The 55,185-nt window shown below is 74.9% G+C and carries 51 protein-coding genes (1 of these 51 cut by a window edge); 36 read left to right on the top strand and 15 right to left on the bottom strand.

Features of this window, described 5'->3' with window-relative positions; translation table 11 throughout:
* The 6 genes from ACFVU3_RS18325 to ACFVU3_RS18300 form a co-directional block, all read left to right on the top strand.
* A protein-coding gene (locus tag ACFVU3_RS18325) for an ATP-binding protein (RefSeq protein ID WP_390067264.1) crosses the window boundary here: on the top strand, window positions 1-1,047 show its 3' portion. 87 nt of this gene lie to the left of the window's left edge; the window shows 1,047 of its 1,134 coding nt (coding positions 88-1,134); its start codon lies off the left edge, out of view; the stop codon is at window positions 1,045-1,047.
* A 166-nt stretch (window positions 1,048-1,213) separates the two neighbouring features.
* Window positions 1,214-2,341 (top strand): phenylalanine--tRNA ligase subunit alpha, encoded by a 1,128-nt coding sequence (gene pheS / locus ACFVU3_RS18320; protein WP_390067262.1) that lies wholly within the window; start codon window positions 1,214-1,216, stop codon window positions 2,339-2,341.
* On the top strand, window positions 2,341-4,869 hold the full coding sequence (gene pheT, locus ACFVU3_RS18315; RefSeq protein WP_390067260.1) for a phenylalanine--tRNA ligase subunit beta: 2,529 nt from the start codon (window positions 2,341-2,343) through the stop codon (window positions 4,867-4,869). The genes pheS and pheT overlap by 1 nt, the downstream gene beginning before the upstream one ends.
* 300 nt (window positions 4,870-5,169) lie before the next feature.
* Window positions 5,170-6,264, top strand: a complete 1,095-nt coding sequence (locus tag ACFVU3_RS18310) for a PP2C family protein-serine/threonine phosphatase (RefSeq protein ID WP_390067258.1) — start codon at window positions 5,170-5,172, stop codon at window positions 6,262-6,264.
* Window positions 6,265-6,542: 278 nt separating this feature from the next.
* The gene (locus ACFVU3_RS18305) at window positions 6,543-7,883 is read left to right on the top strand and encodes a transcriptional regulator (RefSeq protein WP_390067257.1); all 1,341 of its coding nucleotides are present in this window, start codon (window positions 6,543-6,545) and stop codon (window positions 7,881-7,883) included.
* A 62-nt stretch (window positions 7,884-7,945) separates the two neighbouring features.
* Window positions 7,946-8,476, top strand: a complete 531-nt coding sequence (locus ACFVU3_RS18300) for an NUDIX hydrolase (RefSeq protein ID WP_390067256.1) — start codon at window positions 7,946-7,948, stop codon at window positions 8,474-8,476.
* Window positions 8,477-8,566: 90 nt separating this feature from the next.
* On the opposite strand, the gene ACFVU3_RS18295 is transcribed toward ACFVU3_RS18300, so the two are convergent.
* Window positions 8,567-9,427, bottom strand: coding sequence for a 3-hydroxybutyryl-CoA dehydrogenase (locus ACFVU3_RS18295; protein WP_390067254.1), 861 nt, complete (start codon window positions 9,425-9,427; stop codon window positions 8,567-8,569).
* Window positions 9,428-9,624: 197 nt separating this feature from the next.
* On the opposite strand from ACFVU3_RS18295, the gene ACFVU3_RS18290 reads away from it, so the two are divergent.
* Window positions 9,625-10,875, top strand: coding sequence for a glycoside hydrolase family 10 protein (locus ACFVU3_RS18290; protein ID WP_390067252.1), 1,251 nt, complete (start codon window positions 9,625-9,627; stop codon window positions 10,873-10,875).
* Window positions 10,876-10,995: 120 nt separating this feature from the next.
* Here the strand turns inward: ACFVU3_RS18290 and ACFVU3_RS18285 are convergent, their stop codons facing one another.
* Window positions 10,996-11,190 (bottom strand): DUF1918 domain-containing protein, encoded by a 195-nt coding sequence (locus ACFVU3_RS18285; RefSeq protein ID WP_390067250.1) that lies wholly within the window; start codon window positions 11,188-11,190, stop codon window positions 10,996-10,998.
* 69 nt (window positions 11,191-11,259) lie between these two features.
* Window positions 11,260-12,210, bottom strand: coding sequence for a DMT family transporter (locus ACFVU3_RS18280; protein WP_390067248.1), 951 nt, complete (start codon window positions 12,208-12,210; stop codon window positions 11,260-11,262).
* Between ACFVU3_RS18280 and ACFVU3_RS18275 the strand changes: the two genes are divergently transcribed.
* The 6 genes from ACFVU3_RS18275 (at window position 12,209) to ACFVU3_RS18250 (ending at window position 17,901) form a co-directional block, all read left to right on the top strand.
* Entirely contained in the window at window positions 12,209-13,642 is a 1,434-nt protein-coding gene (locus ACFVU3_RS18275; RefSeq protein ID WP_390067246.1) for a PLP-dependent aminotransferase family protein, read from the top strand. The genes ACFVU3_RS18280 and ACFVU3_RS18275 overlap by 2 nt on opposite strands.
* Before the next feature lie 90 nt (window positions 13,643-13,732).
* The gene (locus tag ACFVU3_RS18270; RefSeq protein WP_390067244.1) at window positions 13,733-14,197 is read left to right on the top strand and encodes a GNAT family N-acetyltransferase; all 465 of its coding nucleotides are present in this window, start codon (window positions 13,733-13,735) and stop codon (window positions 14,195-14,197) included.
* A 68-nt stretch (window positions 14,198-14,265) separates the two neighbouring features.
* On the top strand, window positions 14,266-14,844 hold the full coding sequence (locus ACFVU3_RS18265; protein WP_390067242.1) for a histidine phosphatase family protein: 579 nt from the start codon (window positions 14,266-14,268) through the stop codon (window positions 14,842-14,844).
* Between the two features lie 90 nt (window positions 14,845-14,934).
* The gene (locus tag ACFVU3_RS18260) at window positions 14,935-16,086 is read left to right on the top strand and encodes a methyltransferase (protein WP_390067287.1); all 1,152 of its coding nucleotides are present in this window, start codon (window positions 14,935-14,937) and stop codon (window positions 16,084-16,086) included.
* 287 nt (window positions 16,087-16,373) lie between these two features.
* Window positions 16,374-17,393 (top strand): MDR family NADP-dependent oxidoreductase, encoded by a 1,020-nt coding sequence (locus ACFVU3_RS18255; RefSeq protein WP_390067240.1) that lies wholly within the window; start codon window positions 16,374-16,376, stop codon window positions 17,391-17,393.
* A gap of 19 nt (window positions 17,394-17,412) precedes the next feature.
* Window positions 17,413-17,901, top strand: a complete 489-nt coding sequence (locus ACFVU3_RS18250) for a MerR family transcriptional regulator (RefSeq protein WP_390067239.1) — start codon at window positions 17,413-17,415, stop codon at window positions 17,899-17,901.
* A gap of 110 nt (window positions 17,902-18,011) precedes the next feature.
* On the opposite strand, the gene ACFVU3_RS18245 is transcribed toward ACFVU3_RS18250, so the two are convergent.
* Window positions 18,012-18,842 (bottom strand): RNA polymerase subunit sigma-70, encoded by an 831-nt coding sequence (locus ACFVU3_RS18245; RefSeq protein WP_390067237.1) that lies wholly within the window; start codon window positions 18,840-18,842, stop codon window positions 18,012-18,014.
* A gap of 137 nt (window positions 18,843-18,979) precedes the next feature.
* Between ACFVU3_RS18245 and ACFVU3_RS18240 the strand changes: the two genes are divergently transcribed.
* Window positions 18,980-20,614, top strand: a complete 1,635-nt coding sequence (locus tag ACFVU3_RS18240) for an SMI1/KNR4 family protein (protein ID WP_390067236.1) — start codon at window positions 18,980-18,982, stop codon at window positions 20,612-20,614.
* 75 nt (window positions 20,615-20,689) lie between these two features.
* On the opposite strand, the gene ACFVU3_RS18235 is transcribed toward ACFVU3_RS18240, so the two are convergent.
* Together ACFVU3_RS18235 and ACFVU3_RS18230 are read right to left on the bottom strand one after the other, a co-directional pair.
* Window positions 20,690-21,157 (bottom strand): MarR family transcriptional regulator, encoded by a 468-nt coding sequence (locus ACFVU3_RS18235; RefSeq protein WP_390067234.1) that lies wholly within the window; start codon window positions 21,155-21,157, stop codon window positions 20,690-20,692.
* A complete protein-coding gene (locus tag ACFVU3_RS18230; RefSeq protein WP_390067233.1) occupies window positions 21,154-21,678 on the bottom strand; it encodes a MarR family winged helix-turn-helix transcriptional regulator in 525 nt (174 codons plus the stop codon). The genes ACFVU3_RS18235 and ACFVU3_RS18230 overlap by 4 nt, the downstream gene beginning before the upstream one ends.
* 164 nt (window positions 21,679-21,842) lie before the next feature.
* Between ACFVU3_RS18230 and argC the strand changes: the two genes are divergently transcribed.
* Genes argC through ACFVU3_RS18205 form a run of 5 tightly spaced genes read left to right on the top strand, consistent with a single transcriptional unit; the run spans window position 21,843 to window position 26,658 of the window.
* The gene (gene argC, locus ACFVU3_RS18225) at window positions 21,843-22,871 is read left to right on the top strand and encodes an N-acetyl-gamma-glutamyl-phosphate reductase (RefSeq protein ID WP_390067231.1); all 1,029 of its coding nucleotides are present in this window, start codon (window positions 21,843-21,845) and stop codon (window positions 22,869-22,871) included.
* Complete coding sequence (gene argJ, locus ACFVU3_RS18220; protein ID WP_390067229.1) at window positions 22,868-24,019, top strand: bifunctional glutamate N-acetyltransferase/amino-acid acetyltransferase ArgJ; 1,152 nt, start codon at window positions 22,868-22,870, stop codon at window positions 24,017-24,019. The genes argC and argJ overlap by 4 nt, the downstream gene beginning before the upstream one ends.
* On the top strand, window positions 24,016-24,921 hold the full coding sequence (gene argB, locus ACFVU3_RS18215) for an acetylglutamate kinase (protein ID WP_390067227.1): 906 nt from the start codon (window positions 24,016-24,018) through the stop codon (window positions 24,919-24,921). Before argJ ends, argB begins: the two co-directional genes overlap by 4 nt.
* Window positions 24,918-26,114 (top strand): acetylornithine transaminase, encoded by a 1,197-nt coding sequence (locus ACFVU3_RS18210; RefSeq protein WP_390067225.1) that lies wholly within the window; start codon window positions 24,918-24,920, stop codon window positions 26,112-26,114. The genes argB and ACFVU3_RS18210 overlap by 4 nt, the downstream gene beginning before the upstream one ends.
* A 7-nt stretch (window positions 26,115-26,121) precedes the next feature.
* Complete coding sequence (locus ACFVU3_RS18205) at window positions 26,122-26,658, top strand: arginine repressor (RefSeq protein ID WP_390067223.1); 537 nt, start codon at window positions 26,122-26,124, stop codon at window positions 26,656-26,658.
* A gap of 7 nt (window positions 26,659-26,665) precedes the next feature.
* Here ACFVU3_RS18205 and ACFVU3_RS18200 read toward each other — a convergent pair whose 3' ends face one another.
* The 4 genes from ACFVU3_RS18200 to ACFVU3_RS18185 are packed head-to-tail and all read right to left on the bottom strand — an operon-like array spanning window position 26,666 to window position 31,403.
* Entirely contained in the window at window positions 26,666-27,382 is a 717-nt protein-coding gene (locus tag ACFVU3_RS18200; RefSeq protein WP_390067221.1) for a L,D-transpeptidase, read from the bottom strand.
* A gap of 39 nt (window positions 27,383-27,421) precedes the next feature.
* Entirely contained in the window at window positions 27,422-28,027 is a 606-nt protein-coding gene (locus tag ACFVU3_RS18195) for a pyridoxamine 5'-phosphate oxidase family protein (RefSeq protein WP_390067219.1), read from the bottom strand.
* 51 nt (window positions 28,028-28,078) lie between these two features.
* The gene (locus ACFVU3_RS18190; protein WP_390067217.1) at window positions 28,079-29,227 is read right to left on the bottom strand and encodes a hypothetical protein; all 1,149 of its coding nucleotides are present in this window, start codon (window positions 29,225-29,227) and stop codon (window positions 28,079-28,081) included.
* Window positions 29,228-29,285: 58 nt separating this feature from the next.
* Window positions 29,286-31,403 (bottom strand): hypothetical protein, encoded by a 2,118-nt coding sequence (locus tag ACFVU3_RS18185; RefSeq protein ID WP_390067215.1) that lies wholly within the window; start codon window positions 31,401-31,403, stop codon window positions 29,286-29,288.
* 136 nt (window positions 31,404-31,539) lie between these two features.
* Here ACFVU3_RS18185 and argH point away from each other — a divergent pair, with 136 nt between their 5' ends.
* Window positions 31,540-32,970, top strand: coding sequence for an argininosuccinate lyase (gene argH, locus ACFVU3_RS18180; RefSeq protein ID WP_390067213.1), 1,431 nt, complete (start codon window positions 31,540-31,542; stop codon window positions 32,968-32,970).
* A 23-nt stretch (window positions 32,971-32,993) separates the two neighbouring features.
* On the opposite strand, the gene ACFVU3_RS18175 is transcribed toward argH, so the two are convergent.
* Window positions 32,994-33,503: an HAD domain-containing protein gene (locus tag ACFVU3_RS18175; RefSeq protein ID WP_390067211.1), complete on the bottom strand. Its 510-nt coding sequence runs from the start codon at window positions 33,501-33,503 to the stop codon at window positions 32,994-32,996.
* Between the two features lie 85 nt (window positions 33,504-33,588).
* Here ACFVU3_RS18175 and ACFVU3_RS18170 point away from each other — a divergent pair, with 85 nt between their 5' ends.
* Window positions 33,589-34,140, top strand: a complete 552-nt coding sequence (locus ACFVU3_RS18170; RefSeq protein ID WP_390067209.1) for a TetR/AcrR family transcriptional regulator — start codon at window positions 33,589-33,591, stop codon at window positions 34,138-34,140.
* The gene (locus ACFVU3_RS18165; RefSeq protein WP_390067207.1) at window positions 34,137-35,681 is read left to right on the top strand and encodes an MFS transporter; all 1,545 of its coding nucleotides are present in this window, start codon (window positions 34,137-34,139) and stop codon (window positions 35,679-35,681) included. Before ACFVU3_RS18170 ends, ACFVU3_RS18165 begins: the two co-directional genes overlap by 4 nt.
* Before the next feature lie 67 nt (window positions 35,682-35,748).
* Here the strand turns inward: ACFVU3_RS18165 and ACFVU3_RS18160 are convergent, their stop codons facing one another.
* A complete protein-coding gene (locus ACFVU3_RS18160; RefSeq protein ID WP_390067205.1) occupies window positions 35,749-36,423 on the bottom strand; it encodes a lysophospholipid acyltransferase family protein in 675 nt (224 codons plus the stop codon).
* 222 nt (window positions 36,424-36,645) lie between these two features.
* On the opposite strand from ACFVU3_RS18160, the gene ACFVU3_RS18155 reads away from it, so the two are divergent.
* The 3 genes from ACFVU3_RS18155 to ACFVU3_RS18145 all read left to right on the top strand — a co-directional run bounded on the left by ACFVU3_RS18155 (window position 36,646) and on the right by ACFVU3_RS18145 (window position 38,995).
* Entirely contained in the window at window positions 36,646-37,821 is a 1,176-nt protein-coding gene (locus ACFVU3_RS18155; RefSeq protein ID WP_390067203.1) for a glycerophosphodiester phosphodiesterase, read from the top strand.
* 127 nt (window positions 37,822-37,948) lie between these two features.
* Complete coding sequence (locus ACFVU3_RS18150) at window positions 37,949-38,491, top strand: RNA polymerase sigma factor (protein ID WP_390067201.1); 543 nt, start codon at window positions 37,949-37,951, stop codon at window positions 38,489-38,491.
* A 24-nt stretch (window positions 38,492-38,515) separates the two neighbouring features.
* Entirely contained in the window at window positions 38,516-38,995 is a 480-nt protein-coding gene (locus tag ACFVU3_RS18145; RefSeq protein ID WP_390067199.1) for a GNAT family N-acetyltransferase, read from the top strand.
* A 6-nt stretch (window positions 38,996-39,001) separates the two neighbouring features.
* On the opposite strand, the gene ACFVU3_RS18140 is transcribed toward ACFVU3_RS18145, so the two are convergent.
* Both ACFVU3_RS18140 and ACFVU3_RS18135 read right to left on the bottom strand, forming a co-directional pair.
* Entirely contained in the window at window positions 39,002-39,439 is a 438-nt protein-coding gene (locus tag ACFVU3_RS18140) for a hypothetical protein (RefSeq protein WP_390067197.1), read from the bottom strand.
* Window positions 39,440-39,441: 2 nt separating this feature from the next.
* Window positions 39,442-39,804 carry a hypothetical protein gene (locus tag ACFVU3_RS18135; protein ID WP_282693627.1) on the bottom strand — a complete coding sequence of 121 codons (363 nt, stop codon included), beginning with the start codon at window positions 39,802-39,804 and terminating at the stop codon, window positions 39,442-39,444.
* 556 nt (window positions 39,805-40,360) lie between these two features.
* On the opposite strand from ACFVU3_RS18135, the gene ACFVU3_RS18130 reads away from it, so the two are divergent.
* The 8 genes from ACFVU3_RS18130 (at window position 40,361) to ACFVU3_RS18095 (ending at window position 51,574) form a co-directional block, all read left to right on the top strand.
* Entirely contained in the window at window positions 40,361-41,431 is a 1,071-nt protein-coding gene (locus tag ACFVU3_RS18130) for a methionine ABC transporter ATP-binding protein (RefSeq protein WP_390067195.1), read from the top strand.
* Window positions 41,428-42,096, top strand: a complete 669-nt coding sequence (locus ACFVU3_RS18125; RefSeq protein ID WP_390067193.1) for a methionine ABC transporter permease — start codon at window positions 41,428-41,430, stop codon at window positions 42,094-42,096. Before ACFVU3_RS18130 ends, ACFVU3_RS18125 begins: the two co-directional genes overlap by 4 nt.
* Before the next feature lie 112 nt (window positions 42,097-42,208).
* Window positions 42,209-43,063, top strand: a complete 855-nt coding sequence (locus ACFVU3_RS18120; RefSeq protein WP_390067191.1) for a MetQ/NlpA family ABC transporter substrate-binding protein — start codon at window positions 42,209-42,211, stop codon at window positions 43,061-43,063.
* Between the two features lie 166 nt (window positions 43,064-43,229).
* A complete protein-coding gene (locus ACFVU3_RS18115; RefSeq protein ID WP_390067189.1) occupies window positions 43,230-43,865 on the top strand; it encodes a GNAT family N-acetyltransferase in 636 nt (211 codons plus the stop codon).
* A gap of 73 nt (window positions 43,866-43,938) precedes the next feature.
* Window positions 43,939-45,162 (top strand): precorrin-6y C5,15-methyltransferase (decarboxylating) subunit CbiE, encoded by a 1,224-nt coding sequence (gene cbiE / locus ACFVU3_RS18110; RefSeq protein WP_390067188.1) that lies wholly within the window; start codon window positions 43,939-43,941, stop codon window positions 45,160-45,162.
* Window positions 45,163-45,475: 313 nt separating this feature from the next.
* On the top strand, window positions 45,476-49,051 hold the full coding sequence (gene cobT, locus ACFVU3_RS18105; protein WP_390067186.1) for a nicotinate-nucleotide--dimethylbenzimidazole phosphoribosyltransferase: 3,576 nt from the start codon (window positions 45,476-45,478) through the stop codon (window positions 49,049-49,051).
* Window positions 49,052-49,424: 373 nt separating this feature from the next.
* Entirely contained in the window at window positions 49,425-50,666 is a 1,242-nt protein-coding gene (gene cobA / locus ACFVU3_RS18100; protein ID WP_390067185.1) for a uroporphyrinogen-III C-methyltransferase, read from the top strand.
* Window positions 50,667-50,755: 89 nt separating this feature from the next.
* Window positions 50,756-51,574, top strand: a complete 819-nt coding sequence (locus ACFVU3_RS18095) for a TrmH family RNA methyltransferase (protein ID WP_390067183.1) — start codon at window positions 50,756-50,758, stop codon at window positions 51,572-51,574.
* Between the two features lie 3 nt (window positions 51,575-51,577).
* On the opposite strand, the gene ACFVU3_RS18090 is transcribed toward ACFVU3_RS18095, so the two are convergent.
* Entirely contained in the window at window positions 51,578-52,750 is a 1,173-nt protein-coding gene (locus ACFVU3_RS18090) for a serine/threonine-protein kinase (protein WP_390067181.1), read from the bottom strand.
* A 537-nt stretch (window positions 52,751-53,287) separates the two neighbouring features.
* On the opposite strand from ACFVU3_RS18090, the gene ACFVU3_RS18085 reads away from it, so the two are divergent.
* From ACFVU3_RS18085 to ACFVU3_RS18075, 3 genes are all read left to right on the top strand, one after another.
* Entirely contained in the window at window positions 53,288-53,455 is a 168-nt protein-coding gene (locus tag ACFVU3_RS18085; protein ID WP_031005464.1) for a hypothetical protein, read from the top strand.
* A 268-nt stretch (window positions 53,456-53,723) separates the two neighbouring features.
* Complete coding sequence (locus tag ACFVU3_RS18080; protein WP_390067180.1) at window positions 53,724-54,737, top strand: phosphotransferase; 1,014 nt, start codon at window positions 53,724-53,726, stop codon at window positions 54,735-54,737.
* Window positions 54,738-54,783: 46 nt separating this feature from the next.
* On the top strand, window positions 54,784-55,068 hold the full coding sequence (locus tag ACFVU3_RS18075) for a zf-TFIIB domain-containing protein (protein WP_079022306.1): 285 nt from the start codon (window positions 54,784-54,786) through the stop codon (window positions 55,066-55,068).
* Window positions 55,069-55,185 lie beyond the last annotated feature (117 nt).

Genomic DNA, 55,185 nt, shown 5'->3' with positions numbered 1-55,185 from the left:
CCCGACGACCTGCCCGACGGCCTCGTCGTCGCCGACGAGAGCGGCCGCGTCGTCTGTTTCAACGCGGCCGCCAGCCGCATCACCGCCGTCCCCGCCCCCGAGGCGCTCGGCCGCCCGCTCGACCAGGCGCTGCCCCTGGAGGACCTCAAGGGCCACCGCTGGTGGAGCCTCACCGACCCGTACGGCGGCCTCGCCACCCGGCGCGGCCAGCCCGAGCGGAACCTGCTGCTGCCCGGCGGCCGCGAGGTCCTCGTCTCCGCCCGGTACGTCCGTGAGCACCCCACCGGACCCGTCCGCCGGGTCGTCGTCTCGCTCCGGGGCACCGAGGCCCGCCGCCGCTCCGAGCGCAGCCACGCCGAGCTCATCGCCACCGTCGCCCACGAACTGCGCTCCCCGCTCACCTCCGTGAAGGGCTTCACCGCCACCCTCCTCAGCAAGTGGGAGCGGTTCACCGACGAGCAGAAGCGGCTCATGCTGGAGACCGTCGACGCCGACGCCGGCCGCATCAAACGGCTCATCGCCGAACTCCTCGACATCTCCCGGATCGACTCCGGCCGGCTGGAGGTGCGCCGCCAGCCCGTCGACATCGCCGCCGCCATCGGCCGGCACGTCCAGGTGCACACCACCGGCGGCCAGGCCCCCGACCGCTTCTTCGTCCGGACCCGGCCCGGACTGCCCGCGCTCTGGGCCGATCCCGACAAGATCGACCAGATCCTCGGCAACCTCCTGGAAAACGCGGTGCGCCACGGCGCCGGAACCGTCACCATCGAGGTGGCGCCCCGCACCGCGGGCGACGACGGCACCGGCGAGGAGGGGACGGAGGTCACCGTGAGCGACGAGGGCCCGGGCATCCCCGAGGAGTCCATGAACCGCGTCTTCACCCGCTTCTGGCGCGGCAGCAAGCGCGGCGGCACCGGACTCGGCCTCTACATCGTCAAGGGCCTCGTCGAGGCCCACGGCGGCACCATCACCGTCGGACGCGGCCCGCGCGGCGGCGCCGAGTTCCGATTTATCCTGCCCGTCGGCGCCCCGGCCCATCTCGTCTGACGTCTCACCCACCGAGACCTGACGGGATCCAGAGCCACCGGGGCCCCCACGGGCTCATCCGCGTGTCCCCACCCCGTTAGACTCGACCTTTGGCACGTTTGCGCCCTTGTCGTCTGTCGTCGAACCGGGGTCGCCCCAGCCACGCCCAACGGAAGCACGGGAAGAGATGTCGGCACCCAATAAGTCGTACGACCCGGTCGAGGTCGAAGCCTTGAAACCGGAAGAGATCGAGCGCATGCGGGACGAGGCGCTCGCCGCCTTCGCCGCCGCCGGCGACCTCGACGCGCTCGCGCACGCCAAGACGGCGCACACCGGCGGCACCTCGCCGCTCGCCCTCGCCAACCGCGAGATCGGCGCGCTGCCGCCGCAGGCCAAGGCCGCGGCCGGCAAGCTCGTCGGCCAGGCCCGCGGTGTCGTCTCCAAGGCGCTCGCCACCCGTCAGGCCGAGCTGGAGGCCGAGCGCGACGCGCGCGTCCTCGTCGAGGAGGCCGTCGACGTCACCCTGCCGTACGACCGCGTCCCGGCCGGCGCCCGCCACCCGCTGACCACGCTGATGGAGCGCGTCGCCGACGTCTTCGTCTCCATGGGCTACGAGGTCGCCGAGGGCCCCGAGGTCGAGGCCGAGTGGTTCAACTTCGACGCCCTCAACTTCGTGCCGGACCACCCGGCGCGGCAGATGCAGGACACCTTCTTCGTCCAGGGTCCGGAGGGCACCACGGGCGACGAGTCCGGCGTCGTGCTCCGCACCCACACCTCGCCGGTCCAGGCCCGCACCCTCATCGACCGGGAGCCCCCGGTCTACGTGGTGTGCCCCGGCCGCGTCTACCGCACCGACGAGCTCGACGCCACGCACACCCCGGTCTTCCACCAGATCGAGCTGCTCGCCGTCGACGAGGGCCTCACCATGGCCGACCTGAAGGGCACCCTCGACCACATGGTCCGGGCGCTCTTCGGCGCGGACATGAAGACCCGGCTCCGCCCGAACTTCTTCCCGTTCACCGAGCCGTCCGCCGAGATGGACATGCTCTGCTACGTCTGCCGCGGCGAGTCCGTCGGCGACCCCGACCGTCCCTGCCGCACCTGCGGCAGCGAGGGCTGGATCGAGCTCGGCGGCTGCGGCATGGTCAACCCGAAGGTGCTCATCGCCTGCGGCGTCGACCCGGAGAAGTACAGCGGCTTCGCCTTCGGCTTCGGCATCGAGCGGATGCTGATGTTCCGGCACAACGTGGAAGACATGCGAGACATGGTCGAGGGTGACGTCCGGTTCACCCGGCCGTTCGGGATGGAGATCTGATGCGGGTCCCGCTTTCTTGGCTGCGGGAGTACGTCGACCTGCCGGCGACGGAGACCGGCCGCGACGTCCAGGCCAAGCTCATCACCGCCGGCCTCGAGGTCGAGACCGTCGAGCGGCTCGGCGCCGGCCTCACCGGCCCGCTGGTGGTCGGCAAGGTCCTCACCATCGAGGAGCTGACGGAGTTCAAGAAGCCCATCCGCTTCTGCACCGTCGACGTCGGCCAGGCCAACGGCACCGGCGAGCCCCAGGAGATCATCTGCGGCGCCCGGAACTTCGCCGTCGGCGACAAGGTCGTCGTGGCCCTGCCCGGCGCCGTCCTCCCCGGTGACTTCCGCATCGCCGAGCGCAAGACGTACGGCAAGGTCTCGCGCGGCATGATCTGCTCCAGCGAGGAGCTGGGCATGGGCGAGGACCCGAACCACGGGATCGTCATCCTGCCGCCGGAGCACGAGATCGGCATCGACGCCACCGTCCTCCTGGAGCTGTACGACGAGGTCCTCGACATCGCCGTCACCCCGGACCGCGGCTACTGCCTCTCGATGCGCGGTGTGGCCCGCGAGGCCGCCATCGCGTACGGGCTGCCGCTGCGCGACCCAGCGCTCCTCGACGTGCCCGCGCCGAACTCGTACGGCTACCCGGTCCAGGTCACGGACCCGATCGGCTGCGACCGCTTCACCGCGCGCACCGTCGTCGGGCTCGACCCCGAGGCCCGGTCGCCGATCTGGCTGCAGCGCCGCCTCCAGAAGGCCGGCATGCGCCCGATCTCGCTCGCCGTCGACATCACCAACTACGTGATGCTGGAGCTCGGCCAGCCGCTGCACGCCTACGACCGCACCCGGCTCGACGGCCCCATCGGGGTCCGCCGCGCCGAGGCCGGCGAGAAGATCACCACCCTCGACGGCACCGCGCGCGTCCTCGACGCCGCGGACCTGGTGATCACCGACAACCGCGGCCCCATCGGCATCGCGGGCGTCATGGGCGGCGCCCACACGGAGATCGCCGACCCGGTGACCGACCCGGAGACCGGTGTCGTCACCGGCTCCACCGAGGTCGTCGTCGAGGCCGCGCACTTCGACGCCATCTCGATCGCCCGCACGGCCCGCCGCCACAAGCTGTCCTCCGAGGCGTCCAAGCGCTTCGAGCGCGGTGTGGACCCGCAGGCCGCCGCCGCCGCCGCGCAGCGCACGGTGGACCTGCTGGTGCTGCTCGCGGGCGGCACCGCCGAGGCCGGCGTCACCGAGATCGCCGCCCCGTCGGCGCCCCGCACCATCACGATGCCGGCGAACCACCCCGACAAGGTCGCGGGTGTGGCGTACGGCCGCGAGACCGTCGTCCGCCGCCTCCAGGAGGTCGGCTGCGACGTCTACGGCCAGGACGAGCTCGTCGTCACCGTGCCGTCGTGGCGCCCCGACCTCAACGAGCCGAACGACCTCGCCGAGGAGGTCATCCGGCTGGAGGGCTACGAGAACCTGCCCTCCACCCTGCCGAAGCCCCCGGCCGGCCGCGGTCTCACCGAGCGCCAGCGCGTCCACCGCCGGGTCGGCCGCGCCCTCGCCGGCGCCGGCTACGTCGAGGCGCTGAACTACCCCTTCATGGGGCAGCAGGCCCTCGACCAGCTCGGCCTCGACGCGGACGACGCCCGCCGCCAGGTCGTCACCCTCGTCAACCCGCTCTCCGACGAGGAGCCCGCGCTCCGCACCACGCTGCTCCCCGGCCTGCTCGCCGCGCTGCGCCGGAACGACAGCCGCGGCAGCCACGACCTGGCCCTCTTCGAGACCGGCCTGGTCTTCCGCCCGGAGGGCGAGGCCAAGGTCGCGGTCCGCCTGCCGGTGGACCGCCGTCCCACCGACGAGGAGATCGCCGGCGTCGACGCCGCGCTGCCCGCGCAGCCGCGCCGCGCCGCCGTCGTCCTCGCCGGCGCCCGCGAGCAGTCCGGCTGGTGGGGCAAGGGCCGCCCGGCCGACTGGGCCGACGCGATCGAGGCCGCCCGCACCATCGCCGCCGAGGCCGGTGCGGAGCTGCTGATCGACGCCGACCAGCACGCCCCGTGGCACCCGGGCCGCTGCGCCGCCTTCCACGTGGTGATTGACGGGGTCAAGACCCTCGCCGGCCACGGCGGCGAGCTCCACCCGCGCGTCGTCAAGGCGCTGGGCCTGCCGGCCCGCTCCTGCGCGATGGAGCTGGACCTGGACGTCCTGGAGAAGGCGAGCGAGGGGCCGGTCAAGGCCCCGCGCATCTCCGCCTTCCCGGTCGCCACCCAGGACGTCGCCCTGGTCGTCGACCAGGACGTGCCGTCCGCGGCGGTCGAGCACCACCTGGCCGTCGGCGCGGGTGAACTCCTGGAGTCCATCCGCCTGTTCGACGTCTACACCGGCGACCAGGTCGGCGAGGGCAAGAAGTCCCTGGCGTACGCGCTGAAGTTCCGTGCCGAGGACCGCACCCTCACCGTCGAGGAGGCCACCGCCGCCCGCGACGCCGCGGTCGCCCTGGCCGCCGAGCACACCGGCGCCGTCCTGCGCGGCGCCTGACACCGGCGAGCACGCCACGGAGGGCCGTCCCGGGATCCTTTTCCCGGGGCGGCCCTCCGCCGTCTCCGGGCCCGGCCGGGGACCGGTCGCGCTCGTACGGGGCGTCGAGCGTCGGCAGTCCGTGCCCGTGGCGCGGGGGCGGCGAAGGGCGGCGCGCCGAGGGCGCTCACTCCTTCGGGTGAGATCGCCGGGCGGTGTTCCCCCGTGGTCCGGACGCTCGGCAGAATCGACGCGGCCACAGGGGCGGGCCTGTGTGCCGCAGGGCCTTCGGGCGCTGTCGGGGCTCGGGAAGGGCCGTACATGATCCGTACCAGCCGTGGCGACCGCCTCCGTTCGCGCCGTGCGAGCACCGTCCTCAGGGCCCGGCTCCGCCGGTCGGCCCCGCTCGCGCTCCCCGTCGGCTGGGGCGCGGTGGCGGTGGCCTGGAAGTTCGGGTGTCCGCTGGCCCGGCAGCCTGGGCTGCCGATGCGGATCGCCACCAGCATCGTCTTCCTGACCGTCGGCACCGGGCTGGTCCTCGGGGTGCGCCGGCAGCTGCGGCGCGAGCTGGCGCGGGTGCGGGAGGTCGCCGAGGCGACGCAGCGGGTGCTGCTGCGTCCGCCGCCCGCCCGGCTCGACGGACTCGCCCTGGCCGCCGGGCAGTTGTCGGCCACCCGGGGCGCCTCGGTGGGCGGCGACCTGTACGAGGCGGTGGCGACGCCGTACGGGGTGCGGATCGTCGTCGGGGACGTGCGGGGCCACGGGCTGGCCGCCCTGGGCGCGGTCGTCGCGGTGCTGGGGAGCTTCCGGGAGGCCGCCCACGACGAGCCGGAGCTGGGCGGGGTGCTGCGGAGGCTGGAGCGGGCGCTCCAGCGGCATCTGAGGGAGCGGGCCCGTGACGAGCATCCGGCCCGCGGCGGGGGCGAGCCGGAGCATCCGGTGGCCGAGGAGTTCGTGACGCTGCTGCTCCTGGAGGTCCGCGCCGACGGGCGGCTCGCCGTCCTCGACTGCGGCCACCCGGCCCCGTACCGGCTCGGCCCGCGGGTGGAGCGGCTGCCGGTGGGCGAGCCGCTGCCCCCGCTGGGCGTCCTGCCGCTGCCCGCCGTGCTCGTCCCGTACACCGCCGCCCGGCTGCTGCCCGGGGAGACGCTGGTGCTGCACACCGACGGGGCGGAGGAGGCCCGGGACCACCGTGGCCGGTTCTTCGCCCTGGAGGCGGCGCTGGCCCGGAGCGCCGGCGGTGCGCCCGGGGCCGTCGTCCGGCAGGTGCACGAGGCGCTGCTCCGGCACACCGGCGGCCGGCTCGACGACGACGTGGCGCTGCTCGTCGTCCGCGACGACCGCGTCCGCGTGCCGGCGCAGCCCGCCGAACCCGGGCTGCGCCGTCCCCGGCCCGCTCCCTCCACCCACTGCTGAGCGGAGGGTCCGGGGGTACGGGCGCCGCCCGCCCCGCCACGGAGTGTCGGGCAGATCGGCGGGGCGGGCGGCGCTGACCGGGCGGCCGCACTGTACGAGGGGGAGCCGGCGGCCCGGCCTCTCGCCTTCTGGCGAGGAGCCCAGTCAATCGGTACGGCTCCGCCGGCGGCAGCGCGCGCGGACCGGAAGAACGGGTACTTCATTCACACCCCGTGCGAAATCGCACCGGGCGAATTCAGCCACCGCTACGCTGAGTTCACCGAGCGACCGGAGGGGCCATGCAGCCCAACACCCTGCTCGACGCCCTCCTGGACGAGGCGGGCGTCTCCAACGCCGGGCTCGCCGACCGTGTGAACCGGGCCGGGCGGGTCAGGGGACTTGCCCTGCGTTACGAACACACCGCCGTGGCGCGGTGGTTGAAGGGGCAGCGGCCGCGCGGCCAGGTGCCCGACCTGATCTGCGAGGTGCTGGCGGACCGGCTGCGCAGGCCCGTCACCCTCGACGACATCGGGCTCGGCGTGCCCGGTGGCGGGCCGCCCGCGCCCGGCACCCCGCTCGCCGGCTTCGTCGACCGGGCCACCGCGCTGTGGCGCTCGGACGAGCAGCAGCGCCCGTATCTGGTGTCCGCGCCGGCCGTGACCGGCACGCCGGCGGTGATGCCGGTGTGGGAGTGGGAGAACCCGCCGGAGGACACCGATGTCTCCCGGACCGGCCTGACCCGGGTGGACGCGGCCGACATCGCCCTGCTCAGCGCGGCCCGCTCGCACTACGAGCAGATGTACCGGAAGGCCGGCGGCATCGCGACCCGCGCCCGGATCGTCGGCTTCCTCACCACCGAGGCGGCGCCCCGGCTGCGCGGCTCCTACAGCGACGCCCTGGGGCGCTCGCTGCACCGGGCCACCGGGGGACTGGTGGCGGTGGCCGGGATCTGCGCCTACGACGCCGACGCGCACGGGCTGGCGCAGCGCTACTTCCAGCAGGCGCTGCGGCTGGCGAAGGCCAGCGGGGACCGGGCGTTCGGGGCCTATGTGATCGCGCTGATGGTCAACCAGTCGCTGCTGCTGGGGGAGTTCCGGCAGGCGGTGGCGTTCGCGGAGGCCGCCCTGCGGGCCGCCGACAGGACCATCACCCCGGCGCTGGCGGCCGATCTGACGGCGATGCAGGCGAAGGCGTACGCCGGGCTCGGCGACGGGACGGCGGCGCTCGGCTGCATCCGGCGGGCCGAGGCGGCGGCGGAGCGGATCGCGCCGGCGGCGGAGCCGGCCGAGACGGGGTACGTGCAGCCGGGGCTCGTCAACGTGCAGGTGGCGGAGGCCCTCCTCGGTCTGGGTGATCTCGCGGGGGCGTACGAGCACGCGGCGCGGGCGGTGGGGACGCCCTCGCACGACCGGGGCCGGGTGCACCGGCTGGCGCTGCTCTGCCAGGTCGAACTCCGGCAGGGCGAGGCGGACTCGGCGGCGCGGACGGCGGTCGAGATGACCGAGCGGGCGCGCGGGATGGAGTCGCGGCGGCTGCGGGACCGGCTGCTGCAGGCGCGGGAGCACCTGCTGGCCAGCGACGCGGGGGACGCGCGGCAGGCGGCGGAGCTGATCGACGGGGCGTTGCGCGTTCCGCTCTGACCGTGGACCTGATCAGATATTGCCACCGAACACGCGCCTACCAGTCGGAAGGTGGCAAGAACGTGCAGTGGACGAAACTGAGTGAACGCTCCGTCTATGAGAACCGTTGGTTCCGAGTGAACCTCGCGGACGTCGAACTTCCGGACGGCCGCCACCTCGACCACTATCTGATCCGGCTCCGCCCCGTCGCCGTCGCGACCGTCGTCAACGACGCCGACGAGGTTCTGATGCTCTGGCGCCACCGCTTCATCACCGACAGCTGGGGCTGGGAGCTGGCCGCCGGCGTCGTCGAGGACGGCGAGACCCCCGAGGACGCCGCCGCCCGCGAGATGGAGGAGGAGACCGGCTGGCGGCCGGGGCCGCTGCGCCACCTCCTCACCGTCGAGCCCTCCAACGGGCTCAGCGACGCCCGGCACCACCTCTACTGGACCGACCGGGCCACCTGGACCGGCCCGCCGGTCGACGGCTTCGAGTCCTCGCGTCGCGCCTGGGTGCCGCTGAAGGAGATCCCGGAGCTGATCGCCCGGGGCGAGATCCCGGCCGCGAACATGGCGGCGGGGCTGCTGATGCTCCACCACCTGCGGCTCGGCTGACCGGGCGGGGACAGACGGAACGGCCCGTACCTGTGCGGGGGTACGGGCCGTTCCTGCCGCGGAGAGCGACAATCGTGGGACGCCGTGGCGTCAGGGGTAGACGTAGAAGCCGGAGCCCGTCTTGCGGCCCAGCCGGCCCGCGTCGACCATCCGCTGGAGCAGCGGGGGAGCGGCGTACAGCGGCTCCTTGAACTCGGAGTACATCGAGTCGGCGATCGAGGCGATCGTGTCGAGGCCGATGAGGTCCGAGAGCTTCAGCGGGCCCATCGGGTGGGCGCAGCCGTACTCCATGCCGTTGTCGATGTCCTCGCGGCTCGCGATGCCCGACTCGAACATCCGGATCGCGGAGAGCAGGTACGGCACGAGCAGCGCGTTGACGACGAAGCCGGAGCGGTCCTGGGCGCGGATCGCGTGCTTGCCGAGCAGCTTCTCGGCGAACGCCTGCGCCCGGCTGATGGTGCCCTCGGAGGTGGTGAGGGCGGGGATCAGCTCGACCAGCTTCTGCACCGGGGCCGGGTTGAAGAAGTGGATGCCGATGACATGGTCGGGGCGGGAGGTCGCCACGGCCAGCTTCACCAGCGGGATGGAGGAGGTGTTCGAGGCCAGGATGGCGTCGGGCCGGGTCAGGACCTGGTCGAGCACCTGGAAGATCTCGGTCTTGACCTGCTCGTTCTCGACGACCGCCTCGATGACGAGGTCACGGTCGGCGAACTCGCCCAGGTCGGTCGTGAAGCTCAGGCGGGCGAGCGCCGAGTCGCGCTCCTCCTCGCTGATCTTGCCGCGTTCGGCGGCCTTGGTCAGCGAGTTCAGCAGTCGGGTGCGGCCGATCTCCAGCGCCTCGCCGGTCGTCTCGGCGACCTTCACCTCGAGGCCGCTCCGGGCACACACCTCTGCGATGCCCGCGCCCATCTGGCCGCAGCCCACCACTCCGACGCGCTCAATGTCGGCCATGGAGTCCGTCACCTCGTGCCTTTCGCTCTTCTCTGGCGGCGGGCCCCCGTGTGATTCCGGTGCGCACGCCTCGACCCCATGACGTTACTCCGATTCGCGCGATGATCGATCGGTCGGAGGGGGCATGCTGTCCGTGGGGGTGTGACGTATCCGACAGCTGAGGGGTACAAGTGCGGCCTATCGGGAGAAGAGGGTTTGTGACGACCGCCACGGGAGCGGCATTCGGTGTCGTCGGCGCGGGTGACTCCGGCGCCGCCGCCGAGCGCCCCTCGATACGCGGACGGGACCGGAGGCGCACGCCGGAACGGGCGGCCGGGACGGCCGGATTCCGGGGCGTGTGGGTGGCGACCGTCGCCAACCGGGACTGGCCGTCGCGCGCCGGTCTCTCCGCCGCGGCGCAGCGGGCCGAGCTCCTGGCCCACCTGGACCGGGCGGTGCGGCGCCGGCTCAACGCGGTCGTCCTCCAGGTGCGGCCCACCGCCGACGCCCTGTGGCCTTCGCCTCACGAGCCCTGGGCGCAGTGCCTCACCGGCACGCAGGGCCGCGACCCCGGCTGGGACCCGCTGGGCACGGCCGTCGAGGAGGCCCACGCGCGGGGCCTGGAGCTGCACGCCTGGTTCAACCCGTACCGGGTGGCGAACCACACGGACCCGTCCCGGCTCACCGCCTCCCACCCGGCCCGGCGCCACGCAGGCTGGACCGTGGCCTACGGCGGGAAGCTGTACTACGACCCCGGGCTGCCCGAGGTCCGGCGCTTCGTCCAGGACGCGATGCTCGACGCGGTGCGCCGCTACGACATCGACGCGGTCCACTGGGACGACTACTTCTACCCGTACCCGGTGGCGGGGGAGAGCTTCGCGGACGACGCGTCGTACGCCCGCCACGGCGGGGGCTTCCGCAACCGCGCCGCCTGGCGGCGGAACAACACCGATCTCCTCGTCTCGGAGATGTCCGCCCGGATCAAGGAGGTCAGACCGGGGGTGGCCTTCGGCATCAGTCCGTTCGGGGTGTGGCGGAGCCTCGCCGACGACCCCGCGGGCTCCGACACCCGGGGCGGCCTGGCCACGTACGACCACCTGTACGCGGACACCCGGAAGTGGATCAGGGAGGGCTGGATCGACCACGTGGTGCCGCAGCTCTACTGGCACATCGGTCATCCCGCCACCGACTACACCACGCTCCTGGACTGGTGGAGCGATGTGGTGCGGGGGACGGGCGTCGGGCTCCACATCGGCGAGGCGCTCTACAAGGCGGGCGCCGAGGGCCAGCCCGAGGAGTGGCAGGACCCGGAGGAGCTGTCGCGGCACCTCGCGCTGGCCGCCGGGCGGCCGGAGGTCGGGGGGCACTGCTTCTTCGCGGCGAAGGAGGTCGCGGAGGACCGCAACGGTGCCTTCGCCCTCGCCGTGGCCGACCACTATCCGACCCGGGTCCGGCCGCCCCGGGCCTAGACCGGGCCGTCTCCTCCGGACCCTGCCGGGCCGACCCGGAAGGAACGGCCCCGGCCGACTCCTCCGGGTCCGGCCGGGCTCGCGCCCGGGTCCGTCTCCTCCGGGTCCGGCCGGGCCCGCCTAGCGCTGTCCGGGGTGGCGGACGACGGTGTCGGGGCCGGGCGACATCAGGGCCTCGTGACCGTCGTCGTCGAACTTGACCCGGTACGGGGGAGTGCCGTTCTCCCCCAGCACCTGGATGACCTGGGCCGTACGGTCGTGCTGACCTACGGTCCGGCCGTGCACCAGCAGCTTGTCGCCCACACTCGCCTGCATCGCGGGACCTCCTCGCGCGCGTAGGACCTCTGCCTGCCATTGTGACGCAGGTCACGGCCACGCGTCGCGTCAGCTCTTCGCGCGCTGGGTCACCGCGATGCAGACGAGTACGCCGACGGCCGCGACCGGCGCGGCCAGCGGCAGGGACTCGCCGAGCAGGAGGACCGACCAGACCAGCGTCAGCAGCGGCTGGGCGAGCTGGAGCTGGCTGGCGCGCGGGATGCCGATCGCGGCCATGCCCCGGTACCAGACGTACAGGCCGAAGAAGGTGGATCCGGCGGCCACCCAGACCAGGCCGATCACGCCGTGGGCGGTGAGGTGCACCGGTTCGAGGGAGAGCGCCACGGCCGAGGCCGGGACCATCAGCGGCAGGCAGAACACCAGCGCCCAGCCGATGACCTGCCAGCCCGGCATCAGCCGGGCGAGCCGGCCGCCCTCGGTGTAGCCGGCGGCGCAGACCAGCAGCGCGCCGAAGAGGTACAGGTCGCCCGCGGAGAGCGCGCCGCCGCTCTGCTGGACGGTGAAGGCGATCACGACGGCGGCGCCGGAGACGGCCGCGAACCAGAAGGTGCGGGACGGGCGGCGGCCGGTCCGCACGGCGGCGAAGGTGGCCGTGGTGAGCGGCAGCAGGCCCACGACGACGGCGGCGTGCGAGGTCGTCGAGGTCTGGAGGGCGAGCGTGGTCAGCAGCGGGAAGCCGATCACCACACCGCCCGCGACCACCGCGAGCCCGGCCCAGTGGCGCCGCTCCGGCAGCGGCACGCGGCCCCCGAGCAGGAACGCGCCGGCGATGAGCGCGGCGAGCGTGGAGCGGACGGCCACCAGCGACCAGGGGCCGAAGCTCTCCAGGCCCCAGACCGTCGACGGGAAGGTCAGCGAGAAGGAGACCACGCCGAGCAGGGCGAGCAGCGTGCCCTGGGTGGTGGGGGACGCGGTGCCCGGGGCCGGTGCCGGAGCGCTTCCGCCCGTCGTGTCGACCGCTATCGCCATCGGTGTAGTAGCGCTACTCTGTGCTCTCATGCATGAGCGTAGCAGTGTGGCCGAACTGGCGAAATCCCTGAAGGCGGAGCTCGACCGCTACTCTCCAGGTGGAAAGCTGCCGTCGAGTCGGGCCCTGGTCGACCGCTACCGGGTCTCCCCGGTGACCGTCACCCGCGCCCTCGCCCAGCTCGCCGCCGAAGGGCTCGTCGTCACCCGTCCCGGCGCCGGCGCCTTCAAGGCCGAGACCCGCGCCGCCGCCACCGCCGGCGACACCTCCTGGCAGCAGCTGGCCCTCAGCGCCGACGCCGCCACCGAACTCGTCCCCCGCGCCGTCGACGCCACCGGCGTCCTCGTCACCCTGGCCGCGCCCCCGCCCGGCGTCATCGAGTTCAACGGCGGCTACCTCCACCCCTCCCTCCAGCCCGAGCGGGCCCTCTCCGCCGCCCTCGCCCGGGCCGGCCGCCGCCCCGGCGCCTGGGGACGGCCGCCCACCGACGGCCTCACCGAGCTCCGCGAATGGTTCGCCCGCGAGATCGGCGGCGGGGTCACCGGCGCCGAGATCCTCATCACCGCCGGCGGCCAGTCCGCCCTCACCACCGCCCTCCGCGCCCTCGCCGCGCCCGGCACGCCCGTGCTCGTCGAGTCGCCCACGTACCCCGGCATGCTCGCCGTCGCCCGCGCGGCGGGACTGCGCCCGGTGCCCGTCCCCACCGACACCGACGGCATCCGCCCCGACCTCCTCGAAGCGGCGTTCCGCGCGACCGGCGCGCGGGTCCTGGTCTGCCAGCCGCTCTTCCAGAACCCCAACGGCGCCCTCCTCCCGCCCGGCCGCCGCCGCGAGGTCGTCCGCATCGCCCGCGCCGCCGGCGCCTTCGTCGTCGAGGACGACTTCGCCCGCCGGCTCGTCCACGAGGACGCGGCGCCGCTCCCGCCGCCGCTCGCCGCCGACGACCCCGACGGCGTCGTCGTCCACGTCTGCTCGCTCACCAAGATCACCTCGGCCAGCCTCCGCGTCGGCGCCCTCGCCGCCCGCGGCCCGGTCCTCGAACGGCTCCGGGCCATCCAGGTCGTCGACAGCTTCTTCGTCCCCCGGCCCCTCCAGGAGGCCGCCCTCGAACTCGTCGGCTCCCCGGCCTGGTCCCGCCACCTGCGGACCGTCTCCCAGGAGCTGAAGGCCCGCCGCGACACCCTCACCGCCGCCGTCGCGCTCCGCCTCCCCGAACTCGCCCTGCCCCACGTGCCCTCCGGCGGCTACCACCTCTGGCTCCGCCTCCCCGACACCCTCCCCGAGTCCGCGCTCCTCGCCGCCGCGCTCCGGGCCGGCGTCACCGCCGCCCCCGGCCGGCCGTACTTCTGCGCCGAACCCCCGGCCGGTCACATCCGGCTGAGTTTCGCGGGTGTCGCCGGGCCCACGGAGATCGCCGAGGGGGTCCGCAGGCTCCGGACCGCGATGGACGAACTCCTTCCGTGACCCCGGGCGGGCCGGCGCGGCGTAGGGACCCCCCGCGGCGGCCCGGAAAACCCGCCTGACACATGCCGGGCCCCCTGGCATCCTGCGCCCATGAGCGAGACCACCGCCTCCGTACCCGCCGCCTACCCCGCCGTCCTCCACGGTGCGTACGAGATCTCGGCCGACCCGGCCCGCCTCGACCCCGCCCGGATCCACCACTGGCTCTCCACCGACGCCTACTGGGCCCTCGGCCGACCTCGTGAGAAGCAGGACCGGGCCATCGCCGGCTCGCTCAACTTCGGCGCCTACCACCGCGACACCGGCGAGATCGCCGCCTACGCGCGCGTGGTCACCGACCGCGCCACCTTCGCCTGGCTCTGCGACGTCTACGTCGACCGGCCGGCCCGCGGCACCGGCCTCGGCACCGCCCTCGCCGCCGCCGTCCGCGACCACCTGGAGCCGTACGGGCTCCGCCGGATCATGCTCGTCACCGCCGACGCCCACGGCGTCTACGAGAAGGTCGGATTCACGCCACTGCGGAATCCGGACAAGTGGATGGCTCTCGGACAGCAGTGAACCGGGGCCTCCCGGTCCCCCTCACCCGCCCCTTGACCCGGGGCCCCACCGGCCTCACGATCGCGGCCATGGGTCTTCGGGTCACGCTGGTCGCGGCGGCGCGCAGTTCCTCCCTGCTCGCCGAACGCTTCGACGACGACCGGCCGCTCGACGAGGCCGGCTGGTACGAGGTGCAGCAGGCCGCGCCCGCGCTCCTCCCGCTCGGCGCGGCCGAACTCCGCTACTGCTCCCCGACGCGGCGCAGCCGCGCCACCGGCACCGCCCTCGGCTACGCCCCGCTCGCCCAGCCCGCCCTCCGCGACTGCGACATGGGCCGCTGGCGCGGACTCACCCTCGCCGAGGTCGCCGCCCTCGAACCGGCCGCCGTCGACGCCTGGCTCGCCGACGCCCGCTCCGCCCCGCACGGCGGCGAACCCCTCCTCGCCTTCATCTCCCGCATCGGCGGCTGGCTCGACACCCGCCCCGCCGACGACGTCACCGTCGTCGCCGTCGCCGAACCCTCCGTCGTCCGCGCCGCCCTCGTCTACGCCCTCCGGGCCGCCCCCGCCACCTACTGGAGCGTCGACGTCCGCCCCCTGTCCACCGTCACCCTCGTCGGCCGCCCCGGCGCCTGGCACCTCCACCTGGACGCCCCGGCCCTCCGCTGAGCCGCCACGGCGAGGGGTCCCCCGTGACGGCCCGCCCGGCGGGCGTACCGGCCCGTACGGACCGGTTAGCCTGGGGGCACGATGAACCGTCTGACCACGCCATGGGGCGACGTCACGCTCACCCGCCACCCCGAGGACCCGCGCGATCCGCTGCGTGCCTGGGACGCGGCCGACGAGTACCTGCTCCACCACCTGACCGAGAGCGGCACCGGCCTCTCCGGCACCGTCGCCGTCCTCGGCGACCGCTGGGGCGCCCTCGTCACCGCGCTGAGCGCCGCCGGGGCGGGGGAGCTCGTCCAGATCTCCGATTCGTACCTCGGCCGCGAAGCCACCCGCGCCAACCTCGCGCGCGCCGGGGCCGCCCCCGGCGCCGTCCGGCTCCTCACCACCCAGGACGCTCCGCCCGCGCGGATCGACGTCCTCCTCGTCCGCGTCCCCAAGAGCCTCGCGCTCCTGGAGGACCAGCTGCACCGGCTCGCCCCCGCCGTCCACGCGGACACGGTGATCGTCGGCACCGGCATGGTCAAGGAGATCCACACCTCCACCCTGACCCTCTTCGAGCGGATCCTCGGCCCCACCCGCACCTCGCTCGCGGTGAAGAAGGCCCGGCTGATCCACACCACCCCCGACCCGGCCGCCGCGCCCGGGCCGAACCCGTGGCCGTACCGGTACGCCCTCCCGGCGGACACCCCCGCGCCCGGGCTCGCCGGCCGCACGGTCGTCAACCAGGCGGGCGTCTTCTGCGCCGACCGCCTCGACATCGGCACCCGCTTCCTCCTCGGCCACCTCCCGCGCGGCCTCGGCGACGCCCGCGTCGCCGACCTCGGCTGCGGCAACGGCGTCGTCGGGCTCGCGGTCGCCCTCGCCGAACCCGACGCCGAACTGCTCTTCACCGACGAGTCGTACCAGGCCGTCGCCTCCGCCGAGGAGAACTTCCGCCTCCACGCGGGGGAGGGCCGCGAGGCCGGGTTCACGGTCGGCGACGGGCTCGCGGACGTCCCCGCGGGCTCCCTCGACCTCGTCCTCAGCAACCCGCCCTTCCACAGTCACCAGGCCACCACCGACCGCACCGCCCGCCGGATGTTCTCCGACGCGCGCCGGGCGCTGCGGCCCGGCGGCGAACTGTGGGTCGTGGGCAACCGCCACCTCGGCTACCACGTCACGCTCCGCCGCATCTTCGGCAACAGCGAACTGGTCGCCGGCAACCCCAAGTTCGTGGTGCTGCGGGCCGTCAAGGGCTGACGGACCCGGGGGGAGCAGGCCGGGGGAAGGAAGGCCGGGGGAGAAGGCCCCGGGAAGGAAGGCCGGGGGAGAAGGCCCCAGGAAGGAAGGCCGGGGGGAAGGCCCCGGGAAGGAAGGCCGGGAGAGACGTTCCGGGGAGGTCGGCCTGGGGGGAAGGCCCGGGGAGGTCGGTCGGGAGAGAAGGCCCAGGGGGAGAAGGCCCGGGGGCGCGGCAGGGCTTGACCCTGACGCGCGGGTCAAGGGCTACGGTCCCGGCCGACCCGCCCCTCCCCTCTCCGGAGCCCGCCATGCCCACCCACCGCGAGATACGGCTGCGCACCCGCCCCCGCCACGGACTGCCCGGCCCCGACCACCTCGACCTCGTCACCACCGCCCGCCCCGTGCCCGGACCGGGCGAACTCCTCGTACGCAACCGCTGGTTCACCGTGGCCCCCGCCCTGCGGACGCTCATCGGCGGCGGAGTGAAGGGCGCGCCGCTCCCGCCCCTCGCCCCGGGCGACCCGCTGCCCGGCGCCGCCGTCGGCGAGGTCGTCACCGCCCCGCCCGGCAGCGCCCTGCGCCCCGGCGACCTCGTGTCCCACTGGCAGGGCTGGCGCGAGTACGCCGTCCTCCCGGCCGCGGGACGGACGGCCCTCGGCGACGCGCTGCCCGACCCGGTCGCCCACCTCTCCCAGGGCTGGACCGCCTACGCGGCGCTCTCCCGGGGAGGCCGCGTCGCCCCCGGCGACACCGTCCTGGTGACGGGCGGCGCGGGCGCCGTCGGCACCATGGCGGGCCAGATCGCCCGGCTCCTCGGCGCCGCCCGGGTCGTCGGCACCACCGGCTCGCCCGCCAAGGCGGCCCGGCTCGTCGGCGAGCTCGGCTACGACGCCGCCGTCCTCCGGGACGGCGACGAGCCCTTCGCGGCCCGGCTCGCGGCGGCCGCCCCCGACGGCGTCGACGTCCTCCTCGACACCGTCGGAGGCGAGCAGCTCGCCGCCGCCGCGGAGACGGCCAGGCCCGGGGCCCGCCTCGTCCTCGTGGGCGCCCTCTCCGGGCAGCTCGACCCCACCGGACCCGGCACCTCCGCGCCCGTGGAGCTCGACGCGTACGGGCTCGTCGTCCGGCGCGTCGAACTGCGCGGCTTCAGCCCGCTCGACCACCCCGACAGCCGCGACGCGTGGGAGTCCCGCTCGCGGGAGTGGTTCCGCTCCGGCGCCCTCTCCTTCCCGCACGTGCGGATCCCGGGCATGGAACGCGCCCCGGAGGCGTTGCGGGAGGTGATGACGGGCCGCCACTTCGGGGCGGTGGTGGTCGAGTCGGCCTGACCGGCGGAAGGGGCGGGACATGCGGATCGGCGATGCGGCGGCGGCCGCGGGCACCACACCACGGGCGCTCCGCTTCTACGAGCAGCGCGGACTCCTGGACCCGCCGTCCCGCACGGGCACGGGCCAGCGCGTCTACAGCGACGCCGACGTCGACCGCGTGCGGGTCGTCCGCGCCCTCCTCGGTCTGGGCCTCACCGTCGAGGACGTGCGCGCCCGCGCCGAGGTGCTCCACCTCGTCGACGCGGAGTCGCTGCACGGCGGGACCGTCCCGGAGGGCGTGTGCTCCGGGACGTCCCCGGTCGTCGCCCGCCGGCTCGACGCCCTCGACGAAGAGATCGGCCGGCTGACCCGGCTGCGCGCCTCCCTCGCCTCCGCGACCCGCACCGGCCGCGCCGACGCCGATCCCGCCGATGTCGCCCCTGCCGATACCCATCGCACGGATGCCGACGCCGATCCCGCCGACCCCGGTCGCACCGATGACGGTCCCGCCGGGCCGGGAGGCGGCTGAACCGTCCGCCCCGCCCCTGCCGTGCCGCCCGGGGTCCAGGAGCGGCCGACCCGCGCGGACCGGTCCCGCCGACACCGGGAGCGGCCGACCAGCCCGCTCCCCGGGACCCGTCACGCGTCCGGGAGGACCAGGTCCAGGGCGCGGAGGCGGTCCGCCCCCGTGGCGATGTCGAGGCCGGCGATCCGGTCGCCGCGGAAGCCGAAGGCCACCGCCGCGACGGGCCGCCCGGCCGCCAGCGCCACCAGCCCGACGGCGCCGTCGACCAGCGCGGGCCGGATCGCCTCCCCGGGCCGGGCCGACAGGGCCGCCGCGGCGGCCAGGGCCACGGCCGCGGCCCCGTGCACCGGGCCCCGCTCTGCGTACGCGACGGCCTCCGGATCCAGCAGCCCGGCGAGCGCGACGGCGTCCCGCGCGCGTGCGGCGGTCAGGAAGGCGTCCACGAGCGCCCGCCGCCGTCCAGGGTCGCCGCCGTCCCGCGTCGTGCCGCCGCCCCGCAGCCGCTCCCGCGCCCGCCGCGCCCTCCGCGCGGCGTCGGCGGCGGAGCCGCCCATGACGCGGGCGGTCTCCCCGGGGCCCAGCCCGAAGACGTCGTGGAGGAGGTACGCGAGCCGCCGGCGGGCCCCGATCCGGTCCAGTACGCCGAGGAAGCCCAGGAGGACGGTCTCGTCCAGGCCCTCCGGGACCGGCTCCGGCGGGTCGTCCTCGGCCGGCACGCGCGCGTGCCCGCCGGCGTCGAGGCACGCGCGGGCGACCAGCGCCGTGAGGACGAGCCGCGCGAGCGCCGGCGCGTCCGCGCCGAGGCCGGCCCGCACCCGGTCGAGGACGGCCTCCGCCTCGCCCTCCGCCCCCGGGCCCAGGAGCCGCAGGGCCACGCCCCGCAGCCGCTCCTCGTCGGCGTCGAACCGCGCCCCCAGCGCGGTCACCACAGCGTCGTCGTGCATGGCGTCTCACTTCCCGTCAGGTGCCGTCACCGGATTGACGGGCCGGCCGCGGCCGTTGTGACGCCGGGCCCGGAGCGGCGGTGTCGGTGGCGGCTGTCACGATCGGGGACGAGGCGGGACGGACGAGGGGGAGCGCGGTGACGGCGGAGCGGGAGCGGGCGGCGGAGGAGCTCGTGGAGGGGTTCCTGCGGGCGGCCCCGGAGGGCTGGACGGAGGCGCGGCTGTCCTGGACGGAGGACGACCACCGGCTCGGGTCCACGAGCGCGTTCCGGACGCGGGACGGCTCCTGGCGCCCGCTGCGGGGCCGCGGGAAGCACGGTTTCCTCCTGGCGCCGGTCCGGGCCCTGCGGCCGCCGGGCGGGCGGCCGGGCGGCACGGGCGAGCTGGTGTGCGCGCCGGGAGGGGCGTACCGCCTCGTCGTCGCCCCCGACACGGTCGTCCACGGCGGGGCGGAGTGGGGCATCCTCCTGGACCCGGACGCCCGGCCGCCCGAACCGGGGTGCGCGGAGGAGACGGGCACGGCGGCCCCGGCCGGCGACCCCGCGGAGGCGGTCGCGCTCCTGCGCGCGATCGTGGCGCGGCGGGCCGGGCTCCTGGGCGGTCCCGAGCGGCTGCCCGCGCCCGCGGGCGAGGGCGCGATCGAGGCGGCGGAGCGGCGCCTCGGGGTGCGGCTCCCCGCCGACCTGCGCGCCCTGTACGGCGTCGCCGACGGCGACACGGTCGACGGCCGGCACCGCTGCCTCCTGGGCGAGGGCTGGCTGAGCCTCGACGGAATGGCCGCCGCGCACGCGTACCGGCGGGAGCCGGACCGGACGAGCCGGAGCCCGTGGGGCGCGGTGATCTTCGACGCCGACCCGCCCGGAAGGGTGCGGCGCAGCACCGGTGATCCCACCCGGGTCCCGTTCCTCACCGGCGAGGACGGCAACCACCTGGCGGTGGACCTGGCCCCGGCCCGGTACGGCCGCCCCGGGCAGGTCCTCCGCATCGGCCGCGACCACGCCCACGGCGCCGCCCTCCTGGCGGACTCGGTCACCGCGCTGCTGCGGCGGGTCCTGGACGCGCTGGAGCGGGGCGCGTACGAGGTGTCCGGCGGGAACGTCTGGCCGGACCGCACCTGGCACGGCTCCCCGCGGCGGCCGGACCCCGCCGGCGTGACGGAGCGGCCCGGTCCCCGAGTCCAGGAGGCCGAGCACCGCGACGGCGGCGGCCCGGTCGACCTCGCGGCGCTCGCGGGCGCCCCGGCCCTGCGCCGGGTGACGCTGTACGGCGGGACGGCGGCCCGGGACCTCGCGCCGCTGCGGGACACCCCGGTCGAGTCGCTGACCACGGCCCTCACCGGCACGGGCACCGGCCTGGCGCCGCTGGCGGGCCATCCCCGGCTCCGCGCCCTGCGTCTGACGGGCGCCGGGGCCCCGGTGGACCTGGCCCCGCTCCGTACGCTCCCCGCGCTGCGCGATCTCGACCTGAGCGGGGTCCCGCTCGCCGGCCCGGCGGTCCTGTCGGAGCTGTCCGGGCTGCGCCGTCTGGCACTGGACCGGGGGCAGTGGGCGGCGCTCCTGGCCGCGGGCGGTGCGCCGGCGGGTCTCGCCGAGGTCCGGCTGGTGGCGCCGGACGCCGGGCTCGACGAGGCGCTGGCGCTGGCCGCCCGCCTGGGGCACCCCCTGGAGTCTTTCCGGGCCGGGCGCGCCGGCCTCGCCTCCGTGAGGGAGACGGACGGACGCGGCGCCGACGGGCCCCGGCACCTCCGGGCCCCCGTGGACGGGCCCCCGTAGACGGCCGTACGTGGCCGGGCCCGCGCGGTCGGGCCACGAGCAGTGCGTCGTCCGACCGTTCCGCCGGCGGACGGCTCAGTTCGCCGGTGTCGCGCCCTCCAGCGCCGCCAGCTCCCGGTCGGCGCGGGCGGCGACGAGGGCGAGGACGCGGCCGGCGGCGGCCAGGTCCTCGGCCGGGATCCCGTCCCAGACGCGGGCGGAGAGGGGGCCGGTCTCGGCGGCGACGGTGGTGAGCAGGGCCCGGCCCGCCTCCGTGGGGAGCAGGTGGGGTCCGTCCGCGGCGAGCAGGTCCTTGGCGCGCAGGGCGGCGAGGGCGGCGCGGGCGTCGGCGGGGTCGCCCTTGACGGAGGCGCGGACCCGGGCGACCAGGTCGTCCGGGGTCTGCGGGGCCTCGGCGGTGACGGCCGCGCGCAGCGCGACCTGCTCCAGGAAGGTGGCGCCGTGCCGGGCCAGGACGTGTTCGAGGACGCCCCGGGCCGCGTAGTGGGCCAGGCCGAGCATCCGGGCGTCGGCGACGGGCGAGGCGGTGGTGGTGGTGGTCATGGTGTTGCCCCCTGAGCGGTCGGATCGGTGGTCGGGTCGTCGGTCGCGCCGGTGCTTTCGGGCGCGGGGGGAGAGAGGGGTACGCCGAGCAGGGTCGTCAGCTCGTCGGTGAAGGCGCGGGTCCGTGCCGATTCCCGTCCTCCCAGCGGTTCGAGGAGCTGCTCCAGCAGGTCCCGCACCACGTCGACGGCCCGCCGCGCGACGGTCCGGCCCTCCTCGGTGAGGGCGAGCTGGACGGCGCGCGGGTCGCGGGGGTCGCGGGTGCGTTCGACGAGGCCGGCCGACTCCAGGGCGCGGGCCAGCTTGGAGACGTAGAGCGCCTCCAGGCCGGTGTGGTCGGCGAGCCGCCGCTGGCTGGGCCGCTCGCCGGAGCGCCCCATGCCGTACAGCGACGCGACCAGGACGTACTGCGCGTGGGTGAGGCCCAGGGGGGCCAGCGCGCGGTCGACCGCGACGCGCCACTTGTTGGCGAGCCGCCACACCAGGAAACCGGCCGTGGGGCCGGGAGAACCCTTGCTCATGACCGGTAGAGTACATGGCTACTATGTCCATGGCTACTAAATGGGCGCGGCGCGGGTGCGCCCCGCCGCCCCGCCCGCCACCCTGAGGAGTGAAGCTCCCACGCGCCTCGTTGCATAAAACTACGACGCCACGTATAGTCATGCCATCCATGAGGAGGGTTTCGATGACGGTACGAGCAGCAGTCGCAGGAGCGAGCGGATACGCGGGCGGGGAACTCCTGCGTCTCCTCCTCGCCCACCCCCACGTCGAGATCGGCACCCTGACCGGCCACTCCAACGCCGGCCAGCGGCTCGGCGGCCTCCAGCCCCATCTGCTGCCGCTCGCCGACCGCGTCCTCGCGCCCACCACCGCCGAGGAGCTGGCCGGGCACGACGTCGTCTTCCTCGCCCTGCCGCACGGCCAGTCCGCCGCCGTCGCCGAGCAGCTCGGCCCGGACGTCCTCGTCGTCGACATGGGCGCCGACTTCCGGCTGAAGGACCCCGCCGACTGGGAGACGTACTACGGCTCCCCGCACGCCGGCACCTGGCCCTACGGCCTCCCCGAACTGCCGGGCGCCCGCGCCGCGCTGGAGGGGTCCAAGCGCATCGCGGTGCCCGGTTGCTACCCCACCGCCGTCTCGCTCGCCCTCTTCCCCGCGTACGCGGGCGGGCTGGCCGAGCCGGAGGCCGTGATCGTCGCCGCCTCCGGCACCTCCGGCGCCGGCAAGGCCCTCAAGCCGCACCTCCTCGGCAGCGAGGTCATGGGCAACATGACCCCGTACGGCGTCGGCGGCGGCCACCGGCACACCCCCGAGATGATCCAGAACCTCAGCGGCCCGGCCGGCGAGCGGGTCACCGTCTCCTTCACCCCCACCCTGGCGCCGATGCCCCGCGGCATCCTCGCCACCTGCACCGCCGCCGCGAAGCCCGGCACGACCGCCGAGGCCGTCCGCACCGCCTACGAGAAGGCGTACGCGGACGAGCCCTTCGTCCACCTCCTCCCCGAGGGGCAGTGGCCCGCCACGGCGTCCGTCCACGGTTCCAACGCCGTTCACATCCAGGTCGCGTACGACGCGAACGCCCACCGGATCATCGCGATCAGCGCCATCGACAACCTCACCAAGGGCACCGCGGGCGGCGCGGTGCAGAGCATGAACATCGCCCTCGGCCTTCCCGAGGACACCGGACTCTCCACGATTGGAGTCGCTCCATGAGCGTCACCGCAGCGCAGGGATTCACGGCGGCGGGCATCGCCGCCGGGATCAAGCAGAACGGCAACCCGGACCTGGCCCTCGTGGTCAACACCGGGCCCCGCCGCGCCGCCGCGGGAGTCTTCACGTCCAACCGCGTCAAGGCCGCGCCGGTCCTCTGGTCCCAGCAGGTCCTCGCCGACGGCGAACTGACCGCCGTCGTCCTCAACTCCGGCGGCGCCAACGCCTGCACCGGCCCCCAGGGCTTCCAGGACACCCACGCCACCGCCGAGAAGGCCGCCGAGGTCCTGGAGATCGGCGCGGGCGAGGTCGCCGTCGCCTCCACCGGTCTCATCGGCGTCCTGCTCCCCATGGACAAGCTCCTCCCGGGCGTCGAGAAGGCCGCCGCCGAACTCTCCGCCCACGGCGGCGAGAAGGCCGCCATCGCCATCAAGACCACCGACACCGTCCACAAGACGGCCGTCGCGGGCAAGGACGGCTGGACGGTCGGCGGCATGGCCAAGGGTGCGGGCATGCTCGCCCCCGGCCTCGCCACCATGCTCGTCGTCCTCACCACCGACGCCGACGTCGACGCGGCGGGCCTGGACGCGGCCCTGCGCACCGCGACCCGGCTCACCTTCGACCGGGTCGACTCCGACGGCTGCATGTCGACCAACGACACCGTCCTGCTCCTCGCCTCCGGCGCCTCCGGCACCGCCCCCGCCCAGGCCGACTTCGCCGAGGCCGTCCGGGAGGTCTGCGCCGACCTCGCCCGCCAGCTCATCGGCGACGCCGAGGGCGCCAGCAAGGACATCCGCATCGAGGTGATCAACGCGGCGACCGAGGACGACGCCGTCGAGGTGGGCCGCTCCATCGCCCGCAACAACCTCCTCAAGTGCGCCATCCACGGCGAGGACCCCAACTGGGGCCGGGTGCTCTCCGCCATCGGCACCACCTCCGCCGCCTTCGAGCCCGACGAGCTGAACGTCGCCATCAACGGCGTCTGGGTGTGCAAGAACGGCTCCGTCGGCGAGGACCGCGACCTCGTCGACATGCGCTACCGCGAGGTCGTCGTCACCGCCGACCTCGCCGCCGGCTCCGAGTCCGCCGTGATCTGGGCCAACGACCTGACCGCCGACTACGTCCACGAGAACAGCGCGTACTCGTCATGACCAACGCCACGCGGAAGCACAACGCCCTCCCGAAGGCCCAGACGTTGATCGAGGCGCTGCCCTGGCTCACCCGCCACCACGGCAAGACCGTCGTCATCAAGTTCGGCGGCAACGCCATGATCGACGAGGAGCTGAAGGCCGCCTTCGCCCAGGACGTCGTCTTCCTCCGCCACGCCGGCCTCAAGCCGGTCGTCGTGCACGGCGGCGGCCCCCAGATCAGCGCCGCCCTCGACCGGCACGGCATCGTCAGCGAGTTCAAGGCCGGCCTGCGGGTCACCACCGAGGACGCCATGGACGTCGTACGGATGGTGCTGGCCGGCCAGGTCCAGCGCGAGCTCGTCGGGCTGCTCAACCAGCACGGCCCGCTCGCCGTCGGCCTCACCGGCGAGGACGCCCACACCATCACCGCCACCAAGCACCGGCCGGAGATCGGCGGCGAACGCGTCGACATCGGCCGCGTCGGCGAGATCACCGCCATCGACACCGGCGCCATCCAGGCGCTCCTGGAGGACGGCCGCATCCCGGTCGTCTCCTCCATCGCCCGCTCCCAGGACGACGGACATGTCTACAACGTCAATGCTGATACGGCGGCTGCGGCACTCGCTGCGGCGCTGGGCGCCGAAACGCTGATGGTCCTGACCGACGTCGAGGGCCTCTACGAGGACTGGCCGCACAGCGACGAGGTCATCAGCCGCCTCACCGCGAGCCAGCTGGAGAAGCTGCTGCCCGACCTCTCCAGCGGCATGGTCCCCAAGATGGAGGGCTGCCTGCACGCCGTCCGCAACGGCGTCACCACCGCCCGCGTCATCGACGGGCGCGTCCAGCACTCCATCCTGCTGGAGATCTTCACCGACGAGGGCATCGGCACGATGGTCGTGCCGGACGGACAGGGGGCGTCATGAGCAACGGACAGCTGACCGAGCGGTGGCAGGACTCGCTCATGGACAACTACGGCACCCCGCGCCTGCCCCTCGTCCGCGGCGAGGGCGCCACGGTGTGGGACGCCGACGGCACGGAGTACCTGGACTTCGTCGGCGGCATCGCCGTCAACGCCCTCGGCCACGCCCACCCGGCCGTCGTCGAGGCCGTCTCCCGCCAGATCCGGAGCCTCGGCCACGTCTCCAACCTCTTCGTCGCCGAACCGCCCGTCGCCCTCGCCGAGCGGCTCCTGTCGCTCTTCGGCCGCCCCGGCAAGGTCTTCTTCTGCAACTCCGGCGCGGAGGCCAACGAGGCCGCGTTCAAGATCGGCCGGCTCACCGGCCGGACCCACATGGTCGCCACCGAGGGCGGCTTCCACGGCCGGACCATGGGTTCCCTCGCGCTCACCGGCCAGCCCGGCAAGCAGGCCCCCTTCCTGCCGCTGCCCGGCGACGTCACCCACGTCCCGTACGGCGACGCCGAGGCGCTGCGCGCCGCCGTCACCGAGGAGACGGCCTTCGTCATCATCGAACCGATCCAGGGCGAGAACGGCGTCGTCGTCCCGCCGCCCGGCTACCTCAAGGCCGCCCGGGAGATCACCCGCGCCACCGGCACCCTCCTCGTCCTCGACGAGGTGCAGACCGGCGTCGGCCGCTGCGGCGACTGGTTCGCGTACCAGGCCCACGAGGGCGTCGACCCCGATGTCGTCACCCTCGCCAAGGGCCTCGGCGGCGGCCTCCCGCTCGGCGCCACCGTCGCCTTCGGCGACACGGCGGCGCTCTTCGCCCCCGGCCACCACGGCACCACCTTCGGCGGCAACCCGGTCGCCTGCGCCGCCGGCCTGGCCGTCCTCGACACGCTCGGCGCCGACGCGGCCCTCGACCACGTCAAGTCCGTCGGCGAGCGGCTGCGCTCCGGAATCGAGGGCCTCGGGCACCCGCTGGTCTCCCATGTCCGTGGCGCGGGCCTCCTGCTGGGTATCGTGCTCACCGGGCCCCTCGCACCCCAGGTGCAGCAGGCGGCCCAGGACGCCGGCCTCCTGGTGAACGCGCCCGCCCCCGACGTCGTACGGATCATGCCCCCGCTGGTCCTCACCGACGCCGAGGCGGACACCTTCCTCCGGGCCCTGCCGGCCGTCCTCGACGAGGCGAACGGGCAAGGACGAACCGGAGAATGAGGCGACGATGACCGACGCGCAGGGGAACGAGCACGGAGGGCCGTCGGTCCCGCAGACCCGCACCGCACGCCACCGCAGGATCGTCGACATCCTCAACCGGCAGCCGGTGCGGTCGCAGAGCCAGCTCGCCAAGCTCCTCGCGGACGACGGGCTGAGCGTCACCCAGGCGACGCTCTCCCGCGACCTCGACGAGCTCGGCGCGGTGAAGATCCGCAACACCGGCGGCGAGCTGATCTACGCGGTCCCCAGCGAGGGCGGCTTCCGCACCCCGCAGGCCCCGCTCGGCGAGTCCGCCAAGGAGGAGCGCATGCGCCGCCTCTCCGGCGAACTCCTCATCTCCGCCGAGGCGTCCGCCAACCTGGTGGTGCTGCGGACCCCGCCGGGCGCCGCCCAGTTCCTCGCGTCCGCCATCGACCAGGCCGAACTCCACGCCATCCTCGGCACCATCGCGGGCGACGACACCCTGCTGCTCATCTCCCGCGACCCCACCGGCGGCCAGGCCCTCGCCGACCACCTGCTGCGCCTCGCGCAGAAGGGCACCTGAGCCCCGCTCAGTACCGCGTGATCGCCGTCGGACCCCGCAGGGTGCCGACGGCGATGTGCGGCCGCCGGTCCGGCTCCGCCCAGGCCAGGATCGCGCGCATCGCGTCCGCCGGCACGGAGACACAACCCGCCGTGGCCCCGGCCCCGTCGACGTGCAGGAAGATCCCGGCGCCGCGCATGCGGACCGGGCGCGCGTAGTTGAAGCCGATGACGAGCGCGTGCGCGTACTGCGTCCGGTACGCGACGAGGTGCTCGGCCTCGCCGGCGCGGCAGTCCGCCGGCAGCCCCTCGACCCAGCGGTTGTACGCGCGCGACGCGTTGTCCTGGCACCACCACGAGCGCGCGGTCGCCCGCACGTACCGGTACGCCGTGCCCGGCGGCGCGGGCCGGACGCCGAAGGCGTACGGCAGGTCGAAGAGGCCGGTCGGCGTGGTGTTCGTACCCTGCCGGCGGGTGGCGCCCTCGGCCAGCCCCTTCGCCCCGAACCGGGCCGGTGCCGAACCCGCCCGCACCCACCGCCCGCCCCGCCGGTCCCACCAGGTGACGGTGCCGGTGGTGGCGCCGGATTCCGGGGCGACGGCGGTGATCAACTGGGAGCCGCCCCCGGTGTCCGCCATCAGCGCGGGCAGCGGGACCACCGGGGGAGCGGCAGGGGGAGCGGCCGGGGGAGCCGGGGCGGACGTCAGGGAGAGCAGCGCGGCGCCGAGCGCGAGAAGGGTACGCATGGCGGCGACGGTAGGCCGCCCGCGCACTCCCCCGCCACGCTACTGGCCCGACCGGGGGAGCGGCGGCAGCGGCAGCGGCAGCGCGGGCAGCCCGTCGAGGCTGGTGGCGATGTGCTCCTTGCCCTCGCAGTACGTGTTGAACTCCTCGTCCGTCTTCCGGTTGAAGAAGTCGGCGTGCAGCGCGCGTTCCTCCCGGTACTCCATCAGCGGCACCGCGAAGCCGCAGGAGTCGCTGATCCGCCGTGCGCGCACCAGGACGATCGCCCGCGCGCTGATCTGGTCCTTCACCGCCTCCTCGGGGAAGCGGGCGAAGAGCGCGGGCCAGCGCGGGTCGTCCCGCAGCACCGCCTCGCCGTCGCCGTGCACCCGCACCACGGTCGGCGGCCCGGAGAAGGAGGTCCACATGAGGGTGATCCGCCCGTTGCCGGGCTCGCGGAGGTGGGCGAGGGTCTCGGCGCTGCTGCCGCCGAAGTCGACGTAGGCCAGGGTCAGTTCGTCGAGGACGACGAGGGTGCCCTTGCGGCCCTTGGGGGAGAGGTTGACGTGACCGTCGCCGGACAGGGGCGCGGTGGCGGTGAAGTAGACGGGCTGGTCCTCGATGAAGGCACGCAGACGCCCGTCGATGCGCTCATACGTTTTTCCCATGGGGCCATCATCCGTCCGGGACGCCGTCCCGTGACGGGCGGTCTCACGGGATCAGCGGGACCAGGGCCGCAGGGCGCGCCGCGCCTCCCGTACGACGGCGGGCTCGGGATCGTCGAGCAGCGCCGTCGTCCGCGCCGGATCCACCGCGTCGAGCAGCCGCAGTCCGGCGACCGCCGAGGCCCGCACCCGTCCGCTCCGATGCGCCGTCAACTCCCGCAGCAGGGGAGCGTCCTCGGCCCGCGTCCCGCACTCCCCGAGGCCGAGCGGCGCCCGGTCCGGCACGTCCGCCCCGGCGCAGGCGGCCCGGTACACGGCGACCGGATCGCCCCCGCCCTGCCGCACCACCCACCGGGCGCACGCCCGGGTCCGCCCCGACCGGTCGTGGAGGTACGGCTCCGCCTCCGCGTGCCGGCCCGCCCCGCGCAGCGCGGTCACCCCGGCCGCCCGGACCCGGCCGAACCGCGCCCCGAGCAGCACGGGCACGGTCGCGTCGGGCTCACCGGCCGCGACCGCCGCCGAGGCGGCCCGCTCCTGCACCACCGGGTCGTGGTCCCCGGCGGCCACCAGGGCCAGGCCGAGGCCGTCGTACAGCCCGCGGTCGAGGACGACGGAGAGCGCGGCCCGCCGGGTCACGGCGTCGCGGCAGCCGAGGAGCAGCGCGTTCACCCGCGCCGCGTCCCCGCCCCGCAGCACCCCGTCGAGGAGCTCCACCGTCGCGTCGCCCCGCAGCCGCGCGCCGAGCCGCAGGACCACCGGCGCGGTGACGGCGAGCGCCTCGTGCGAGGCACCCGGCAGCTCGGCCCGCAACAGGGCCAGCGCACGCGCGCGTACCGGCTCCACCCAGTCCGCCGCCCGCACCACGACCAGCGGCAGCACCTCCGGCCGCCCCGCCGCGTACGCCAGCGCGGCCTCCCGGATCCGCCCGTCGGGGTCGCACAGGGCGAGCGCGAGCCGCGCCTCGGTGGGGGTCCGGGTCTCCGGCGCGGGGGCCGGCCGCCACAGTCGCCGCCATCCCCGGCCCGCCGTCCCCGTGAGCCAGTTGTGCGTGGGGCTCAGCTCCCCGTGGACGACCGCCCGCCGCACGTCCCCGTCCAGATCGGCCCATGCCTTCGGCCGCGTCACGTCCAGGCACCGGTACAGCGGGAGCCCCCGGCCCAACCGTCGTACCGCCGCCTTCCGCGCCACCGTCTCGTCCGTCATGGGGCGAGGTTAGGGGGCGCCCGACGGTATCCGCCCGGGGATTTCCGCCCGGCGGGGTTCACCGGCCGCGTGCCGCCCGGCGTCGTTGCGCGCGCTCGGCTCGCCAGGCGGCGATCCGCTCGGCGTTCGCCTCGGCGAGGGTCCGGATCTCGTCCGCGTGCGGGCCGGTGAAGGCGTCACGGTCCCACCTCGCCCGCCCCGCCTTGACGCGGGCGACCGTGCGCACTTCCGGCAGGGGGTCGTCCAGCAGGCGCAGGGCGTTGAGCAGGACCTCGGGTTCGTAGCGGTACCGCAGGCGCCCCATGGCCAGCGTCCGGAGCGCGGCCGGCTCGCCGGGGGCCGTGCAGGCGATCAGCCGGTCCGTGGAGACCGCGCGGGCGGCCCGCAGGGCCCGGCCCGCCGCCCGGGCCATCTCCGGCGCCGGGTCGGCGAGGTGCGCCACGGCCTCGTCCCAGCCGAGGCCGTGGTGTCGCGAGAGCAGGACCAGGGCCCGTGCCCGCACATGCGCGTGCCGGTGCGCGAGCAGCCTCCGCAGGGCCTCGGGGTCGTCCCGCAGGACGCGCAGCACGACCGCGCCGACGCGGGGATCGGGATCGTCCGCGTACGGCGGCAGCTCCCCGTCCTCCACGGCGCCCAGCAGCCGCAGCCCGCCCAGCGCCCGGGCCCGTACGGCGCCGTCCGCGTGCCGGGTGAGGGCGTGGAGCAGGGGTACGTCCTCCGGGTGGCGCTGCTCCGCGAGCGCGCTGACGGCCGGGGCCGTGAGGGTGGCGGGGTCGGCGCAGAGCGCGCGGAGGCGGGCGCGCGGATCGCCTCCCGCCTCCCGCAGGCCGTCGCGGGCGAGCCCGCGCACCCAGGGGGAGGGGTCGGCGAGATACGCCCCGAGTCCGTCCCCCGCTCCCGCCCGCAGCCACGCCACGGCCGTGCCCCGGACGGCGGGGTCGGAGGCGTCCAGCAGCCGCGCCACGGCGGCCTCGACGGCCTCTGCGGTCTGGACGGCTTCGACGGTCTCGGCGGTCTGGACGGTCTCGGCGGCCTCCGCGGCCGTGCCCGAAGGCGGTCCGAGCGGCGCGCCCCCGCACGAGCACGACGACGCTTCAGCCGCGCCCGCGCCCGCGCGCGTGCCGGTGTCAGCTCCCCTGCCGGTGCCGGTGTCAGCTCCCGTGTCCGTGCCCGCGCCGGACGCCGCCGGGGTCACCGCCGGGGCCGGCCGGGGGCTCTTCCCGGCCCGTCGCGCCAGCGAGCGCGCGGCGTGCCGTCGGACGTGGCGGTCGCGGTGGCCGAGGGCGATCCCGGCCAGGTCGTCGGCGGTGAGCAGGCCGGTGTCCACGGCGTACCGGAGTGCGAGGACGCGCACCTCGGAGCCCTCGCCCACCTCCAGGAACCCGAGCAACCGCCTCCGCGCGGCGAGGTCCCGGCGGTCGCCGAGCGCGGCGCGGAGCCCTTCGAGCCGTTCGCTCGGGTCGCGGGCGGTCAGGGCGATCTCGTACAGCGCGTCCTCGTCCAGCGCCCGGGACTCCGCTCCGGCCCGGATCCCGGCCTTCCGGGCGTCCCAGCGGTCCCAGCCCCCGCTCGCGCGCAGTTCCCGCACCGCCTCCGCCGGGATGCCGCCGATCCGGCCGATCACCGCGTCGCGCCCCCAGAGGCCGTGCTGCCGCACGCCCACGCGCAGGGCGAGCGCGGCGAGGTGCCACACCACGTCGTCATCGGCGGAGGCGAGCGCCCGGGCGAAGTGCGCGCGGGCGCGCCGCCGTACGGGCTCGTCGCCGTCGGCGCACCGCAGCAGGAGCAGCGGCAGCGGTGCGGCCGGGCCCGCCTCGTCCAGTGCCGCCGCCCGGACCCGCGCGTCGGCGTGGCACAGGCACAGGGCGAGCTCGGAGGCGCGGGGCGGCCGGTGCCAGGACGGGGCGCCGCCGTCCCCGGCCTCCTCGTCCCAGTAGGGCGCGGTCGCCCAGTCGGCCACCTCGCGGCTGTCGAACCAGTGGACGCCGAGCAGGAACGTCGACGAGGAGCGCCGGCCGGCCACGCGGTCCAGGGTTCCGTCGAAGACGTCGGAGTCGAGCCGCACCCAGTCCTCGGCACGGCCCGCGCCCACCGCCGAAGCCGTGTCCTTGCCGTGCAGAAGCCGTTCTCCCCGGCGAAGGTAGTGCGTGGGACCCAGCAGCCGTTCACTCGTCATGCGGCGGACTGTATCCGCGCACCGGCCCGCCCGACCTGGGGTTTTCCCGCCGGTCGACGCCAATTGACGAATCATGCAGAGTTCTGCATACTCATGCATCAAGGGTTTCGGTCGTCGAGGCGAGGAGCAACCAGAAGTGAGCAGCAACAACGGTGACGTCCGGCTCTGGGGCGGTCGCTTCGCCGACGGTCCGGCCGAGGCCCTCGCGAAGCTCTCCGCCTCGGTCCACTTCGACTGGCGCCTCGCGCCCTACGACATCGCCGGATCCCGCGCCCACGCGCGCGTGCTCCACAAGGCCGGCCTTCTCACCGAGGACGAGCTGACCCGGATGCTGGCCGGCCTGGACCTGCTGGAGGCGGACGTCGCCGACGGCTCCTTCGTCGGCACCGTCGCCGACGAGGACGTCCACACCGCGCTGGAGCGCGGCCTCCTGGAGCGGCTCGGCGCCGACCTCGGCGGCAAGCTGCGGGCCGGCCGGTCCCGCAACGACCAGGTCGCCACCCTCTTCCGGATGTACCTCCGGGACCACGCCCGGATCATCGGCGGGCTCGTCGCCGACCTCCAGGACGCGCTCGTCGGCCTGGCCGAGGCGCACCCGGACGTCGCCATGCCCGGCCGGACCCACCTCCAGCACGCCCAGCCGGTGCTCTTCGCCCACCACGTGCTCGCCCACGCCCAGTCCCTCTCCCGGGACGCCGAGCGGCTGCGCCAGTGGGACACCCGCACCGCGGTCTCCCCGTACGGCTCCGGCGCCCTCGCCGGCTCCTCCCTCGGGCTCGACCCGGAGGCGGTCGCCAAGGACCTCGGCTTCGAGCGCGGCTCGGCCGGCAACTCGATCGACGGCACGGCCTCCCGCGACTTCGTCGCCGAGTTCGCCTTCATCACCGCGATGATCGGGGTCAACCTCTCCCGGATCGCGGAGGAGATCATCATCTGGAACACGAAGGAGTTCTCCTTCGTGACCCTCCACGACGCCTTCTCCACCGGCTCGTCGATCATGCCGCAGAAGAAGAACCCGGACATCGCCGAGCTCGCCCGGGGCAAGTCCGGCCGCCTCATCGGCAACCTGTCCGGCCTGATGGCCACCCTCAAGGCCCTGCCGCTCGCCTACAACCGCGACCTCCAGGAGGACAAGGAGCCGGTCTTCGACTCCTGCGACCAGCTGGAGGTCCTGCTCCCCGCCTTCACCGGCATGATGGCCACGCTCACGGTCAACCGGGAGCGCATGGAGGAGCTGGCCCCCGCCGGCTTCTCGCTCGCCACCGACATCGCCGAGTGGCTGGTCAAGCAGGGCGTGCCGTTCCGGGTCGCCCACGAGGTGGCCGGCGAGTGCGTGAAGGTCGCCGAGTCCGAGGACAAGGAGCTGGACGAGCTGACCGACGAGCAGTTCGCCAAGATCTCCGAGCACCTCACCCCCGAGGTCCGCACGGTCCTGAACGTCCCCGGTGCCCTCGCCTCCCGGAACGGCCGGGGCGGCACCGCCCCCTCCGCCGTCGCCGTCCAGCTCGTCGAGGTCAAGGCCGACCTGGTCGTCCAGCACGCCTGGGCCACCGCCAAGCGGAAGTAGCCCCGGAGGGGGCACCCCCAGCGTCACAGCGCCGCCGCCCAGTCCGCGAGCCTGTCGAAGTCCGGCCGGAGCAGTCCCAGCCGGGGGTCGACGTGCAGCAGCAGGGCGGCGGTGAGGTGTTTCTGCTCCACGTACTCGTGGTCGTACGGCGTGATGTCGTCGTCCACCCATGCGAACGGCCGCCCCCGCGCGTACTCCAGGATGTACTGGGTCTTCCAGAACGTCCCGCGCGGGGCGGCCCCGTGCATCGTCGGCCAGTCGATGAAGGGCAGCTCGGGCAGCCCCAGGTGGGGCCCGATCCACTCGTTGGCCTCGTCCTTCCACGTCGTCGCCCACACCAGCTCGTACGCCTCCGCCAGCGCGAGCAGCTCCGCCCCGTGCCCCGGGTTCAGCCACACCCGCAGCGGCTTGGTCTCGAACCAGCCGGCCGGCCGCATCCGATGGGTCGTGTACCCCCCCGGCCGGCGCTCGGCCTTCGCCGCGTAGGGATTGAGCGGTCCGTCCACGTCGATCAACAGCAGCGGCTTCGTCATGTCCACAGCATCCCGTTCCCCCTCTCGGTGAGGCATCAGAATTTTAGGTGAGACATTCATGTCTCATTCGGTGTATGGTCGTCTCATGTCAGTCGATCGCACCCAGGTGCTCCGCACCGCCGCCGCCCTGCTCTCCCGCAAGGCGACCGCCACCATGGACGAGGTCGCCCGGGCCGCGGGCATCGGCCGGGCCACCCTCCACCGGCACTTCGCCGGCCGGGACGCGCTCGTGCGGGCGCTGGAGCAGCTGTGCATCGAGGAGACCGAGGCCGCCCTGGAGTCGGCCCGGATCGAGGAGGGGCCCGCCGACGAGGCGGTGCGCCGGCTCGTCGCCGCCGCCCAGCCCGTGGCCCCGCTGCTCGCCTTCCTCGTCACCGAGAACCAGCTGTTCGAGGGGGACGGGCAGAACGAGGGCTGGGCCCGGCTCGACGCCCGGCTCGTCGCCTTCTTCCGGCGCGGCCAGGAGGAGGGCACCTTCCGGATCGACCTGACCCCCGCCTGGCTGTGCGAGGCGTTCTACGGGCTGATCGGCTCGGGAGCCTGGGCCGTCGCCGACGGGCGGGTCGCCGCCAACGACTTTTCTTACATGATCGCCGAGCTGCTGCTCGGCGGAGCGCGCAGGAGCGTGGAGAAGTGATCACCGAAACCGTTCAGCACGAGAGCCATATCGAGGGCGTGCGCCGTCCCGGCCGGTGGCTCGCCCTCGCCGTGCTCGTCCTGGCCGTGCTGCTCGTGGCCGTGGACGCCACCGTGCTCGGCCTGGCGACCCCGTTCCTCTCCGAGGACCTGAAGCCGACCGGCACCCAGCTGCTCTGGATCGGCGACGTCTACTCCTTCGTCATCGCCGGCCTGCTCGTCTCCATGGGCAGCCTCGGCGACCGCATCGGCCGCAAGAAGCTGCTGCTGATCGGCGCCACCGCGTTCGGCGCCGTCTCGGTCCTGAACGCCTACGCGACCAGCCCCGAGATGATGATCGCCGCCCGGGCCCTGCTCGGTGTCGCCGGCGCCACCCTCATGCCGTCCACCCTGGCCCTCATCCGGAACCTCTTCCACGACCCGCGCGAGCGCAGCCTCGCCATCGGCATCTGGGGCGCCATGGCCTCGGCCGGTGCCGCCGTCGGCCCGGTCGTCGGCGGCTTCCTCCTGGAGCACTTCTGGTGGGGCTCGGTCTTCCTCATCAACCTGCCCGTGATGGCCGTCCTGGTCGTCGTCGGCGTGAAGCTGATCCCCGAGTCGAAGAACCCGAACCCGGGCCCGTGGGACGTCCCCAGCGTCGGCCTCTCCCTCGTCGGCATGATCGGCGTCGTCTACGCGGTCAAGGAACTGGCCTCGCACGGCCTCACCCTCGACGTGGCCGTCGCCACCCTCGTCGGCGCCGGCGGCCTCACCTGGTTCGTCCGCCGCCAGCTCACCCTGCCGGCCCCGCTCCTGGACATGCGCCTCTTCCGCAACCGCGGCTTCTCCGGCGCCGTCCTCGCCGACCTGCTGACCATCCTCGGCCTCGCCGGCCTGGTGTTCTTCCTGTCCCAGTTCTTCCAGCTGGTGCAGGGCCGCGCACCGCTGGAGGCCGGCCTGGCCGAGCTGCCCGCCGCCGTCGGATCGGTGACCGCCGGTCTGCTCGCCGGCCGGTTCGCCCGCCGCTTCTCGGTCCGCACGGCCGTCGCCGGCGGCCTCGCCGCCATCGGCCTCGCCCTCGCGGTCCTGACCGTCATCGGCCGGACCACCGGCTACCCGCTCCTCGGCGCGAGCCTGCTCGTCGTCGGTGTCGGCGCCGGTCTCGCCTTCACCGTCACCGCCGACGTGATCCTCTCCAGCGTCCCCAAGGACCAGGCCGGATCCGCGTCCGCCGTCTCCGAGACGGCGTACGAACTCGGCGCCGCACTCGGCATCGCCGTCCTCGGCTCCATCGTCACCGGCGTCTACCGGGGCTTCACCACCCCGCCCGGCGTCCCGTCGGACGTCGCCGCGGCCGCCCACGACTCGCTCGGCGGCGCCGTCGAGGCGTCCGGCGCCCTCGACCCCGCCCGCGCGCAGGCGCTGGTGACGGCCGCCCAGGACGCCTTCGTCGACGGCCTCAGGATCGCCGCCGGCGTCGGCGCGGCCGTCCTCCTCGCGACCGCCGTGGCCGCCTGGTTCCTCCTGAAGGACCAGAAGCTCGCGGACGGCGTCGAGCACTGATCCACCCGCCGCACGCAGGAGGGCGCCCCCGGATCCCGGGGGCGCCCTCCGCGCGTACCGCTCGCCGTCAGGCGGCTTCCTTCGCCTTCGTGGCGTACATGTCCACGTACTCCTGGCCCGACAGCCGCATGACCTCCGCCATCACCGAGTCCGTCACCGCGCGCAGCACGTACCGGTCGCGGTCCATGCCCTCGTACCGGGAGAACTCCAGCGGCTCGCCGAAGCGGACCGTCACCTGCACCGGGCGCGGGAAGCCCGCCCCGCCCGGCTGCGCCTTGTCCGTGCCGATCACCGCGAACGGCACCACCGGAGCGCCCGTCATCAGCGTCAGCCGGGCCACGCCCGTACGGCCCCGGTAGAGCCGGCCGTCGGGGGAGCGGGTGCCCTCCGGGTAGATCGAGAAGATCCTGCCCTCCTCCAGCACCCGGCGGCCCGTCATCAGCGCCGCGACACCGCCGCGCCCGCCGTCGCGGTCCACCGGGATCATGCCGACGCTGGTGAAGAACCACGCCATCAGCCGGCCCTTGATGCCCTTGCCCTTCACGTACTCGTCCTTGCCGATGAAGTAGACCGGGCGGTCCAGGCAGATCGGCATGATCATCGAGTCGATGAAGGTGAGGTGGTTGCCCGCGAGGATCACCGGACCGGTCCCGGGGACGTTCTCGGCTCCCTCGACGCGGGGGCGGAACATCAGGCGCAGGACCGGACCGAGAGTGGCCTTCACGATCGCGAGACGGGACAACGGTTCCTCCGGTGTCGGGCGGGCGGCTCCGGGAGCCGACGGTGCAGCACGCGACGATACTCGCGGGTCACGGCCGTGCGCACATCGGGTTCACCGAACGGATACACGGTGTTGACGCGTGTTTCCGCCATGTTCGGCCCAGGTCTGCCGCCCGTAGGGGATCACTGCCTAGCGTCGGGTCCACCCACCGACAGGTGCGGGACATCACACAGGAGGACCTCCATGACCCAGGGCGCACCCCGGACCCCGGCCCGCCGCACGGTACTCGGAGCGGCCGGCGCCGCCGCGTTCGGCGCCTCCGCCGGACTCGCCGCCGGCGCGGGCACCGCGCAGGCCGCCGAGACCGGCCGCCCGCACGGCCAGGGCCACGGGCGCGGCTACCGCTCGCTCCCCGTCCCGACCGTCATCGCCCACCGCGGCGCCAGCGGCTACCGCCCCGAGCACACCCTCGGCTCGTACGGGCACGCCCTGGACCTCGGCGCCCACGTCATCGAGCAGGACCTCGTCCCCACCAAGGACGGGCACCTGGTCTGCCGCCACGAGAACGACATCACCGGCACCACCGACGTCGCCGACCACCCCGAGTTCGCCTCCCGCAGGACCACCAAGTCGGTCGACGGCGTCTCGTACACCGGCTGGTTCACCGAGGACTTCACCCTCGCCGAGCTGAAGACCCTCCGTGCCAAGGAGCGCATCCCCGGCACCCGCCAGGAGAACACCCTGTACGACGGCCGCTGGACCGTCCCCACCTTCGAGGAGGTCCTGCGCTGGGCCGACGAGGAGGGCCGCCGCCGGGGCCGCGAGATCTGGCTCCACGTCGAGACCAAGCACCCCTCGTACTTCCGCTCGATCGGCCTCGGCCTGGAGGAGCGCCTGGCGAAGCTCCTCCGCCGCTACGGCCGCCACCGCGCGCACTCCGCCGTCTTCCTCCAGTCCTTCGAGCCCAGCAGCGTCCAGCGCCTGGCGAAGCTGGTCGACTCCCCGCTCGTCGTCCTGCTCTCCGGCGCGGCCACCCGCCCCTGGGACTTCGTCGAGGCCGGCGACCCGCGGACCGTCGCCGACCTCGTCACCCCGGCCGGACTGCGCTGGATCGCCTCGTACGCCCAGGGCATCGGCCCCACCCTCGACCTGGTGATCCCCAAGGACGCCACGGGCCGGCTGGGCACCCCGACCACCCTGGTGCGGGACGCCCACGCGGAGGGCCTGATCCTCCACCCGTACACCCAGCGCAACGAGAACACCTTCCTGCCCGCCGACTTCCGCCGGGGCACCGACCCGGCCGCCTACGGCGACGCCTTCGGCGCCCTGCGGCGGTACTTCGAGACCGGCATCGACGGCGTCTTCTCCGACAACCCCGACACCGCCCTGCTGGCCGCCGCGGACTTCCGCGACCGCTGACCCGCCGACCGGTCCGGCCCGCCGACCGGCGGGCCGGACCGGGACCGGCAGCCGGTGCCGTACGCCGACCGGGTGGTTCCCCGCCCGGAACGCAACCGCGCCCCCACGCCGCCGCATCGTGGCGGTCATGACCTCCCCGGAAACCCTCCTCGCCACCCTGACGCCGCTGCTCGCCGCCGAATCGCGGGCCGAGGCCGCGGCCGCCGGGATCGAGCCCGGCGACCTCGAACAGGCCGTCTGGCTGCGGCTCCTGGAACGGCTCCGCGCCGACGGCGCCCCCGACCGCCCCGCCGACTGGCTCCGCCGGGCCGTCCGCGCCGAGGCCCGCAGGGCCCGCCGCACCAGCGGCCGCGAGCGCCCGTACCACGGGGAGGCGCCCCAGGGCCCGGAGCCGGACCACGGCTCCCCGGAGGGCTCCGCCCTCACCGCCGAACGCTGCCGCACCCTCCGTGCCGCCGTCACCCGGACCCCCGGCCGCTGCCCCCGCCTCCTGAACGCGATGCTCGACCCCGCGGACCCCACCTACCGGGAAATCGCAGGAACGTTGGGTATCTCACAAGGCAGTCTGGGGCCGATGCGTTCCCGTTGCCTGGGATGCCTGCGCAGAATGCTCGCGGCAGAGGTTCCCGCGTCCGCCCGGAGGGGAAGGGTGCGGGGTACCGATCGGTGACCCGATGAGCGGAGGCATGCACACATGGGCCTGAGTGTGACCATCTCGGCGGCGGACGCGCGCGACGCGGAGCAGATCCTGAAGCTGCAGTACCTCTGCTACCAGAGCGAGGCCGAGCTCTACGGGGACTGGTCCATCGAGCCCCTCACCCAGTCGCTCGACGCCGTCCGCGCCGAGCTGGCGGAGGGATACGGACTGGTGGCCCGGCTCGGCGACGAGGTGATCGCCTCCGTCCGCGCCCGCACCGACGAGGACGGCACCGCGCACATCGCCAAGCTCATCGTCCACCCGCGCATGCGCCGCCACGGCATCGGCGGCCGGCTCCTCGACGCCATCGAGCGCCACAGCGAGGGCACGGACGACGCCCCCAAGCGCTTCCAGCTCTTCACCGGCCACCGCAGCGAGGGCAACCTCCGCCTCTACCGCGCCAAGGGCTACGCCCAGGTCGGCGCCCGCGAGGTCGGCCCCCGGCTCACCCTGGTCACCCTGGAGAAGGCCGCCTGACGGCCCTCAGGCGGTACGCGACCGCCGGAGCCACCAGATGCCGCTCAGCGGAAGCAGCACCGGGATGAAGACGTAGCCGTAGCCGAACTCCGACCACACCGTGGAGTCGGGGAAGGCCGACGGCTCCACCAGCGTCCAGGTCCCCACGACCAGCACGCCCGCGAGCTCGGCGGCGCAGCACACCAGCGCCGCCCTGCGGGCCGTCTCGCCGCCCCGCACCAGCGTGTACGTGATGAACACATAGACGACCGCCGCCACGGCGGAGAGCGTGTACGCCAGCGGCGCCTCGCCGAACTTGGCGCTGATCTCGTAGACCGAGCGCGAGGCCGCGCCCACCGACATCACGCCGTACAGCCACAGCAGCAGCATGCCCGGGCCCGTGACGAGCCGGGTCCGGCCGCCCTCCGCTGCGGTCCGCTCCTGGGTCTCCCGCGTCCCCGCCATGGTCAGCCCACCGTCCAGATGTCGAAGAGACGCACTTCGAGCACGGCGAGCACGACCGCGCCCGCCGCCACCGTCGCCGAACCCCAGCGGGTCCGCTCGGCCAGCGACATGAAGCCGGCGATCGGCACCGCGCACAGCGCGCCGAGCAGATAGGCCACGAAGATCGTCGTGCCCTCCTCGGCCTTCTCGCCGCGGACCAGCTGCACGATGCCGACGATCAGCTGGACCAGGACCAGGAAGGTCACCACGGCCATGCCGATGAAGTGCCAGTCCTTGGTGGGCTGGTCCCGGTAGGCGGCGAAGCCGCACCAGGCGGCGAGGGCGAGCGCGGCCACCGAGACCGCGACCGTGAGGGCGTCAAGCATGCGCCCGAGGGTATTACGGGCCGAATGGCCCGATGCGCTCGGCCCCGCCGCCGCACGCCCCCGTCGTGCCGCGGGGCCGTGGCCTTGGCCACATCCACCGCCTCCCGGCCCCTCCTCCGGCGCCGTGCCGAGGCCCTCTCCACCGCAGGCCGCACGGGGCGGGGCCGCCGCCGGCGCCGTCCGCTCCGCGTCTCAGCGCTGTCCGGAATGCGGACACCGGACTTCCGTTCGCGACTGCGCATGCTTTACTTGCAGCCATGACCACGACGAGCAGCCGCATCCTTGCGACCGAGGCGATCACGACGCCCGGTGCTCGTTGTATGTGTCGAATGTGCGCCTTCTGAGGGCCCCCGCCTGAGCCTCGCGCCCCGAAGCGAGACCCCGACGGCCGAGCCGATCCGCCCGCCCCACCGGCGCCGGACCGTGCCTGCCCCGCGCACACCGCCACCCCGGCCGCCCGCCGGAGCGGCTTCCCGTGCGCCTGACTGTCCGACAGACGAATGCCCCGTGCACGGCGGACCCACGCGTCGCGCACTCGACAGTGACGGAAACCCCTGTGATCACCACTTCGGGCCTGACCAAGGTCTACGAGTCACGCGGCCGCCAGGTCACCGCCCTGGACGGCGTCGACCTCCACGTCCGCGAGGGCGAGGTCTTCGGCGTGATCGGCCAGAGCGGCGCCGGCAAGTCCTCCCTGATCCGCTGCGTCAACCTCCTGGAGCGCCCCACCTCCGGCACGGTGACCGTCGACGGCGTCGACCTCACCGCCCTCGCCGGCAAGGGCCGCCGGGCCGGCAAGGACCTCCGCCGGGCCCGCAGCACCATCGGCATGGTCTTCCAGCACTTCAACCTGCTGTCCTCCCGCACCGTCAAGGACAACATCGAGCTCCCCCTGGAGATCCTGGGCGTCCCGGGCGCCGAGCGCTCCCGCCGCGCCCTGGAGCTCCTCGACCTCGTCGGCCTCGCCGACAAGGCGAAGAACTACCCGGGCCAGCTGTCCGGCGGCCAGAAGCAGCGCGTCGGCATCGCCCGCGCCCTGGCCGGCGAGCCCAAGGTCCTCCTCTCCGACGAGGCCACCAGCGCCCTCGACCCGGAGACCACCCGCTCCATCCTCCAGCTCCTGCGCGACCTCAACCGGCAGCTCGGCCTCACCGTCCTGCTCATCACGCACGAGATGGACGTCGTCAAGACCATCTGCGACTCCGCCGCCCTGATGCAGAAGGGCCGGATCGTCGAGTCCGGCACCGTCGCCGAACTCCTCGCCACCCCCGGCTCCCAGCTGGCCGCCGAGCTCTTCCCGGTCAGCGGCCACGCCGGCGGCCCCGACCGCACGGTCGTCGACGTCACCTTCCACGGCGAGGCCGCCACCCAGCCGGTGATCTCGCAGCTCTCCCGCACGTACAACATCGACATCTCCATCCTCGGGGCCGCGATGGACACCGTCGGCGGGAAGCAGATCGGCCGCATGCGGATCGAACTGCCCGGACGGTACGAGGAGAACGTCGTCCCGGTCGGCTTCCTGCGCGAGCAGGGCCTCCAGGTCGAACGCGTCGAAGACCCGCAGGACGACGCCGCGCCCGCGGTGCCCGTCCAGCAGCACGTGCTCGTGAAGGAGAGTGCCAAGTGACCTGGGAAGAGATGCGCCCCCTGCTCGAACAGGGCACGGTCGACACCCTCTACATGGTCCTCTGGGCCACCGTCGTCACCATCGTCGGCGGCCTGCCGCTCGGCATCCTCCTCGTCCTCACGGACAAGGGCGGACTGCTCCAGAACCGGCCCGTGAACAAGGTCGTCGGTGCGATCGTGAACATCGGCCGCTCGCTGCCGTTCATCATCCTGCTGATCGCCCTGATCCCGTTCACGACCTTCGTCGTCGGCACCTTCATCGGCCCCACCGCGATGATCGTGCCGCTCGCCATCGGCGCCATCCCCTTCTTCGCGCGCCTCGTCGAGACCGCGATCCGCGAGGTCGACCACGGCCTCGTCGAAGCCGTCCAGTCCATGGGCGGCGGCATCCCGACCATCGTCCGCAAGGTGCTGCTCCCGCAGGCCCTGCCCTCGCTGGTCGCCGCCGTCACCACCACCGTCATCGTGCTCATCGGCTACTCGGCGATGGCCGGCGCGGTCGGCGGCGAGGGCCTCGGCTCCAAGGCCGTCACCTACGGATACCAGCGCTTCGACACCACCTTCATGCTCGTCACCGTCGTCGTCCTGGTCGCGATCGTCACCGTCGTCCAGCTCCTCGGCGACGGCGCCGTACGGCTCCTGGCCCGCCGGGGCCGCACCGCCTGACGGCACCCCAGACCTCTTCGCGGCCGCGGCACGAAACGTTTCGGCACCCGAAGAAAACAGCCCGGACTTGTTGTCCAGGCGTCCACCGCTCCACATGAAAGAGGCACTCTTCGTGCGTAAGAACATCAAGCTCACCGCCGGCTTCGCTTCCGTCACCGCCCTGGCGCTCGGCCTCTCCGCCTGCGGCACCTCCTCGGACCCGTCCTCCAGCAAGGACGGCGCCGCCTCCGCCGACAAGGCGCTCGTCGTCGCCGCGTCCCCGACGCCGCACGCCGACATCCTCAACTTCGTCAAGGACAACCTGGCCGAGAAGGCCGGCCTGAAGCTGGAGGTGAAGGAGTTCACGGACTACGTCCTGCCGAACACCGCCACCCAGTCCGGCCAGGTCGACGCCAACTTCTTCCAGCACAAGCCGTACCTCGACGACTTCAACAAGAAGAACAAGACCACCATCGTCCCGGTGGTGAACGTCCACCTGGAGCCGCTCGGCCTCTACTCCAAGAGCCTGAAGTCGGTGAAGGACATCAAGGCCGGCCAGACCGTCGCCGTCCCCAACGACACCACCAACGAGGGCCGCGCGCTCCACCTCCTCGCGGAGAACGGCCTCATCACCCTCAAGGACGGCGTCGGCACCGACGCCAAGCTCTCCGACATCACCGACAAGAAGGGCCTGGAGTTCAAGGAGCTGGAGGCCGCCACCGTGCCCCGCGCCCTGAACGACGTGGACGCCGCCGTCATCAACGGCAACTACGCCATCGAGGCCGACCTCTCGCCGGCGAAGGACGCCCTGGTCCTGGAGAAGGCGGAGGGCAACCCGTACGCCAACTTCCTCGCCGTCAAGGAGGGCAACGAGAAGGACGCCCGCGTGCAGAAGCTCGCCGAGCTCCTCAACTCGCCCGAGGTGAAGAAGTACATCGAGGACACCTACAAGGGCTCCGTCATCCCCGCCTTCGGCGCCGCCAAGTAAGGCCACCGGTAGAGTCCTTGAGCGGAAGGCCCCGCCCGCCCCGTCCGGCGCGCGGGGCCTTCCGCGCGTCACCCCCATGTCCGACCCGGCCATGCGCACGCCGCGTCCCATGCTGCATGCTGTGCGTTCACGGTCTCAACGGACGGTCTTCGGTACGGAGCTGCGCATGACTACCACCTTTCCGGACATCTCCATCAGCACGGACCGGCTGGTGCTGCGCGCGCTCGAAGAGGCCGACGTCCCGGCTCTGGCCGAGATGATGAACGACGAGATGGTCGGTGCGTGGACGGCCGTTCCCCAGCCCTTCACCGAGGACGCCGCACGCCGCTGGATCACCGAGTACGCCCCCGCCGAACGGGCCGCGGGCCGGGGCCTCGACCTCGCCGTCACCGAGTTCCTGACGCAGCGTCTGGTGGGCGTCGTCCAGCTGGGAAAGACCCACTGGCGGGTCCGCTCCACCGAGCTCTCCTACATCGTCGCCCCCTGGGCCCGCGGCGAGGGATACGCCTCCGAGGCCGCCCTCGCCACCGCCCAGTGGCTCTTCGCCGACCAGAAGTTCGAGCGCATCGAACTGCGCACCGCGGCGGACAACACCGCCTCCCAGCAGGTCGCCCAGAAGATCGGCTGCATCAGCGAGGGCGTCCTGCGCAACGCCTGCATAGCCCGCACCCGCGCCGAGGACGGCAGCTGGATCGACCTGCGCACCGACTTCATCGTCTGGGGCCTCCTCCCCGAGGACCTCGACGGCGTCGCCGACCAGATGGCCGAGGCCGGATACTCCTCGTACACGGACTGGAGCTGAGCCCCGGGGACGCCTGCCCGGGGTACGCTCGGCACGCCCCCGACCTGCGACGACACCACAGGAGACAGACGCGATGGCCGACCGGGTCACGGTGATCGGCTGGGACGGCTCGCCCCTCACCGCGGCGGCCCGGTCCGCGCTCTCGGCCGCCACCCTGGTCGCCGGCGCCGCCCACCACCTGGCGCTCCCCGAGGTGCCCCCCGGCGCCGAGCGCGTCCGGCTCGGCAGCGTCGGCCTCGCCGCCCGGCGGATCGCGGGCCACCGCGGCACCGCCGTCGTCCTCGCCGACGGCGACCCCGGCTTCTTCGGCGTGGTCCGCACCCTGCGCGCCCCCGAGCACGGCCTGGAGGTCGAGGTCGTCCCCGCCGTCTCCTCGGTCGCCGCCGCCTTCGCCCGCGCCGGCATGCCCTGGGACGACGCCCGCGTCGTCGTCGCCCACCAGCGCACCCTGCGCCGCGCCGTCAACGTCTGCCGCGCCCACCCCAAGGTCGCCGTCCTCACCTCCCCGGGCGCCGGCCCGGCCGAGCTCGCCCTCCTCCTCGACGGCGTGCACCGCACCTTCGTCGTCTGCGAGGAGCTCGGCACCACCCGCGAACAGGTCTCCGTACTCACCTCCGACAAGGCAGCCGACCACACCTGGCGCGACCCCAACGTCGTCCTCGTCATCGGAGGCGCCGGCGGCACCGGAGCCTCCGCCGCCCCCTGGCTGATGGGCCACGACCCGGCCGCCGGCTCCGTCCGGGGCTGGGCCGGCCCCGCGGGTGACCACGAGACCGGTGACCACCCCGGCGTCGGCCAGGACCCCACCCTCCGCGCCGTCCAGCTCGCCCGTCTCGGCCCCCGCGCCGGCGACCTCGTCTGGGACGTCGGCAGCGCCGGCGGGACCTTCGCCGTCGAGGCGGCCCGCTTCGGCGCCGCCGTCATCGCCGTCGACGCCGACCCCGCCGCCCGTACCCGCACCGAGGCCGCCGCCCGCCGCCACGGCGTCCTCCTCCAGACCGTCACCGGCCGCGCCCCGCACGTCCTGGAGAGCCTCCCCGAACCCGACGTCGTACGGATCGGGGCGGGCGGCGTCCCCGTCGTCACCGCCTGCGCCGACCGCCGGCCCGAGCGGATCGCCGCCCACGCCACCACCCGCGACGAGGCCGAGGCGATCGGCGCCGCCCTCGGCGCCGGCGGCTACGCCGTCGAGACCCTCCTGCTGCAGACCGTCGGCCTCGATCCCACCGACTGGACCGAGCGCGAACGCTCCGTCGTCTTCCTGCTCACAGGCCGCCGGACCACCGGCGCCCCGTGACCCGGCCGCCCGCCGGGGCAGGTAGGCTGGCCGATTGTTGTACCGCACGGGGACGTTCGGCATGTTGTTCGTCAATGTCCTGAAACGACGACCGCCTTGACCCGTTCCCGACGGTCATCGGCGTGCGGGACACCGGGGGGACCGCGCGACGTGGCGCAGTCCACAGCGCACCGTGGCGGATCCGCCTGTCACGATGGCCGCGGGCCGCGACAATGCTTGGGTGTCGGCGCGCCTCCGTGCCGCGCGGCGCACGCGCTCGTTCTCGTTGACGGGCGCAGCTCTGAACGAACACAACGATGGGCGAGGGGTACGCATGACGGACACCGGCCAGGTCCCGGGCGAGGGACTGCCGGAGAACGCAGGCATGGTCGAGCAGCCGGGCATCCCCGCTCCGGGCGCGTACACCTTCCTGGACCCCTCCGGCCCGCTCCCCGGGCAGCTTCCCGAAGACGACGACATGCTCCTGATGCCGGGCGCCCAGGGCGCCTGGAGCGAGCAGGCCCCGGGCGTCGTGCCCGCCCCGCCGGTCGCCGTCCCCGCCCCGCCCGGGGTCCCGGCGCAGGGCGCCCCCGAGGGCGCGGACCACGGCTCGGTGCCGCAGGCCGCCGCCCCGCTGGGCGACCCGCTCACGGACCCCCTGCCGGACCCGCTCACCGACCCGCTGCACGACCCGCTCACCGGCCCGCTGCCGGAGGGCCTCGTCCTCGCCGACCAGCTGACCGCCCCGGCCACCCCGCCGCACGGGCTCCCGGCGGCCGGCGCGACTCCGCCGCAGGGCGTGCCGCTCGCCCCGCAGCCTCCGCTGGGCATCCCGGCGCACGGCGTTCCCGTCGCCCCGCAGGAGCCCGTCGCCACCGCCCACGGCTACGAGCCCGGCATCCTCGACACCGGCGCCCACGAGGCCGCCGGCCGCGACACCGGCTCCGTGGACCTCGGCGGCGTCCGTGTGCCCCCGCCGTCCCGCCGCCCGCTCCACATGGGCCCGCCGGTCCCGGACGCCGCCACCGGCGGCGTCGTCCGCTCGCTCGCCGACCGGGGCCCGGCCGCCCCGGTGCCCGCGCCGCAGCCGGTGCCGGCGCCCGCCCCCGAGCCCCTGGTGCCCACCGGCCCCGCGCCCGTGCCCGTACGGACCCCCGGGCCGCCGACCACCGGCCCCGAGTACTTCGACATCGCGCAGGACCAGCAGACGGCCCCGCAGGGCGCCGAGCCGTGGGCCGCGCAGCCGCAGGAGCCCCAGGCGTCCGCCGAGGCCCCCGCAGAAACGGTCGTCCCGCAGAGCGGCCAGTTCGTGCAGGTCGAGGGCTCGGTCCCGACCGCCGCGCAGCCGGCCCCGACGCCGACGCCGGCCGCCGGGACCCCGGTCGTCGAGCCGGAGCTTGCCGAGGCCGAGGCCGCCGTGGGCCCCGCCCCCGAGGTCGTCGTCCCCGCCCCGCGCGAGGGCGAGCCCGGTGACGCGACGGCACCCGGGGCCGTGGCTCCGGAGGCCGTGGAGGCCGTCGTGCCCGAGGAGGCGCCCGAGGTGGCGCCCGAGGCCGCACAGCCGGCCGAGCCGCCCGTGACCGAGGCCCCGGCACCCGCGGAGCAGGCCGTCGAGGCCCTCGCGGCCCAGGAGCAGGCGGCCGAGGCCCCTGCCGAGGAGCCCGGTCTGCCCGTCGCGCCCGCCGAGGTGCCGGCGGAGGCCCAGGCGCCGGAGCCGGCGGCCGCCGAGCCGGTCGTCGTCCCGCCCACCGCCGGGGCCGACGTCCCCGCGACCGAGGCCGTCGAGGCCCCGGTCGCCGACGCCGACGTCCCCGCCACCGAGGCCGTCGAGGCCCCGGTCGCCGACGCCGACGCCCCCGCCGCCGAGGAGCAGGCCGGCCGGCCCGCCGAGCCGGCCCCGGCCGAGGAGCCCGTCGCCCCGGCCGAGGAGCCGGCCGCCGTCGCCGTCGAGGAGCCGGTCGCCGCCGAGGCCGCCGTGCCCGCGGAGGCCCCCGCCGAGCCCGTCGCCGCCGAGGCCGTCGTGGCGCCCGTCGCCGAGCCCGCCCAGGCCGAGACCTTCGCCGACGCCGCCGCCGAGGTGCCCGCCGAGGCCCCCGTGGTCGCCGTGGCGGAGGAGATCCCGGTCGTCGCCGAGGACGCCCCCGAGGGCGGGGAGCCGGTCGAGGAGACCGAGCCCCGCCCCGCCGCCCCCGGGTACGACGACGCCGAGCGCGAGGCCGTGCTGCGCGTGATGCGCGAGCGCCGCGACATCCGCAACGGCTTCCGCTCCGACCCGATCCCGCACGAGGTGCTGCTCCGCGTCCTGGAGGCCGCCCACACGGCCCCCAGCGTCGGCCACTCGCAGCCCTGGGACTTCGTCGTCATCCGTTCCGCCGAGACCCGGCAGACCATGCACGAACTGGCCCAGCGCCAGCGCGAGGCGTACGCCAAGTCGCTGCCGAAGGCGCGGGCGAAGCAGTTCAAGGAACTGAAGATCGAGGCCATCCTCGACACCCCGGTCAACATCGTGGTGACCGCCGACCCCACCCGGGGCGGACGGCACACCCTCGGCCGCTACACGCAGCCGCAGATGGCCCCGTACTCCTCGGCCCTCGCCGTCGAGAACCTCTGGCTCGCCGCCCGAGCCGAGGGCCTCGGCGTCGGCTGGGTCAGCTTCTTCGACGAGCGCGAGATGGTCCGCGCCCTCGGCCTCCCCGACCACCTGGAGGTCGTCGCGTACCTCTGCGTCGGCTACGTCGACGAGTTCCCGGACGAGCCCGAGCTGATGCAGGCCGGCTGGTCCAAGCGCCGCCCGCTCGCCTGGGTCGTCCACGAGGAGACGTACGGCCGCCGCGCCCTGCCCGGCGAGGAGCCGCACGACCTGCTCCAGGAGACCGTCGCCTCCATCCGCCCGCTGGACGCCAAGGCGCTCGGCGAGGCGTGGGAGCGGCAGAAGCGGATGACCAAGCCGGCCGGCGCGCTCGGCATGCTGGAGATCATCTCCGCGCAGCTCTGCGGCCTCTCCCGGGTATGCCCGCCGCCGATCCCGGAGCCCGCCGCCGTCGCGATCTTCGCCGGCGACCACGGTGTGCACGCCCAGGGCGTCACCCCCTGGCCGCAGGAGGTCACCGGCCAGATGGTCGCGAACTTCCTCGGCGGGGGAGCGGTCTGCAACGCCTTCGCCAACCAGGTCGGCGCCGAGGTCTGCGTCATCGACGTGGGCGTCGCGAGCGAGCTGCCCGCCACCCCGGGGCTGCTGCCCCGCAAGGTGCGCGCCGGCTCCGGCGACTTCACGACCGGCCTCGCCATGACCCGCGAGGAGACGATCGCCGCCCTCGAGGTCGGCATCGAGACCGCCCGCGACCTCGTCGCGGCCGGGAACAAGGCGCTCCTCACCGGCGAGATGGGCATCGCGAACACCACCGCGTCCGCCGCCCTCATCTCCGTCTTCACCGGCGTCGACCCGGCCGAGGTCACCGGCCGCGGCACGGGCATCAACGACGAGACCCACGCCCGCAAGGTCGACGTGGTCCGCCGCGCCCTCGACCTGCACAAGCCGGACCCGCAGGACCCGATCGGCGTCCTGTCGCAGATCGGCGGCCTGGAGCACGCGGCTCTCGTCGGCTTCATCCTGGGCGCCGCCTCGCTGCGCACCCCGGTGATCCTCGACGGCGTCTCCACCGGCGCGGCCGCCCTGGTCGCCCGCGCCATCGCCCCCGAGTCGCTGGCCGCCTGCATCGCGGGCCACCGCAGCGCCGAGCCCGGCCACGTGGCCGCGCTCAACAAGCTGGGCCTGCGCCCGCTGGTCGACCTCGACCTCCGCCTCGGCGAGGGCACCGGCGCCCTGCTGGCCCTCCCGCTGGTGCAGAGCGCGGCCCGCGCGATGCACGAGGTCGCGACGTTCGACTCCGCGGGCGTCACGGAGAAGTAGTCGGTACGGCCCCGGTGCCGCCGCCCCACGACGGGGCGGCCGCAACGGGGCCGCACCCAGCCCCGCGTGCCACCCCCCCCGCCCCCCGGACCTGGGTCACACCGTGTCCAAGCCCGGTCACCCCAAAAGTTGTCACTCGGGGGGCGTCAGGGAGACTTTGTCGGACCGGCCCCGGGGCCGCCGCCCCCCGCGGGGGCGGCGGCACCGGGGCCGCACCATGCCCCGCGTCCCTCCGCCCCGGCCCGAGGGACGAGGGTCACACGGTGTCCACGCCGGGTCACCGATATCGTGGTCACCGGGCCTCCCGCCCGCCCCACCAGCCGCTTCACCGCCGCAGCGGCCCCGCAAGCCCCGTCCGAGGAGCCGCCCGCACATGGCCCAGCACGTCGAGCCCGCCGAGCACCCCGCCTACCCCGTCGGCCTCCGCCTCGCCGGCCGGCGCGTCGTCGTCCTCGGCGGCGGCACGGTCGCCCAGCGCCGTCTGCCCGCCCTCATCGCCGCCGGCGCCGACATCACCCTGATCTCCCCGTCCGCCACCCCCTCCGTGGAGGCCATGGCCGAGACCGGCGAGCTCACCTGGGTCCGCCGCCGGTACGAGGACGGCGACCTGGCCGACGCGTGGTACGCGCTCGTCGCCACCACCGACCCGGCCGCCAACGCCGCCGCCTCCGCCGAGGCCGAGCGCTCCCGCGTCTGGTGCGTCCGCTCCGACGACGCCGAGGCCGCCACCGCCTGGACCCCGGCCACCGGGCGCGGCGACGGCGTCACCGTGGCCGTCCTCACCGGCCACGACCCGCGCCGCTCGGCCGCCATCAGGGACGCGATCCTGGAGGGCCTGCGGGACGGCTCCCTCGCCGCGCCCGCGCAGCGCGCCCGCACCCCCTTCGTCGCCCTCGTCGGCGGCGGCCCCGGCGACCCCGACCTCATCACCGTCCGCGGCCGCCGGCTGCTGGCCGAGGCCGACGTCGTCATCGCCGACCGGCTCGGCCCCCGCGACCTCCTCGACGAGCTGCCGCCGCACGTCGAGGTGATCGACGCGGCGAAGATCCCGTACGGCCGCTTCATGGCCCAGGAGGCCATCAACAACGCGCTGATCGAGCACGCCAAGGCCGGGAAGTCCGTGGTCCGCCTCAAGGGCGGCGACCCCTTCGTCTTCGGCCGGGGCATGGAGGAGGCGCAGGCGCTCGCCGCCGAGGGCATCGCCTGCACCGTCGTGCCCGGCATCTCCAGCTCCATCTCGGTCCCCGGCGCCGCCGGCATCCCGGTCACCCACCGCGGTGTCGCCCACGAGTTCACCGTGGTCAGCGGGCACGTCGCCCCCGACGACCCGCGCTCGCTCGTCGACTGGGCCTCGCTGGCCAAGCTGACCGGCACCCTGGTGATCCTCATGGGCGTCGACAAGATAGGGAAGATCGCCGAGGCGCTCGTCGCCCACGGCAAGGCCCCCGACACCCCGCTCGCCCTCGTCCAGGAGGGCACCACCGCGGCCCAGCGCCGGGTGGACGCCACCCTCGCCACCGTCGCCGACGTCGTGAAGGCGGAGGAGGTCCGTCCGCCGGCCGTCATCGTGATCGGCCCGGTGGTCGCGGAGGGCCCCGGCGAGCTCGGCCGCTGACACCCCCACCCGACCCGCGCGGGGACGGCGGCGACCGCCGCCCGTCCCACGCATTGGCACCACTCCCCGGACAAGGCAGTATCACCCCCGTGGCCGAACTCATCACGATCACCGACCCCGACGACCCCCGTCTGCACGACTACACCGGCCTGACCGACGTCGAGCTGCGCCGCCGGCGCGAGCCCGCCGAGGGCCTGTTCATCGCGGAGGGCGAGAAGGTCATCCGCCGCGCGAAGCAGGCCGGTTACGAGATGCGGTCGATGCTGCTCTCCGCCAAGTGGGTCGACGTCATGCGCGACGTCATCGACGAGGTGCCCGCCCCGGTGTACGCGATCCAGCCCGACCTCGCCGAACGCGTCACCGGCTACCACGTGCACCGCGGCGCCCTCGCCTCCATGCAGCGCAAGCCGCTCCCGGAGGCCGCCGAGCTCCTCGCCGGCGCCCGCCGGGTCGTGGTCATGGAGTCGGTCAACGACCACACCAACATCGGCGCCATCTTCCGCAGCGCCGCCGCCCTCGGCATGGACGCCGTCCTGCTCTCCCCGGACTGCGCCGACCCGCTCTACCGGCGTTCGGTGAAGGTCTCCATGGGCGCCGTCTTCTCCGTCCCGTACGCCCGCCTGGACACCTGGCCGCGCGGTCTGGAGGCGGTGCGGGAGGCGGGCTTCAAGCTCCTCGCCCTCACCCCGGCGGAGAAGGCCACCTCCATGGACGAGGCCGCTCCGCACCGCCTGGACCGGGTCGCGCTGATGCTCGGAGCGGAGGGCGACGGCCTCTCGACCCAGGCGCTGCGCGCGGCGGACGAGTGGGTCCGCATCCCGATGGCCCACGGGGTCGACTCGCTCAACGTGGGCGCGGCGGCGGCCGTGGCCTTCTACGCGGTGACGGCGGGCCGCCCGGAGGCGTAGGGATCAGCCCTGGAGGGCCTGGGCGGCGGCGATGCCCAGGGCCACCACCAGCGTCACCACCACGAAGACGACGAGCCGCTGGCGCAGCAGCCGGGGGTTGGCCGGGCGGCGGCCGGTGGACGTCGACCGGTTCCCGGGGCGGGTCCCGGGCCGCGACTGCGGATTGCGGGAGCCGCCGGCGGTGCGCGAGGGCGACGAGGGCCGCGAGGACGGCGCGGGCCCGCGGCCGCGGGCGACGGCGCGCTCCGGCTCCCGGCCCGGCGCGTCCCGCTCCGTGTACCGCTCGGTCGGCCGGAGCGTGCCGCGCTCCTCCATCCGCTCGCGCGGGGCCGGCGGCCGTGCGTCCGGCAGCCCCTGCGCCTCGCGGGCGGCGATCTCCTTGAGCCGCATCGACAGCTGGAGGGTGCTCGGCCGGTCCTCCGGGTCCTTCGCCAGACAGGCCCGGACGAGCGGCGCGAGCGCGTCCGGCACGCCCTGGAGCTGGGCCTCCTCGTGCACCACGCGGTAGAGCATGACCTCGGAACTGCCGTGCCCGAACGGGGAGTCGCCCATCGAGGCGTACGCGAGGGTGGCCCCGAGCGAGAAGACGTCGGTCGCCGGGGTGACGGCGGCGCCCCGCACCTGTTCGGGCGCGAGGAAGCCGGGGGAGCCGACGGCGGTGCCGACGTGGGTGAGGGTGCTGGCCCCGGTGGCCCAGGCGATCCCGAAGTCGATGATCCGGGGGCCCTTGGGCGAGAGCAGGATGTTCGACGGCTTCAGGTCGCGGTGGACGACCCCGGCCTCGTGGACGGCGACCAGGCCCTCGGAGAGGGCGGCGCCGATCGACGCCACGTCGGCGGCCCGCAGCGGGCCCTCCTCGGCGACGCGGTCGTGCAGCGAGGGGCCGGGGACGTACTGGGTGGCGAACCAGGGCCGTTCGGCGTCCAGATCGGCGGCGACCAGCCGGGCGGTGCAGCCGCCCCGGATCCGCCGGGCCGCCGACACCTCACGGGCGAACCGCGACCGGAACTCCTGGTCCTCGGCCAGGTCGGGCCGGATCACCTTCAGGGCCACCCGCTGACCGCGCCGGTCGGAGCCGAGGTACACGACCCCCATCCCTCCGGCGCCCAGCCTGCGGTGGAGCCGGAACGCCCCGACGATCCGCGGGTCCTCGCGCCGGAGCCGCATCATCGCCATGTCCGTCCCCTCGTCCGTTCGACGTGGCACAGCTTACGTAGTGCCGCCCCGCCGCGCTCATAGGCCGCGCCCTCCCTCCGGCATCGATTGTCAGTGCTGAGGGGGACGGCCGCCCCGCCCTGCACCGAACCTCCCCCTCAACACCCCTTCCCGTCCAGCCGACTTGACCAGGGCCTCCGGCAACTCCCGTCGCCCCGACCGCCCCACCGCACCCGCCCCGCGCCCCCTGCCCCGCCCCGCCCGCCGGCGGACGTGACCCATGTCACCCGCACCCCTCGCGCCCCGGGCCGGGGGGCGCGTCCCCTCCGGGAAGACCCTCACGCGCGCACCGCCGCCTCCACCCAGGGGAGTACTCCAGGGGGAGCGGCGTCATCCTCCCGTAGGCCCGGAAGCCGGTACGCGGGCATGACGCCCGGACCCCTTCCGTTCCCTAGTGTTGAGGTCATGCGGTGGGCGCGGCTCTCGTCCCCCGAGGAACACGCGTCCACCGCACCGGAATCCAGAAGGAACGCGACAAGAAACCGACAGGAGAGGACCATGGCCTTCACGGCACACCGGTCGACCCCCCGCCCCGCGGGACGCCGTCACCCCCTGGTCGCCACCGCCATGGTCCTTCCTCTCGCGGCCCTGCTCGTGGTCGTCTTCGGCGGCTGGGAAGCGGTGGTCACACAGGCGTCGTCCGTGGGCGTGATGCTGGGGCGCTGAGCGGCGCCCCAGACCCGGGAGAGCGGCCCGGGTCGGGGACATCGGCCGACAGCCCCGTGGGGACGGGGGTGCGGCGGACGACAGCGCAGGGGCCGGTCGGCCGGGGAGCCGACCGGCCCCTCCGCGCGTCCGCCCCTCCGCGCGTCCGCCCCTCGGCGCGTCCGCCCCTCGGCGCGTCCGCCCCTCGGCGCGTCCGCCCCTCAGGGTCGCTCTCCGGGCGACCGCCACCCCCTGCCGTTCCGTCCCGCGCGCCGCGTACGCTCACCGGATGGACCTCGCAGAGACCGCGCCCCGGGCGCCGGAGCCGTCGCCCGGCGACGTGCCGGGGGAGCTCGCCCGGATCGCCCGCGCCGCCGTGCACGGCGGGGGAGCGTGCCGGTGCGATCCCGGGGAGACGGGGGTCCTGGCGGACCGGGAGGACGGGACCGTCGTGCGGCACGGGGGGCTGGTCGCCAAGGCGCACGCCCCCGGGACCGACGACGCCCCCCACGCGGCCCGTCTCGCCCTCGCCGCCCACCCGGACCTCGGCGGGATCCTCCTGCCGCCGGTCCCGGCCCCCCGCCAGGAGCGCGTGGCCGGCCGGCCGGTGACGGTCTGGCCGTACGGGCCGCCGGTCGACCCGGCGGACCCCGACGCCGCGCCCTGGGAGGAGGCGGCCCGGCTCCTCGCCCTGCTCCACCGCACCCCGCCGCCGGCCGGTCCCACGGGCCCGCTGCCCGCGATGCGCGCGCCCGCGAAGGCGGCCCTGGCCGTCGGCCGGATGCTCCGCACGGCCGCGGACCATCCGGCCGTGCCCACCGTCCTGGCGGCCTGGCGCACCGTCACCGGACCCGGCACCGATCCCGTCGCCGCCCCCGGTCCCCTCGACGCGGCCGGAGGCACGCGCGCGTACCTCTGCCACGGCGACTTCCATCTCGGCCAGCTCGTCCGGGACTTCCGCGGCGACTGGCGCCTCATCGACGTGGACGACGCCGGACTCGGCGACCCCGCCTGGGATCTGGCCCGTCCCGCCGCCTGGTTCGCCGCCGGGCTGCTCCCGGCGGAGGTGTGGACGCGGTTCCTCGGCGCGTACGAGGCGGCGGGCGGCCCGGCCTGCGGCGCGGACCCGTGGGCCCGGCTCGACCGGCCGGCCCGGGCGCTGACCGTGCAGACCGCCGCCCTGGCGCTGGCCAAGTCCACCGCGGAGCGGCGCGAACTCGACGAGGTCGAGGGCGTGATGATCGACACCTGCGCCAGGATCGCGGACTCCCGAACCGCTCCCGCCTCCGCCGCGTCCCCATAAAGTGAGGTCATCATTCGAACGGCAACGGCAGGGAGTTGAGCCGAGCATGCAGTGTCCCAAGTGTCACGCGGCGATGCACACGTACAACCGCAACGGCGTCCAGATCGAGCAGTGCAGCGGCTGCCGCGGGATCTTCCTGGACTACGGCGAGCTGGAGGCCCTGACCCGCCTCGAGTCCCAGTGGCAGGCCCCGCAGGCGCCGCCCGCCCCGCCGGCCGCGTACCCGGCGCAGGCCGCCCCGGCCGCTCCCGCCTGGGGTGCCCCGCACGGCGGTCACCACGGCGGCCACTACCGCCAGCGCGGCTTCGGCCGGATGCTCTTCTCCTCCTGAGCCTCGCCCCGGCCCCGGATCCGTCGCGTACGGCTCCGGGGCCGGCGTGCCTCTCCCGCCCGCACGACGACGAAGCCCCCGACCGCGAACCGCGGCCGGGGGCTTCGTCTCTCTGTG

The sequence above is a fragment of the Streptomyces sp. NPDC058052 genome, assembly GCF_042885515.1.
In the GTDB taxonomy this organism is placed as follows: Bacteria; Actinomycetota; Actinomycetes; order Streptomycetales; family Streptomycetaceae; genus Streptomyces.
The sequence above is the reverse complement of the archived record's forward strand: the minus strand, read 5'-3'. Positions and strand labels throughout refer to the sequence as shown.

What these genes read in the sequence shown, in the direction of transcription:
- ACFVU3_RS18210 (WP_390067225.1), top strand. Translation starts at nt 24,918, where the DNA reads ATGAGCAACGGACAGCTGACCGAGCGGTGGCAGGACTCGCTCATGGAC.
- ACFVU3_RS18200 (WP_390067221.1), bottom strand. Translation starts at nt 27,382, where the DNA reads ATGCGTACCCTTCTCGCGCTCGGCGCCGCGCTGCTCTCCCTGACGTCC.
- ACFVU3_RS18185 (WP_390067215.1), bottom strand. Translation starts at nt 31,403, where the DNA reads ATGACGAGTGAACGGCTGCTGGGTCCCACGCACTACCTTCGCCGGGGA.
- ACFVU3_RS18175 (WP_390067211.1), bottom strand. Translation starts at nt 33,503, where the DNA reads ATGACGAAGCCGCTGCTGTTGATCGACGTGGACGGACCGCTCAATCCC.
- ACFVU3_RS18140 (WP_390067197.1), bottom strand. Translation starts at nt 39,439, where the DNA reads ATGGCGGGGACGCGGGAGACCCAGGAGCGGACCGCAGCGGAGGGCGGC.
- ACFVU3_RS18085 (WP_031005464.1), top strand. Translation starts at nt 53,288, where the DNA reads ATGGCCTTCACGGCACACCGGTCGACCCCCCGCCCCGCGGGACGCCGT.
- ACFVU3_RS18150 (WP_390067201.1), top strand. Translation starts at nt 37,949, where the DNA reads ATGACCTCCCCGGAAACCCTCCTCGCCACCCTGACGCCGCTGCTCGCC.
- argC (WP_390067231.1), top strand. Translation starts at nt 21,843, where the DNA reads ATGACGGTACGAGCAGCAGTCGCAGGAGCGAGCGGATACGCGGGCGGG.
- ACFVU3_RS18080 (WP_390067180.1), top strand. Translation starts at nt 53,724, where the DNA reads ATGGACCTCGCAGAGACCGCGCCCCGGGCGCCGGAGCCGTCGCCCGGC.
- ACFVU3_RS18075 (WP_079022306.1), top strand. Translation starts at nt 54,784, where the DNA reads ATGCAGTGTCCCAAGTGTCACGCGGCGATGCACACGTACAACCGCAAC.
- ACFVU3_RS18190 (WP_390067217.1), bottom strand. Translation starts at nt 29,227, where the DNA reads ATGACGGACGAGACGGTGGCGCGGAAGGCGGCGGTACGACGGTTGGGC.
- pheS (WP_390067262.1), top strand. Translation starts at nt 1,214, where the DNA reads ATGTCGGCACCCAATAAGTCGTACGACCCGGTCGAGGTCGAAGCCTTG.
- ACFVU3_RS18245 (WP_390067237.1), bottom strand. Translation starts at nt 18,842, where the DNA reads ATGCACGACGACGCTGTGGTGACCGCGCTGGGGGCGCGGTTCGACGCC.
- ACFVU3_RS18145 (WP_390067199.1), top strand. Translation starts at nt 38,516, where the DNA reads ATGGGCCTGAGTGTGACCATCTCGGCGGCGGACGCGCGCGACGCGGAG.
- argB (WP_390067227.1), top strand. Translation starts at nt 24,016, where the DNA reads ATGACCAACGCCACGCGGAAGCACAACGCCCTCCCGAAGGCCCAGACG.
- ACFVU3_RS18310 (WP_390067258.1), top strand. Translation starts at nt 5,170, where the DNA reads ATGATCCGTACCAGCCGTGGCGACCGCCTCCGTTCGCGCCGTGCGAGC.
- ACFVU3_RS18275 (WP_390067246.1), top strand. Translation starts at nt 12,209, where the DNA reads ATGCATGAGCGTAGCAGTGTGGCCGAACTGGCGAAATCCCTGAAGGCG.
- ACFVU3_RS18155 (WP_390067203.1), top strand. Translation starts at nt 36,646, where the DNA reads ATGACCCAGGGCGCACCCCGGACCCCGGCCCGCCGCACGGTACTCGGA.
- ACFVU3_RS18280 (WP_390067248.1), bottom strand. Translation starts at nt 12,210, where the DNA reads ATGAGAGCACAGAGTAGCGCTACTACACCGATGGCGATAGCGGTCGAC.
- ACFVU3_RS18270 (WP_390067244.1), top strand. Translation starts at nt 13,733, where the DNA reads ATGAGCGAGACCACCGCCTCCGTACCCGCCGCCTACCCCGCCGTCCTC.
- ACFVU3_RS18305 (WP_390067257.1), top strand. Translation starts at nt 6,543, where the DNA reads ATGCAGCCCAACACCCTGCTCGACGCCCTCCTGGACGAGGCGGGCGTC.
- ACFVU3_RS18195 (WP_390067219.1), bottom strand. Translation starts at nt 28,027, where the DNA reads ATGGGAAAAACGTATGAGCGCATCGACGGGCGTCTGCGTGCCTTCATC.
- argJ (WP_390067229.1), top strand. Translation starts at nt 22,868, where the DNA reads ATGAGCGTCACCGCAGCGCAGGGATTCACGGCGGCGGGCATCGCCGCC.
- ACFVU3_RS18235 (WP_390067234.1), bottom strand. Translation starts at nt 21,157, where the DNA reads ATGACCACCACCACCACCGCCTCGCCCGTCGCCGACGCCCGGATGCTC.
- ACFVU3_RS18295 (WP_390067254.1), bottom strand. Translation starts at nt 9,427, where the DNA reads ATGGCCGACATTGAGCGCGTCGGAGTGGTGGGCTGCGGCCAGATGGGC.
- cobA (WP_390067185.1), top strand. Translation starts at nt 49,425, where the DNA reads ATGGCCCAGCACGTCGAGCCCGCCGAGCACCCCGCCTACCCCGTCGGC.
- ACFVU3_RS18090 (WP_390067181.1), bottom strand. Translation starts at nt 52,750, where the DNA reads ATGGCGATGATGCGGCTCCGGCGCGAGGACCCGCGGATCGTCGGGGCG.
- ACFVU3_RS18115 (WP_390067189.1), top strand. Translation starts at nt 43,230, where the DNA reads ATGACTACCACCTTTCCGGACATCTCCATCAGCACGGACCGGCTGGTG.
- ACFVU3_RS18255 (WP_390067240.1), top strand. Translation starts at nt 16,374, where the DNA reads ATGCCCACCCACCGCGAGATACGGCTGCGCACCCGCCCCCGCCACGGA.
- ACFVU3_RS18265 (WP_390067242.1), top strand. Translation starts at nt 14,266, where the DNA reads ATGGGTCTTCGGGTCACGCTGGTCGCGGCGGCGCGCAGTTCCTCCCTG.
- ACFVU3_RS18205 (WP_390067223.1), top strand. Translation starts at nt 26,122, where the DNA reads ATGACCGACGCGCAGGGGAACGAGCACGGAGGGCCGTCGGTCCCGCAG.
- ACFVU3_RS18285 (WP_390067250.1), bottom strand. Translation starts at nt 11,190, where the DNA reads ATGCAGGCGAGTGTGGGCGACAAGCTGCTGGTGCACGGCCGGACCGTA.
- ACFVU3_RS18135 (WP_282693627.1), bottom strand. Translation starts at nt 39,804, where the DNA reads ATGCTTGACGCCCTCACGGTCGCGGTCTCGGTGGCCGCGCTCGCCCTC.
- ACFVU3_RS18230 (WP_390067233.1), bottom strand. Translation starts at nt 21,678, where the DNA reads ATGAGCAAGGGTTCTCCCGGCCCCACGGCCGGTTTCCTGGTGTGGCGG.
- ACFVU3_RS18170 (WP_390067209.1), top strand. Translation starts at nt 33,589, where the DNA reads ATGTCAGTCGATCGCACCCAGGTGCTCCGCACCGCCGCCGCCCTGCTC.
- pheT (WP_390067260.1), top strand. Translation starts at nt 2,341, where the DNA reads ATGCGGGTCCCGCTTTCTTGGCTGCGGGAGTACGTCGACCTGCCGGCG.
- ACFVU3_RS18250 (WP_390067239.1), top strand. Translation starts at nt 17,413, where the DNA reads ATGCGGATCGGCGATGCGGCGGCGGCCGCGGGCACCACACCACGGGCG.
- cbiE (WP_390067188.1), top strand. Translation starts at nt 43,939, where the DNA reads ATGGCCGACCGGGTCACGGTGATCGGCTGGGACGGCTCGCCCCTCACC.
- cobT (WP_390067186.1), top strand. Translation starts at nt 45,476, where the DNA reads ATGACGGACACCGGCCAGGTCCCGGGCGAGGGACTGCCGGAGAACGCA.